The sequence below is a fragment of the Culturomica sp. genome, from assembly GCF_003524185.1.
Taxonomy (GTDB): Bacteria; Bacteroidota; Bacteroidia; order Bacteroidales; family Marinifilaceae; genus Culturomica; species Culturomica massiliensis.
The window spans coordinates 57,672-115,342 of the sequence record NZ_DOED01000031.1; the positions used below are offsets into that span (position 1 = coordinate 57,672).

Here is a 57,671-nt window from a genome sequence, read left to right on the forward strand (position 1 = left end):
TTATCAAAAAAACAGAACTAAATAAATCAAAATGGTCTGTAACGGCATCAGATATGCAACCCGACTCTCCAGTTTCAAATATTTTAGATGGAAATATCCAAACCTTTTGGCATTCATCCTGGTTTCCTTATAAAAAAGATTTTCCGCACAACCTGACCATTACGCTGGACAAAACACAAAAAATCCGGGGTCTAACCTTTACGCAACGAAATAATTTACACGGAGCGATAAAAGAAATCCTTATTCGTATCCGTACAAAAGGAAAATGGAAAAAGATCGGGTTATACACCCTCAAAGCCGAACACTTCCAAGAAATTGATTTTCCACAACCCGAAAACGTAGAAGCATTTTCGATAGATATTCTATCCAATCATACAGAAAATGATCCGAAAATTGCAACGTTGGCTGAAATCGGAGCATACTAAAACGCAACAACATGAGAAATACACAGCAACAGGACCTGCAACTGAAACAGGAACGACTTCAGAAAGCCATACGAAATGCAAAAGCAGACGGCTGTTTAGTAAGTACAAATATCAACCTGTACTACCTCTGCGGTTGTGTATATAACGGCTATTTTTATATGCCGGCAGAAGGAGAACCTCACTTTTTTGTCAAACGTCCGAACGATTTTTCCGGTAAAAATATCCACAATATCCGAAAACCCGAACAACTGCCGGACTTATTCAAAGCCGCCGGTATACCCCTGCCGGAACATCTCCTGCTGGAAGCCGATGAGTTAAGTTATACCGAATATATACGGCTTCAACACATCTTCAATCCCCGGATAACAAGTAATGCCACCCGTTTGCTCCGGGAATTGAGAACCATCAAAACACCATGGGAAATCGGACAAATGCGGATAACGGCAAAAGCCCATGCTTTGACATACAGTCAGATCCCCGAATGCTACCGACCGGGCATGACTGATTTGGAATTACAATACGAAATTGAATACCGGATGCGAAAAAACGGCTCGGTCGGTTTTTTCAGGGCATTCGGGAACAACATGGAAATCTTTATGGGGAGTCTTTTGGCCGGAGAAAATGCAGAAATGCCTTCTCCTTTCGACTTTGCGCTCGGAGGAGCAGGTATACATCCCTCTTCACCTCTGGGAGCCAACGGAACGCTTTTAACTCCGGGGACTTCTGTCATGATCGATATGTCCGGAAACTACACGGCTTATCAAACAGACATGACCCGGGTATATGCCATCGGCAAACTACCGGAAAAAGCTTATAAGGCCCATGAAACATCCCGGCAGATACAAGAGAAAATAATCGGTATGGCCCGCCCCGGAACCCCCTGTAGCCAAATATATAAAATAGCAGAAGAAATTGCTGTCCAAGCCGGTCTCTCGGCAAATTTTATGGGAACCCGGCAAAAAGCCAAATTCGTAGGCCACGGTGTCGGATTACAAATCAATGAACCGCCGGTATTGACTCCGCGATCTGTGGAAATACTGTCCCCCGGCATGACATTCGCATTGGAGCCTAAATTCGTCATTCCGGGAACCGGAGCCGTAGGAATCGAAAATACATTCTTGGTCACAGAAAACGGATTAGAAAAAATAACCCGGTTTCCGGAAGATATTGTAGAACTGACAAAATAAAATTAACCTTTTTTTTTATTTCCCGTTTATATCTGAAAAAAAGATATGAAACGGACATTTATAATTCTATGCATTTTTCTATCCATAGCATGGTACGGATATTCCAGTGATAGTCTAAAATTTACGGCTATTCCGGAAAAACTGGAATTATTCGTCAATCAAAAAACCGATCCCTATACAATTCACGTCGAATATACATTGAATATTCCTCAGGGATTTATCGGGGACAAACAACGTTTAATCTATATTCCCCGTTTTACAACGCCTGAACACGAATATTTGCTTCAACCCCTTGTAATCACCGGAGAAAAATTCCGGGAAAAAGACAGCCGGACTCAATTACCGGAAGAAGATCAGACAGCCCTCGCTAAAGCACGGAAAATTCAATATACAAGAAAAGCTATGCAGATCAAGATCAATGAAGATGTTCCTTTTCAACTCTGGATGCCGCAGGCCCGTTTGACCGCAACCAGTGTGTTACAAAGCCGGAAAAGCGAACAGACTTTCACTCAAATACTGGCTGAAGGAGTCGTTTATTTGCCTTTAGGCCCCGGTCCGGTAAAAGTCAAATATGTAAAAAAAGAAGTCTCCATAGAGAAAAATACCGATTTCCGTTTTTTATACCCGGCAAATGTATCTTATCTGCGTCCGGAGTTCTCGGACAATTCCTCTCAATTGAAAAAAATGAACAATTTCCTACAACAGATTTCAAACAATCCGGATTATAAAATAGAGCAAATCGTCATTACCAGCTATTGTTCTCCTGACGGTTCCTATGCTTACAACCAACGGTTAGCCAATAAAAGAGTACTCAATTTCATCCACGATTTGGGATTTCCGGACATGAAAATTGAATTCAAAACAGTTCCTTACGATTGGCAAGGCCTGGCAGCAGCAGTTGAAAAATCAAATCTTTCCGACAAAACGACCGTTCTTTCCATCATCCGGAGCAACCGTAACGATATACAACGGATTAGCGCACTCCGGCAATCCCACAATTACCACTATCTCCTTACTCACATATATCCCCGGCTACAACGTACTGTTTGTGACATACAGTATACAATCAAAGAAATGCAAACTGTACCTGTCCCGGAATAAACACATGAATCAACTGTAATTCAAAATATCCCTATCAGCATTTATGGTAACCACACAAATACCTGACGGACTCCCCAAGCCCCAACGTAAATGGGCGATGACAGCAATTGCCATCGGTATCTCTGTCGCCGTACTGGACGGTGCCATTGCCAATGTAGCTCTGCCGACCATCGCCCAGGACCTGAATGTGAACCCGGCCAGTTCGATATGGGTGGTCAATGCCTTTCAACTAGCGGTTACAATTTCCTTATTGGCTTTCTCTTCATTGGGCGACCTCTGGGGATATAAAAAAGTATACGTCGGCGGCCTGTTACTATTCAGCATCACTTCACTGATCTGCGCCCTGTCCGACTCTTTCTGGACACTCGTCCTTGCCCGTGGCCTGCAAGGATTCGGTGCTGCAGCCATCACCAGCGTAAATACGGCCTTATTGCGCATCATTTATCCGAGCCGGCTTCTTCCCCGGGGAATGGGTACCAACGCCCTCATCATCGCCGTTGCTGCCGCAGCCGGCCCGACCGTTGCAGCAGGAATCCTCTCGGTAGCACCCTGGCCCTGGCTATTTGCCATTAACGTCCCTATCGGATTGACGGCCTTTATTCTAAGTGCCAAGTTTTTACCCCACAATCCGGTAAAAGTCGAAGGACAACGTTTCGACGTTCCGAGTGCCATTCTCAACGCATTGACTTTCGGCCTCCTGATTTCATGCATTGACGGATTCGCTCACGATATCCGTCTGTATATCCTGATTCCCGGAATTCTAGTTATGCTCTCTTTCGGATACTTCTTCATCCGGAGACAATTGCATCATCCGTTTCCCCTGCTTCCGGTCGATCTCATGAAAAACCGGACATTCTCGCTTTCAGTCGTCACTTCCGTCGTTGCTTTCATCGCTCAAATGCTGGCTCTGGTATCCGTACCTTTCTTCTTTCAACGGATATTACACCTCAATGAAGTGGAAACCGGACTTTTACTGACACCCTGGCCCATTGCCACTATGATTTCCGCTCCATTGGCAGGCCGGCTCATGAGTCGTATGAATGCAGGGCTATTGGGAGGCATCGGTCTCGCCATTTTCGGTGCAGCCCTCTTTCTGCTGGGAAACATCCCGGATCATCCCACCAACTTCGACATTATATGGCGGATGGTATTGGGAGGCATTGGTTTCGGAACTTTCTTAACACCCAACAACAGTACTATCATCGCCTCGGCTCCCCCTAACCGCAGTGGAGGAGCCAGCGGTATGCTGGGCATGGCCAGGCTCTTAGGACAAACCATAGGAGCAGCGGCAGCAGCCATTATGTTTGCCGTTTTCCCTACAAACGGAATGCGGATTTCTTTGACTTTCGGAGCCGGATTTGCTATTCTGTCCGCCATTATTAGCAGCCTCCGAAGAAAAAAGACCTAAAATTATTTTGAGTTTTCAAAGTTTTTCACTTGCTTTGCTTCCACATTTCAGAAAAAAAGCATGAAACAGATGTTAAATATATGGTGGTGGCGTAATTCATTTGTCAAAACAGGTGGATGGGCGTAGCTATTGTATTTAATTAAATAGTCTAAAGACCGCAGGTAATCCGCCTGCGGTTTTTTATTTATCCGAATTTTTACACAAAAACAATAGAAACATTAAAATCACAGAATTATGGACACAAAAAACAAAAGATTTATCTTAACAGAAAGCGAAATTCCTACAACATGGTATAATATCGTGGCAGATATGAAAAACAAACCACGCCCGATTTTACACCCCGGAACCAAACAACCGATGAAAGCCGAAGATCTTTACCCGATTTTCGCCAAAGCCGTATCCGATCAGGAGATGAACCAGACCGATGCCTTTATCGAAATACCGGAAGCTGTTCGCGAAGAGTACAAAAAATATCGGTGTACCCCCCTCGTTCGCGCTTATGGCCTGGAAAAAGCACTGGATACTCCGGCTCACATCTATTTCAAAAACGAAAGCGTTAGTCCCGTAGGCTCTCACAAACTGAACTCGGCATTGGCACAAGCCTACTACTGTAAACAAGAAGGTATTACGAATATTACAACAGAAACCGGAGCCGGTCAATGGGGGGCTGCCCTATCTTATGCAGCCAAAGCATTCGGCCTGGAACTGGCTGTATACATGGTAAAAATCAGCTACGAGCAAAAACCTTACCGCCGTTCCATCATGCAAACTTTCGGCGCACAGGTAATAGCCTCCCCGAGCATGTCCACCAAAGCAGGAAGACAGATACTGACCGAACATCCTTATCACCAGGGAAGTCTGGGAACAGCAATCTCGGAAGCCATCGAACTGGCGACACAAACCCCGAACTGTAAATACACCCTGGGAAGTGTACTCAACCATGTATCGCTCCACCAGACTGTCATCGGACTGGAAGCCGAAAAACAGATGGAAATGGCCGGCGAATACCCGGATATTGTCATCGGATGCTTCGGCGGAGGTTCTAATTTCTCCGGCATCTCTTTTCCTTTTATGCGGCACACCATTCTGGAAGGACGTCAAACCCGCTTTATCGCAGCAGAACCGGCTTCCTGTCCCAAACTCACCCGGGGTATACTCCAATACGATTTCGGGGATGAAGCCGGATATACCCCCCTGTTGCCGATGTTCACCCTCGGCCATGACTTTGCACCTGCCAACATTCATGCAGGCGGATTACGGTATCACGGAGCCGGAACCATCGTCAGCCAACTGAAAGAAGACGGATACATGGAAGCCGTAGACATTCCGCAATTGGAATCTTTCAAGGCAGGAACACTCTTTGCCCAGGCAGAAGGCATCATTCCCGCACCGGAATCCTGTCATGCCATTGCATCCACTATCCGTGAAGCTTTAAAAGCCAAAGAAGAAGGGGTAAGGAAAACGATACTTTTCAATCTCTCCGGCCACGGCCTGATTGACATGGCAGCGTACGACCAATACAATGCCGGCAATCTCGTCAACTACGAACTACCGGACTCTACCATTCATGAAAGTATCGACAAATTGGAAAAGTTAATCTGAAATTACAAAAATCAGAAAAGCAAAGGGGGCATAATAGAAACTGCCCCCTTTTTCATTCAACGCCCCGGGCTCCGCCCGAAGTAGATATCATTTACAGGAATCTATAAACTTACAAAATAAAGGTAACATTTCACCAGAAGCAACCAACATCATTTCCGGATGCCATTGTATGCCCAATACGAAAGATTTTTCATCCGATTGCACAGCCTCGACGATACCGTCAGAAGCAACGGCAACTACCCGCAATCCTTTTCCCAACTCTTTAATAGATTGATGATGAAAACTGTTCACCCACAACTGATGTCCGAACAAACTACCGGGGATAGAATCTTCCGTCAGGGCAACAGCATGAAACCGATCGCCCCGGGGAGCAATCTGACTATGCAACATGACCGGAAACGGCACCTCGCTCATGTCCTGGTACAAAGTACCTCCCAAAGCGACATTCAACAATTGAGCCCCGCGGCAAATCGCTAATAAAGGCTTATCCGTCTTCAATATCTCCGACACAAGTAACAATTGCAGCTGATCAAGCCCGGTATTGACAGCTTCCAGTTTAGGATGCGGCGTACATCCGTACAGAAGCGGATTAATATCCCCGCCACCCGAAAGAATAAACCCATGACACAAGCGGACATATTCCTGTATAGCCTCCAAACCGGATACCGGGGGTAAAAGCAGAGGAATTCCTCCGGACTTTTCAACCGCTTCGATATAGTCCTTATTGACATATACCTGTTCCATACCGATGAATTTACCTCCATCCACCGTCCGGAAATTCGTACTGATACCTATCAAAGGTTGCATACAATATATAAATAAAAACCTCTGAAATCAGGCTATCGGTCTGGTTTTGATAACCGTAATACCGTTCACCGTATAATCATTGATAATCTCCAGTAAAGCGGTCAAATGAGGAGCAACCATGTGGTCGTTCCAGGTCCCGACTGTTTTCCAGGTTTCGTGAAACATAAAATCCAACGGGTCTTCCTTGCTGATATGCAATTCATAATGTAAAGCCCCTTTCTCCGCCAGAGTCGGAGCAATCAAGTCTTCCAGTATCTTTTGCCACTTTTTTTCTACTCCCGGTAACGAGCGGTTATAGGCAAACAAAACCAACGAATCGGGCTCGATCACCGGATTCGGAGCCACAGAACGCTGCCAACGCTGAATAACCGGTTCTTCGGCGAACAGTTCATCGGCAGCAGCCAGTAAATGAACGATATGTTCACTCTGCATATGCTTCTTCCACAGAGTCTCATTGGCCCAAATTTCATGGAAAATAAAACGATCCGCATCTTCACGGTCTTCATAAAGATGATAACTCACCGATCCTTCTTCAGCCCGGGTCTTATCGATCAAAGATATCAAAGCTTGTCTCAGGACATCCCTTTTACCCGGTTTGGCTTTAAAAACAGCCACCAGAGTCAATTGTTCCGCAGTTTCTTTATTGAAATATTCCATCATAAAAAGATTAAATTTATAGCGAATGGGTATTATCTATACTTCTCACCGGGCATTTCGATCGTCCGGTTGAGAAATTGTAATACCGTACAATGGTCTCCTCCGTTTGCTTCGATCTGCTGTATGCCCTCAAACCAACTCTTTATCCCGGACTTGCTGAATCAAAAAAGAAGCCTTCAGCATTTCCAAAGTATCATCTGTACATTCCGTATATGAAAAGGAACTTTAAAACATAATCACCTGCCCTCCCGGTCATCAACTTTCTTATCGTTTTTTCATACACGGCTTGTCAGAAATTATCATTAATCGAGTTTCAACACAGCCAGGAAAGCTTTTTGGGGAACCTCGACATTACCGATCTGTTTCATCCGTTTCTTTCCTTTCTTCTGTTTTTCAAGTAATTTACGCTTACGGGAAATATCACCTCCGTAACATTTGGCCGTCACATCCTTCCGGACAGCCTTTATCGTTTCACGGGCAATGACTTTTGCACCGATAGCCGCCTGTACCGCAATATCGAACTGCTGGCGGGGAATCAATTCTTTCAGTTTTTCACAAATCCGCCGGCCGAAATCATAAGCATTGTCGAAATGGATCAAAGCCGAAAGGGCATCGACCGATTCCCCATTCAGCAAAATATCCAGTTTGACCAGATTTGCCTTCCGGTAGCCGATCTGATAATAATCGAAAGAAGCATATCCTTTCGTTATACTTTTCAACTTATCGTAAAAATCGAATACGATCTCTCCCAACGGCATTTCATATGTAATCTCGATCCGGTTTCCGGTATGATATTGCTGATTGAGCAAAATACCCCGTTTTCCAAGACAAAGGGTCATAATCGGGCCGATATACTCCGTAGGCGTAATGATCTGGGCCCGGATAAACGGCTCCTCAATAAAATCCAGGGCATTGGCTACCGGCATATCCGACGGATTGTGCATCTCATATACTTCTCCTTTAGTCGTATGAGCAATATACATTACGTTGGGAACCGTCGTAATGACATTCATATCGAATTCCCGGTCAAGACGCTCCTGTACAATTTCCATATGAAGCATACCCAAAAATCCGCAACGGAAACCGAAACCAAGAGCTGCCGACGATTCAGGCTCGAAAGTCAATGAAGCGTCATTCAACTGCAATTTCTCGATCGAAGCCCGTAAATCTTCATAATCTTCGGCATCTATCGGATAAATACCCGCGAAGACCATCGGCTTTACTTCCTCAAAACCGTCAATCGCCACATCACACGGTTCATTCACATGCGTAATCGTATCCCCGACTTTCACTTCCGAAGAAGTCTTGATACCGGAAATGATATAACCCACATCTCCGGTTTTTAACTCCTTGCGGGGCTCCGGCTTCAGACGAAGCACCCCGATTTCATCCGCTATATATTCTTTTCCGGTATTGACGAACTTTACCTTATCCCCGGTTTTCAAACTCCCGTTGACAATACGGCAATAGGTAATGATCCCCCGAAAAGAATTGAACTCCGAATCAAAGATCAGAGCTTGTAAAGGCTGGCTCGGAAAGCCCTCCGGATGCGGGACACGCTCCACAATTGCGTGCAAAATCTCTTCTACCCCCAATCCGGTCTTTCCGCTGGCTTCAATAATATCTTCCCGCTTGCATCCGATCAGTTCCACAATCTGATCCTTCACCTCCTCGGGCATGGCATTCGGCATATCCATTTTATTCAATATCGGAATAATCTCCAGGTTATTCTCTACCGCCAGATAGAGATTGGATATGGTCTGGGCCTGAATTCCCTGAGTAGCATCGACAATCAACAAGGCCCCTTCACAAGCAGCGATAGAACGGGAAACCTCATACGAGAAATCCACATGTCCCGGAGTATCAATCAGGTTCAATACATATTTTTGCCCCTTATACAGATAATCCATCTGTATGGCATGACTTTTAATCGTAATCCCTCTCTCTCTTTCCAGATCCATATCGTCCAGCACCTGCGCCTGCAAATCTTTTCCCGTCACAGTTCCCGTATACTCCAGCAAACGATCTGCCAGTGTACTCTTCCCATGATCGATATGTGCTATAATGCAAAAATTGCGGATATTTTCCATATATTCTATTTAAATTTTAAGCGACTCCTTTGTTCATGTGAATATCCCGGACAGCCATTTTCCATACTTATCCGGCTCTTTTTAACCGTAATCCTTTCTCCCTAAACGACAAAAGAATTTTCAGACCGTAAAGATAATGATTTTTATTTTACAGAAATATACCCCTAAAATCAACTTCCCTAACCGTTATCCGATATAGAAAATCATAAATTCAACCGAAAGCAGTTCCCCCGCACCCGTCAATAACATAATTTCCAATCTCCGGCAGTTTATCCGGCAAAAAAGTTATTTTTGTGTTTCGAAACAAGTCTATTGACTGATTCGGAAATTTTATAATCTTTTTAATCAAAAATTATAAAAGTCTTTAAACGGAAAACTAATTTAATAAAGTACATAGAAATCAATATATTATGATAAAATCCATGACCGGTTTCGGTAAAGCGACGGTTGAATACAATCAGAAGAAAGTCGTTATCGAAGTAAAAAGCCTGAATTCCAAACAATTGGATATCAACCTCCGGATGCCGAATCTTTATAGAGAAAAAGAAATGGACATCCGTAATCTTGCGAAAACTTACCTCGAACGGGGCAAAGTCGATGTGAGCATCTATTTCGATAATTCGGAAACCGACAAAACGGTTGCCCTCAATCGCCCGGTAATAGAACAATATTTCCGGCAAATGACAGAAATCGCTGGTACATTAGGCATAGATACCGATAACAACGAATTACTCCAAACCATTATGCGCTTTCCGGATACCTTAAAGCAACAAACTGAAGAGTTGAACGAGGAGGAATGGCTGGCTTTAAAAAGCGGTATCGAAAAAGCATTGAAAGCTCTCGATACTTTCCGGATTCAGGAAGGCGAAGTACTGATCCGGGATATTCTGCATCGTATCGATCTGATCAAAAGTTTTGCTGCCGAAGTGCCTCAATACGAAGGGCGCCGGATAGAGAGCGTACGTCAACGGCTTATGGAAAAAATGAAAGAATGGGAGGAAATCCGTAATGTCGATCAAAACCGCATGGAACAGGAAATCATTTATTACCTCGAGAAACTGGACATTACCGAAGAAAAAGTACGTTTGAATAACCATTGCAAATATTTTATCGAAACGGCAGAAAAAGAGGAAGCTCCCGGACGTAAGCTCGGATTTATTTCCCAGGAAATCGGAAGAGAAATCAATACGATGGGTTCAAAAGCCAACGATCACGACATACAGAAATTGGTTGTACGTATGAAAGACGAACTTGAAAAAATCAAAGAACAAAGCTTGAATATTTTATAAAAACACGGTTATTAATTTCAGATTTACGATCAGACATACAGAGCGGCCTGTTAAAGATTTTTGATTTACAATTTTTAATAGATATATAAAGTCGCTGAGTCATGGAATCACAAAAAGACGTTGAGCAAAAAATAAAAATGAATCAAGTTCGAACAGAATCGTAAATCAAAAATCAGAAATCGTAAGTCAAAATAAATGGGGGTCTATCTATGGGAAAAGTAATCATATTTTCAGCACCGAGCGGAGCCGGGAAAAGCACCATCGTCAAGTATTTATTGGATAAAAACCCGGAGCTGGAATTTTCAATATCGGCAACCAGCCGTCAACCGAGAGGCAAGGAACAACATGGAAAAGAATATTATTTCTTCACCCAGGACGATTTTAAAAAACGAATTGCTGCCCATGAATTCCTCGAATGGGAAGAAGTTTATCCCGGCTGTTTCTACGGTACCCTTCAACAGGAAGTCGAGCGTATCTGGGCAAAAGGGCACACAGTTCTCTTTGATGTCGATGTCAAAGGAGGTATCAATATCAAACAAAAATTCGGAAAAAATGCGCTCTCCATTTTTATACAGGCTCCTTCAATCGAATGCCTGCGCCAGCGGTTAATCGGACGGAATACCGACAGTCCTGAAAAAATTGAAGAACGGGTAAACAAAGCCGAATACGAAATGAGCTTTGCCGATCGGTTTGATACGATCATCGTTAATGACAATTTAACGGAAGCACAAGCCGAAGCAGAAAAAAAAGTCAGAGATTTCCTGACAAACGCCTGAAACAAATCCGGCGTTTTAAATGCAGATTGTAGATTTTAAATTTCAGACGGGCTACACAAGCCGGACTGAAAAGGATTTTTAATTTACGATTTTTGACCAATCACACAAATCGGCGGAATGTAAATAACGAATCGAGCTGAACCAGAATCGTAAATCTAAAATCGTAAATCCAAAATCTATTTACAGTCCCTTCAATACCGGTAAACTGATGTGATACTTTACAGCCAATACACGCGCCATAATCACACCTATCGCAGCAACCAATTGGGTAAATGCCGGCGGGAAACCGATATGCATGCATACATAATAGACGAAACCGCCGAAAATACAGGCAATAGCATATATTTCTTTGCGAAAGATCAAAGGTACTTCATTGATAAAGACATCCCGAATCACTCCTCCGGCAGCACCCGTCATTGTTCCCATAATGATGGCTACCCAAAAATCAAACCCGCAAGCCAGACTCTTCTCTATTCCGACGACAGCGAACAGCCCTAAGCCGATAGCATCGAAAATAAAAAACGTATTATTCAAACGAATAACGTATTTTCCAAATGCGATCACAAACAATACGGCTACTCCGGTAACGATCAGATAAGCCGGCTGGGTCATCCAAAAAGGAGTCACGCCGAGCAATATATCACGAATCGTTCCGCCGCCGATAGCTGTAGCCAAACCGACAACGTAGGCACCGAACCAATCGAACTGCTTGGCCGATGCCAGACGAATACCACTGATCGCAAAAGCGAATGTCCCGATATAATCGATAATTGTTATAAAATCCAACATATTATTTATGATTTGCCTTTTTTACTTTGTGATTCTATTGTCCTGCTTCTCTTTAAAATCAAAAATCATTCAATCTATGAAATCGGTAAAATCTACAGGCATAAAAAATCCTCTTTACACTTAAAATTTATACGTATCAATTTTTTTTTGCGGGCGCAAAAGTAATAATAAAATCATATATTTGACCGTTTATTCCAACATTGAATTTCATGACAGGACTTTTTTTCGGTTCATTCAACCCGATTCACAACGGGCACATCCAGATAGCAAAATATTTGCTGATAAATCATTTATGCGACGAAATCTGGTTCGTCATCAGTCCGCATAATCCATTGAAAAAAAATGATACCTTACTCACAGAAAACAAGCGTTTGGAAATTCTGGAAGCCGCTTTGACCGGAGAAAAAAATATGCAGGCATGTGACATCGAGTTCGGAATGCCCAAACCGTCCTATACAATTGACACATTAAACAAACTATCGGCAAATCATCCGGAGAAGACATTCGCCCTGATCATCGGAGCCGATAACTTACGTAATTTCCATTTGTGGAAAAAACACGAAGAAATCACCGCCCGGTGGCCGGTTTTTGTGTATCCACGTCCCGGTATTGACATTTCGGCCATTTCACACACACACATCACAAAAATAGATGCTCCTCTTTTCCCGCTGTCTTCCACCGAAATCCGGGAAAAGATCGAAAAAGGCGAAGACATAACCGATTTCGTTCCGGCACATGCAATAAAATCAATTTTAGAATATTACCGCCAATTTTTATGAAAATCATATTATCGATTCTGCTTTCTTTTTTATTTTATTCTCTTCCCGCACAAGAAAGCAAAGACGAAAATCAATGGCTGCAACGGAATATTCCGGGGAAAAGCAAAGGCCAGCCGGTTACTTCTTCCTGGCATACGGGAACAGCCGGAATCATCAAAAGCGATGGGGCAGAATTGAGTCTTTTCAATACCTCCCGCATCGGAATGACAAAATCGACGGAACTCTTGCTGCATATAGGCGAAGAGTGGATTATGCCCAACCTGGGAATCAAACATCGCTGGCTACACGGCAATCGCATTTCTTTCAGCAGCGAACATACGTTATACTACCCCTGGCCGGGATTAAAAATTCTTCAATCGACAGGTTTTAAAGACCTCATTGCCGATTCTGTAAAATTGGATCCCGGTATAGCCATGCGTCACGAATTGATTCTCTCCTGGCTCATAAATCCGCAGGTATTGGGATGCCCTAATCCTGCACCGGAAAAGATTCTCAGCTTCCGTTTGGGAACTGAATTTTATTTAAGCAGCGGAAAAAATACAATTCCCCCGTTCGATTACTTTCACTCACTTTATCATACGCAAATCCTGAACAAAAAAGTATTGTATTACGGAGGCCTGCAATTCGACTCGTATTTTTCCAACCGTTTCCATTATAGTTTAAACGCTCTCTTATACAGTATCGACCTGTCTTCGGACTATGCTCTGGAAGGCAATGTCAGACTCACTTACTACATCAGTCCCCGGGTCGGAATTTCAGCCGCCTGTAAAGCAGCCTATATCCGGATATCCGAATGGATCGGACAGACAACACAACCGGATGGTACCTTTGTAAATTCATACGATAAAGCCCCCCGTATCAGTATCCTTCCTTTTATCGACTTAACTTTACTCATCAATCCCGACCGGGGCCAAATCCGCCATGGACTATTCAAAAACCGAAGAAAACAACGCTGACTTATCGTACCCGGATGTAATTATTTTTGATTTATGATCTTAGATTTACGATTCTGCCGCAACTTGATTCCTTATCTGCAATAAGCTGATTTGTGCAATCATAAATCCTCCTCAAGCCGGCTTATATACCCAATTTAAAATTTTTTCAAAACGATCCCGTTCCTCCGGATCATAGTCATAAATCATCAAATCCGCGAAATCTGGGGTACATAAAAATTATTAATCAAAAAATTCAATCGTTTTCAGATTGAAAAAAGGTTTTTGTATAAATATGCCGACAAGTGTATGAATATGCACACCCACAAACACATAAAACACTGATCATAAATAATATAACAATATTACCAAACGATCAGAAACGGAAATTAATGCTGAAAACAATTTATACATTTGCCATCGTCAAATTATAAGTTGTATGTTATGGCTTTCGTTACAAAAGAGAAACTATTTTCTAAAGATTTTTTTATTACTTATTCCTGGTTGATAGGAGGATGTTTTATTTTCGCCCTGGGAGCGGTTCTATTTGCCGAACCCAATCGGTTCGCCCCGGGAGGTACTTATGGGTTGTCTATCGTATTACACCATCTATTAGGATGGCGTACCGAGTTAACGGCTTTGTGCATGGATATTCCATTACTGCTGATCGGCATTTATTTCCTAGGACCCAAATTCGGCATTAAAACGGTTATATGCACTTTTGCTATTCCGCTCTTTATGGGTCTTATCCACGAAATATACGGGTACAGAGCTTTACTGGGAGAAAACCAGGAACTACTCTCTGCTATTTTCGGAGGAATCGTCTATGGAATCGGGATCGGGATGATTTTCAAATCCCGGGCAACTTCCGGTGGATCGGATATCATCGCTATGATTCTGAACAAATACACTCACATTTCCTTAGGGCAATTAGTCATATTAGTGGATTGTACCATCACATTGACTACCGTCCTCGCATTCGGAGAATGGACACTACCGATGTATTCCTGGATCGTTGTCTTTATCGAAGGAAAGGTTATCGACGTCGTACTGGAAGGAGGATCTGTCTACAAGACCATGATGATTGTAACCAAACAAGTCGATATGGTAAAACAAGTCATCATAAACGATATCAACCGGGGAGCCACTTTATTGCCTGCCGTCGGAATGTACCAGGGCGAAGAGCGGAATGTTATCTATACGGTTTTAACCCGTCGCGAAATGATGATACTGAGACACCGCATACAGGAAATCGATCCGGATGCCTTTATTAACGTAATCGATTCTAAAGAAATCCTGGGCCATGGATTCAAACCTTTGAAAGAGGAAAATTAATTCACCCGCAATCTTTTTTTGAGTATCTCCTGACAGGATGCTTTAGTGGTATACGGCTGCAATTACAGCAAGTGGAAACGGTAATACACTACAATAACCGGGAAGCGCTTCCCGGTTATTGTAGTGTATTACCCTTCCGGAAAAAACAGATGATACCGAACGGGCTTTATTATTCTGGCAATTAATGCTGTTCCGCAAAATATTTATAGAACAGAGGAATTGTCTTGATACCGTTAAAAAATTGCTCCAACGGATAATTTTCATTCGGAGAATGAATGGCATCCGATTCCAAACCGAATCCCATCAATACAGATTTGATTCCTAAAATCCGTTCAAAAGCGGCAATAATAGGAATACTGCCTCCGGAACGGAAAGGTACCGGATTTTTTCCGTACACTTCTGCATACGCCTTCTCTGCTGCCTTATAAGCCGGTAAATCAATCGGACAAACATAAGCCGGTCCTCCATGCAAAGAAGTTACTTCTACCTTCACATAATCCGGTGCTATCGATTCAAAATACTCCTTAAACAATACCGCAATCTTCTCGTGATCCTGATTCGGTACCAACCGACAGCTTATTTTAGCGAATGCTTTAGAAGGCAATACGGTTTTTGAACCTTCGCCGGTATATCCTCCCCAAATTCCGCAAACATCGAATGTAGGACGAATTCCCGTTCTTTCATTGGTCGTATATCCCTCTTCGCCGAATACATCATCCACACCAAGTGCTTTTTTATAAGCCTCCGGATTGAAAGGCGCTTCTGCCATTTTTGCTCTTTCGGCAGCACTCACAACCAACACATCATCATAAAATCCGGGAATTGTAATATGACCTTTATCATCCACCATCCGGGCAATCATTTTAGCCAGAACATTGATCGGATTAGCCACAGCCCCACCGAACAATCCCGAATGCAAATCCCGGCAAGGTCCTGTCATTTCCACCTGCCAATAGGCCAATCCCCGCAAACCCGTTGTAATGGAAGGTATATCCGCAGCAATCATGCTCGTATCCGAAACCAAAATAACATCTGCCTTCAACATATCTTTATGCTCCTGACAAAATTTAGGCAGGCTGGGCGAACCGATCTCTTCTTCTCCCTCTATCATAAATTTCACATTACAAGGCAAATTTCCGGTTTGCACCATATATTCAAAAGCCTTGGCATGCATAAAACTCTGCCCTTTATCATCATCCGCTCCCCGGGCCCATATTTTACCATCTTTTACAACCGGCTCAAACGGCTTCGTATTCCATAAATCAAGCGGATCAACAGGCATCACATCCATATGTCCGTATACCAACACCGTCGGTAAAGCCGGATTTACAATTTTCTCTCCGTAAGCTACCGGATTACCTTCCGTTTCAAACACTTCAGCTTTGTCTGCGCCGGCTTTTAACAATATATCACACCACTTCTCGGCACATTTATACATATCCGGTTTGTGTTCGGCTTCCGAAGATATCGAAGGAATTCGTATCAATTCAAATAATTCTTCCAAAAAACGTTCTTTGTTCTTCTCAATGTATCCTTGTAATTCTTTCATAAATTATGAGTTTAAATAGTTATTTGGGGTAAAGATAAAAAAAATCGTCCAGTTATCGGTAATTTAAAGAACAAAGCAAAAAACCAATCTTTTTCTGATTTACAATTTCTGATTTTTGATTTACGATTCCGTTTCAACCTGATTCGTTTTCATTTTTTGCTCAACATCTTTTTTGTGATTTAATGACTCTGCAATTTTATAATATCAATCAAAAACCCCTCTGAAAACCGGTCTGCAACTCCAATCAAAAACCGTAAATCATAAATTTTTATCGGACCGACCTCTGTGCCACACTTAAAATTAAAATCTAAAATTTTCCTCCCGGCTTTATAGATTAAATCTTTCGGTATTTCCGATTAATTATATACTTTTGCAGTAGTGTAATCAAGAACAAAATTTATATGTCAGATCTTTCCGAAGTCAAGATTTTTACCGGAGAAAACAGCAGATATATTGCTGACAACATCGCTAAATCTCTCGATTTAGAATTAGGTAAAAAAACCTTATTGCATTTCAGCGACGGGGAATTTGCAACCGCTTACGACGAAACCGTGAGAGGGGACCATGTATTTATCATACAGTCCACATTTCCGCCCAGTGATAACCTTATGGAGTTGCTTATGATGATTGATGCCGCTAAACGGGCATCCGCCTACAAAGTCATAGCCGTAATTCCGTATTTCGGTTTTGCCCGTCAAGACCGCAAAGATCGGCCCCGTGTAGCCATCGGAGCAAAATTGGTTGCCAATATGCTCCATGCAGCAGGTGTTGACCGGATCATGACAATGGATTTACACGCCGACCAAATTCAGGGATTTTTTGACATTCCGGTAGATCATCTGTATGGCTCAACCGTACTGGCTCCTTATATCCAATCCTTAAAACTGGATAATCTGGCGATTGCTTCTCCGGACATCGGCGGTTCAAAACGGGCTAATTCATGGGCAAAATTCTTCAATTCAGGATTGGTTATCTGTCATAAAACACGGGAGAAACCGAATGAAGTGGCTGAAATGAAAGTGATCGGTAATGTCGAAGATAAAAATGTCGTTATCGTCGACGATATGATCGATACAGCCGGAACGATCTGTAAAGCAGCCGATATGCTGAAGAAAATGGGTGCAAAAACAGTAAGAGCTGTTGCAACACATGCCGTTCTTTCAGGTGAAGCCTATGAAAGGATCGAAAAATCGGCCTTAGAAGAAGTGATTTTCACCGATTCCATCCCATTGAAAAAACAAAGTTCCAAGATCAAAATCATCTCTGTAGCCGATATGTTTGCGGAAACCATCCGGAACGTTTTAGAACACAGATCCATCAGTGATCATTTTATTCTTTGATGAATAAAGTAACTTCACCATATTTCATGTCGTTAATCTAAACGACAGTGATTAAAAGAGGCCGTCAAAAGCCTCTTTTATTTTCATCTTAAATTTAATACACCATGTCTTCTGAAGAAATCAAACAACTTAAAACCTTTCAGGTAAATGAAATTACAGAATATCACATTTACAACCGTCTGTCACGGATACAAAAAAATGCACACAACCGGCAGATTCTTTCTGAACTAGCCGAAGAAGAGATGAAGCATTACCGCTTGCTCGAAAAATACACCGGCTGTACACCGGCTCCCGATCGTTGGAAAATCCGGCGTTGTGTCTGGGTTGCCCGTTTATTCGGCCTGACATTCGGAATCAAACTGATGGAAAAGGGGGAAGTCATCGCCCAACATGTATACAAAAACTGGGACAACGTTGATCTGCAGACGATGGCAACGGAAGAAGAAAAACACGAGATCAAGCTCATCGGTCTGATTGACGAGGAAGGGTTGAATTATATGAGTTCTGTGGTATTGGGGTTGAACGACGCCTTAGTCGAATTTACAGGAGCCCTGGCCGGTTACACATTTGCGCTGCAATCTCCCAGACTGGTTGCTCTTACAGGCGGAATCACCGGAATCGCTGCTGCACTCTCAATGGCAGCCTCGGAATACCTGTCTACCCGGGCAGAAAAAGACGGAAAAAATGCAATAAAAGCATCCATTTACACCGGAATTGCGTATATAATCACTGTTATTGTATTGATAGCACCGTTCGTATTTATGCCGAACGTATACGGAGCTTTGGGTGTTTGCCTCTCCGGAGCCTTGCTCATTATCGCTGTCTTCAACTATTATTATGCTGTTGTACGTAGCGAAAGCTTTAAACGGCGTTTCTCCGAAATGGCTATCATCAGTCTCGGCATTGCTGCGATCAGTTTCGGTATCGGTTATGCCTTACGAATATTTACCGGAATAGAATTATAAATCCGACAACGTATTTTTGGCATTCATTTTGCTGAATATTTAAATCTCGGACATAGACAAATTATAATTTAAATAAAATTTTATGCAAAAGCGTATTCTTTACTTTTTATTGACAGGATTGTTGGGGCTGGCTTCGTGTACGAAAGTCAATGATCTGAGTGACGATGCTGAAATTATTTCTTTTGCTATTACAAATATTTCTCCGGGTATAGAACTGGACCGGGAAAATATAATTATCAATGACAATGTGGTTTTAATTCCGCTGGAATTCGGAAGAAAAAATTTTCCCTTGACGATTTCTACAGATATCCGTCTTTCCAAAACGACGGATGACGCCATCAGTGCAAATGATCAAAAATTAAATCTCAAGGAATTTACTTTTGAGAATATATATGACTCACACAATTTTTACCTGATCTCCGAAAGCGGAAAACCACATCCGGCAGAGATCAAATTGGTAGATAAACTGAATGCCGAGATAGAATTAGAGTCCATAAATCTGACGGAAGAAGAAGCTTCGGTTTCCAAATGGCGGAACAACATCCGCATCATCTTGAAAAAGAACCTGAGCTGGCCCCTCATCATCACCCCTGTTTTCACTAAAACAGAAGATGCTGAATATGTGGATTATAATGACGGAGACTCTTTCACGTTTACCTCACCTTCGGATACTGAAAAACACATCACATTAAAAGCAGCAAACGGAGATGAAAGAACCTGGAACATCCAACTCGTTTCTTCCATTGAAAATTCTGATTTCGAATTGTGGATCAACGAAGGAAGCAAAAGTGTAAATATCGATCCTACTCCGGGAGAAGGCCTAGGCTGGGCAACAGCTAACAACAGTTTTGTACAAGGTACCAAACCGGTTTTGTACAATAGTGGAAAAGCAGCAGAAATGACAACCGGGTTGCAGAACCTGAACAGCTTGGGTATCGGAGAACTGATTACGGCAGGAACTATCTTTACCGGGAAATTCAAAATGAAAATTTCAGCCCTGAACAATCCGCCGGCTATGACTCATTTCGGAATTCCCTTCACGTTAAAACCGATATCCATCAGTGTCGACGCCAAATATATAGCAGGTAGTCAATTACAACAATCTGTAAAAGAAAGCGGGAAATATAAACTTCACAACCTGACCGGAACAGATTCCGGACGAATCTGGGTAAAAATTCTACATTGGGGTGGAAAAGGCGCACTGGAATACCACGAAAAACCGGTTCCAGATCTGACAATACTCGGGGAAGGGGAACTCATATTCGACGGAAAAAACCAAACGCTAAAAAACTGGCACACATACACGATTCCCATCGAATACAACAGCGCCTACAACCATATCGAACCGACACACATCGCTATCGTCATGACATCCAGCCGGAAAGGAGATATTTTTATCGGTGCTGTCGGAAGTAAGCTGACTGCTGACAATGTCGTCATAAACTATTAAATATTCTACAACTGATAATACACAAAAGGTTTTATAATCTTTATACAAAAAGAAACCCGAAACGTAAAATCAACTAAGCCGACAGACTTAAAAAGCACATTATGAAAATAGCATCCTATATCGTTATACTATTCTTATTGATCGGTTTATCAGTACAGGCTCAACAAGATACGATCCCTTCAACTCAAAATGTAGAATATCGTTTTGCTTTGGGAGTACAATTGGGAACGGATATCGGAGGGGCGATACCTTTTCCGTTCAGCAACGTCCCAAGCCCTTTTAATCCCTATCCTCAACTCTATCCCTCCCTGGGAGCAAAACTGAGCTTTCCGATTACAAATAGGTGGGGTATCGGCGCAGAAGTTTCCTATAAAAAAGTATCTATCGATGCCGATGCCCGAATCGAAAACCAACGGTTCAACGACGAAAAAAACGACGTCATCGCCCGGTTTACAGGATCTGCCGAAATGGGAATGAATTTCACCATGCTGGAAATTCCGGTATATGCCAAGTACACGTTCAGGAATCAAAAAGACCGGTTGATATTCGGTGCCTATTTCGCTTATATCTTACAAGGGAAATTCGATATCAAGGTAAACAAAGGCTTTATGATGACCGATGAAGGTATTTACAACGGAGCCATAGATGACGAACCTCTGAATATCAACTTCAACGATATTCTGGATAACTGGGATGCAGGCATTATCCTGGGATACGAACGAAAATTATTTTCCCGCATCGAAATCGGACTGCGTTTCAGTTGCGGTATGAAAGATATTTTTAAACCGGATAACCAGTATTTCGATTATAAAATGCTCCACATGCGGGGAACGTTAGCTTTAAGTTACAACCTATTCGACATCAAACCACCGAAACTAAACCCTTTCCGTCATAAAAACGACTGAAAATAAAAATTGAAAAAAGAACACTTTGTTTTTCACAAAATGGCATTCTTTTTGCTTTTTTATATATTATAATCAAAAAATGGCGCCATTTTTTACACCTCAATAATAATAAATCAACACCGATTTATTTTGTCTAACAACTAATTAAAAACGAAAATGAAAAAAGGATTACTTTATTTATTCATGCTTGCCTTAAGCTGTGCAGCATTCACCTCTTGTAGTGACGATGACGACGATGTATCTCCGTTGGTAAACACCTGGAACACAGCAACCGGAGATGAGAACGACCCGATAATCAATGTTCGTTTGGAAAACGCCACCGACTCTGTTATGTTCATCGAAAATCACATTTCCAACAAAGACTTTGGAAATGTCATCAATGAATTAATGGGGGCTTATGTAAAAGAATACCTGTTCAATGTCACGTTCAAAGCCGACGGTGAACTGGTTGCTTCCATCAAAGGGGAGGACGGTCAACCCACCCAATCTCCTGCCGGAGCAGTTTCTTACAAAATCAAAGGTGACAAAGTTTACCTGATACCGCACTTAGACGTGATGTTTCCGGACGGATTGCCTTCACTGACATCCAGAGCCTCAGAGAATCCGGCCATCGACCTGGACAAAATTCTGAAAGAAGGCCTTCCTCTTAACTACAAAATTACAAACAACAAATTGGAAGCCTACGTGACCCGGGATATGATGCAGCCTTTTATGGGCCTGATTAACGAAATTGTTCAGGGTATGGACGCAAACGGCGATTTCATGATTATGATGATGAAAATGGCCATGGCCGATATGGTGGTTATCGTCAATGAAAGTACCAAATTCGAAATGGGATTGAATTTCAATTTAGCTCCTTCTACACAGAAATAAAAATTTGCGGACATATTAAAACGTGCAGGCGGTAAATCTGTCTGCACGTTTTTTATGTCTGTTTTTTTATTTCCTTCTCTCCGTTTCAGCTTTTGGTTTTTCCTTTATATCTTTGTGCCTCAAAATGAAATCATAAATAAATATCACATAGCGTTATGGAATATAATTTCAAGGAAGTCGAGAAAAAATGGCAAAGCTACTGGAAAGAACACAAAACCTATCAGGTAGACACAGATCCTGCCAAACCGAAATACTACGTATTGGACATGTTTCCTTATCCTTCGGGAGCAGGCTTGCATGTAGGACATCCGCTCGGTTATATCGCTTCCGACATATACTCCCGTTACAAACGCCTCAAAGGTTTTAACGTACTTCATCCCATGGGATACGATGCCTATGGCTTGCCGGCAGAACAATATGCCATTCAAACCGGCCAACATCCCGCTATCACGACGGATAAAAATATAGCCCGTTACCGGGAACAACTGGATAAAATCGGTTTTTCATTCGATTGGAACCGGGAAATCCGCACCTGCGATCCCCACTATTACAAGTGGACACAATGGGCTTTTATCCAGATGTTCAATAGTTTTTATTGCAACGACGAACAAAAGGCAATGCCTATTGCAGAATTAGTGAAAGCTTTTGAAAGTACAGGAACTGAAGGATTAAATGTAGCTTGTGGGGAAAACCTTCAATTTACGGCAGAAGAATGGAAAACTAAAACTGAAAAGGAACAACAGGAGATTCTGTTGAATTATCGTTTGGCTTACCTGGCTGAAACCATGGTCAACTGGTGCCCCCAACTGGGTACCGTACTGGCAAACGACGAAGTGAAAGAAGGCCTGTCCGTGCGGGGCGGCTATCCGGTCGTACAGAAAAAAATGCGTCAATGGTCGCTACGCGTTTCTGCCTACGCACAGCGCCTGCTCGACGGATTGGACCGGATCAACTGGTCGGATTCCCTCAAAGACATCCAACGCAACTGGATCGGACGCTCACAAGGTGCCGATATCATTTTCGATGTGAAAAACAACGACTTGAAATTACAGGTATTCACCACCCGCCCCGATACGATTTTCGGTGTCAGCTTTATGGTACTGGCTCCGGAAAGTGATTACGTAAAGCAACTGACCACTCCGGCCCAGCAGCAAGCCGTGAATGAATACCTCGACTATGTAGCAAAACGTACCGAACGGGAACGTCAAAGTGAAGTCAAAAAAGTAACCGGAGTATTCACGGGTTCATATGCCATCAATCCTTTTACACAACAGGCCATACCCGTATGGATCAGTGAATACGTGCTTGCCGGTTACGGAACAGGAGCTATTATGGCTGTTCCGGCCCACGATAGCCGGGACTATGCCTTTGCCCGTAAATTCAATCTGCCCATCGTACCGGTCATTGACAACGGCCAGCCGATCGACCTTTCTGAAAGTTCCTACGATGCCAAGGAAGGAAAAATGATCAACAGCGGTGTAATCAATGGCATGGAGGTCAAAGAAGCGATTAAATACATCGCCGAAGACGTAGAAAAGCGGGGGATTGGCAAAAGCAAAATCAATTACCGTTTGCGGGACGCTATTTTCAGCCGCCAACGCTATTGGGGAGAACCGTTTCCGGTTTATTACAAAGACGATATGCCTTATATGCTGGATGAATCGAAATTACCGCTTGAGCTACCGGAAATCGACAAATACCTACCGACGGAAACCGGAGAACCGCCATTGGGACGGGCCCAAAATTGGCAAACAGAAGAAGGTTATCCGCTGGAATTAAATACCATGCCCGGATTTGCAGGTTCTTCAGCTTACTACTTACGCTACATGGATCCGCACAACGACAAGGCATTGGTAAGCAAAGAAGCCAACGAATATTGGAAAAATGTCGATTTATATCTGGGAGGAGCCGAACATGCCACCGGCCACCTGATCTATTCCCGTTTCTGGAATCACTTTCTGTATGATCTGGGGTATGTATGCGAATCCGAACCGTTCAAGAAGCTGATCAATCAAGGGATGATACAAGGACGCTCCAACTTCGTTTACCGGATACAAGGCACCAATAAATTCGTTTCCTACGGGTTAAAAGACCAATACGAAACAACGGAAATCCATGTCAACGTCAATATCGTACACAATGACGTTCTCGACCAGGAAGCCTTCCGCAATTGGATGCCGGAATACGCCAACGCGGAATTTATCCTGGAAGACGGAAAATACATCTGCGGCTGGGCGGTGGAAAAAATGTCCAAATCCATGTACAACGTCGTTAATCCGGATGATATCATTGAGGAATTCGGAGCCGATACCCTTCGTCTTTACGAAATGTTCCTCGGACCGCTGGAAGCCCATAAACCGTGGGATACACAAGGTATAGACGGTGTTTTCAAATTCCTGAAAAAATTCTGGAGATTATACGTCAACGACGACAAACTGATCATTACAGATGAAGAACCGACCAAAGAAGAACTGAAGACATTGCATAAGACCATCAAGAAAATCGAATCCGATATCGAGAATTTTTCATTCAACACTTCGATTCCGGCTTTTATGATCTGTACCAACGAACTGACAGGCTTAAAATGCAGCAAACGGGCCATACTCGAACCTTTGGTTATCACCATCGCTCCTTTTGCTCCCCATATCGCCGAAGAATTATGGCATAAACTGGGACATGCCGATAGTGTTACGACGGCAGTATTCCCCGAATGGAACGAAAAATTCCTGGTGGAAGACAGTTTCGAATACCCGGTATCGTTCAACGGAAAAGTCCGTTTTAAACTGGCCTTGTCTCTGGCAGCAGATCATGCGGAAATCGAAGCCGCCGTAAAAGCTGCTCCGGAAACCGCCAAATACCTGGACGGAAAAGAAATCCGGAAAATGATTATCGTCCCCAAAAAGATCGTAAACATCGTTGTCTGATCCATCCGAATAAGGCTGTCCGATCAAGTCGGTTTCGACTCTTTCGGACAGCCCATCTATCAATACCCAGGTGGAATATTTACAGCCTTTCGAATATGTCATTTATTCCACCATACCCGGGTATCGAAATTATCCGGCCCCTGTAAAGCGATAGCGGCCTCGTAATTTGCCATATTGGGAGTAAAATCGTCCGACGCATAATGACGGCGGTAGGGAATATGGGTTACGTCCGCATTCGGACCCGGCTTCAGATCGGGAACGCCCAAACGTCTCCAGTCCGACCAGGCTTCGATTCCGTCCTGCATAAAATTAGCCAGCCAGCGCTGCATAGCGATTTTAGCAATTTTCTGTTCCTCCGTACCGGCAAATTCCACCTCCTGCTGCGCACAATAAGCATCCAGATCATACTCCAATTCATGCTGACTGAATGAAGCTTCTATACCGGCTTTATAAAGCGATTCTGCATCCGCACCAATCCATCCCCTTACAGCAGCTTCTGCGCACAACAACAGAGCGTGGGAAGGCGAGATAATTGTAATCGCCGCATCCTGTTTATAATATTTCGGATGAAAATTGCAATAACTTCCGGTCTGCCAGGAAGGCAGGTCGTCCTTCCGCAACCCGTAAGGCAATCCGATATACTCCCCGTTCTCATTCGGAACTGTATAAGCCTTTAAACGCGGATCGTGATAAGCTTTCAACTGATCGATAATTGTAGCTGAAGGAACAAAATCCCATCGCCCGTCTAAAATCATATTCTCCCACAAAGGATTGGCATTCGCATTTTCAGGCAGATAGGCATATTTGAACAAATCTGTATTTGCAGTAATTCCACCGTCGGCATAAGCCTTGGCAAAACGGGTTTTCCCGATGGCTGGAGCGACCTTCGATAATTTAATCGCCATCATCATACGCAAAGTTGCATTCAATCTTTTCCATTTATTCATATCCCCCTTGTAAAATATATCAAATGTCCCGTCCAGCCCCGCAGAAACATCGAATTGAGTAAAAGCTTCGTTCAGCTCTTTGTCAAGATCGGTATAAATAAATTCCTGGGTATCGTATTTAGGGGTATACAAACCTTCCAAAGCTTTATTGGCTTCCGAATAAGGAATCATTCCCAAAGCATCCGTCAGATGCATATAGGCATAGGCCCGCAATGTACGGGCTACAGCAATCTGGTTTTCAATCTTACCGAACGCCTGTACCCAGGTTGCTCCTTTCGTTTTTTCATCCGAACAAAGCTGGATAATATCGTCCAGATTACGGATCATCCGGCGGTAATAACCACTCGTATTGAATTCCGTCATAGCATAATTCGAATACTGGATATTCAACCGCTCGGCAATATACTGAGGATACAACTGATTCCAGGGATCGTAATTGCCCACCCAGGCAAAATTAGGAACATAAAGCGCAGTATACATAAAGAGATAACGGGTATCCGGAGTCGATACCTTATTGGGATCCACATTTACACTTCCAAAATCGTCGCAACGCGAAAGCAATATCATTCCGGCGATAATCAGTATCAATAATTTTATCGTTTTCATAATCCTGTTGTTTTAATTAAAATGTCATATCTATGGTAAAACCGAAACTCCGGGTACTTGCAACCTGTCCCTGCTCTATATAGCTGTTATAAGCATTACCGACCTCCGAAACATCTACATTGGGCATACCCGAATAAATCAACCAGGGATTCTGGGCTACAAATGACAAACTGGCTGATTTGATTCCTCCGCCCAAACGTTTGAGCAAACTCACCGGTACGGTATACGTCAGCGAAATTTCACGCAATTTCAGATAACTGGCATCATATACATAGTCTTCCCAGATACTCCCTTTTTTATCAAAATAATAATTGGCGGCAACATGAGTAGACACAGGTGAGTATGTCCCGTCCGGATTTTTGACGACACCTTCCACTTTTACCCCTCCGTTCTGTTCCAACGGCATACGGATGTCCACTCCCCGGTCGTTTTTACCGACGGTTGTTTCCAATAAACCGGCCATTTCGCCGAACATATTACTGACGGAAGCCACATTTCCACCGATCTGATAATCGAAAGACGCCCCGAAAGCCAGATTTTTATACCGGAGCGAAGTCGAAAATCCTCCCGTAGCATCCGGCTGTACGTTACCCAGTTTTTCTTTCGCATTATTGACCGTATTCAAGGTATAGTCTCCGTAAGGATGGCCTTCATTCGACCGTTTACGCAAAATCTTATTACCCTGCCCGTCCTTTTCCCAGACAGATCCCTGAATCACACCGATCGGTTGACCAACCTCCGCTACCAGATACAAACGGGTACTATAACTCAGCCAGGCCCAATTGTATGTTTTCAAATTTCCATCCAATTCGATCAATGTATTTACATTCCGGGCGATATTGAAATTCAAATCCCAAATCCAATCCTTTGTTTTAACCACCGAACCGCCGATAGCCAGCTCAACTCCCCGGTTCCGGATTTTACCGGCATTTATCGTACGTGAAGAATACCCGGAAGCAGGAGTCAAACCGATATTAATGATCTGATTTTTAGCATCCCGGTTATAGAAATTAAAATCTCCCCAAATCCGGTCTTTAAACAAGCGGAATTCGGTACCGATTTCATAAGCCGTGGAAATCGTGGGTTTGATATTCGGGTCCTTCATCCGGTCGTCATGCCTCATCGCCGTCAATTGTCCGTATTTCGTCGTCGTATACACTTCCGAAATATTATAGGCACTCGTCGATTTACCCACCTGTGCAACGGAGGCACGCAATTTCCAGAAACTCAGCCATTCGGACTTAAGCCAATTGCTGGCAATAACAGAAGCAGAGACACCTCCGTACAAATAACTGTTTTTATCTTTGGGCAAGGTCGAACTCCAATCGTTTCGCAAGGAAAGATCCAAATAATAGGTATTGTCCCAACCGGCCGTTACCGTCCCATACACACTTCTCTCCTTCATGCGGGTTTTACTGTTCTCACCTCCCGGAAGTCCGGAAGAAGCACTGACATTGAAAAATTTATCGATAATCAGTCCGTCCCGGGTAAAAGCACCCACCGATTCATACCGGTAATTCCGGTTTTCAAGGAAAAAAGCCGCATCCAAAGCCAACTTATTAGCGAAAAACTGATCGGACCAAGTTACACGTCCCTGTATCTGCATATCAATCAAACTATTCTGACTGGTTGAGTAACGCGATGTTTCTCCCAGCAGATTCATCGGGATAGCCGTATAACTGTTATAATTACGTAAATTACCGTTTACCCGTATACCGGCTTTCAGGTTACTAAGGATTTCATAGGAAGCATCCGCACTGAAGACATTCCACTGATAGACACTCTGCCAGTTTTCCTCGTAAAAAATAGCGAAAGGATTGTTATGATAAGTAGGCTTTAAATTTGTCGGAGAATTGATGTTCCAGGAACGGAACGTACCGTCCGGACGTTTGTAATCTTTCAAGTCCCGGACATCTACATTCCGGTGAAACCACTGGGTAAAGGTATAAAAAGCATTTCCCGTATTTCCGTATCCTTCCTGAGCATTATTGTGATTCCGCCGGTATGAATATTTATAATCCAAAGCAATATTCAACCGTTCGGAAGCTTTAAAATTCGTCTTGATGGACAGGAAACGGCGGGCCGCATCACTATTGGGCATAATCCCTTTCCGGGATATATTCGTAAAAGAAACACGCGACATGTAATTTTTCCCCGAATGAGCTACCGATACATTGGTTGTATTTATCATCCCGGTTTGGAACAATTCTTCCAGGTTATCTTTCGGAGGCGGACTGAACCGGGCCAACTGCCCGAATTTTGGATGAGTAGGATCCCAGGCATACCAGGGAGCATACATACGTCCGTCCATCCTGGGGCCCCAGCTTACGTCAGAAGCGTAATCATAATAAGGAGCTCCGTCCATGACACTCAAATAAGCCGGATGTTTCGACGGATTATACTTAAAAGTATACATCTCTGCCGTAGCTCCCAAATTTCCACCTCCGTATTCATTCTGATAATCTCCATGCAGGTATACTTTTTCAAAAGCAAGTGTATGACTAAGATTTATAGCCATACGTTGCCCTTTCAACCCCTTCGTTTTAATAATAATCGCCCCGTCACCTCCACGGGAACCATACAAAGCGGTCGCAGCAGGTCCTTTCAGCACATTTACCGACTCCACATCATCCATGTTGATCGAATTCGCACTGGTAATCACCCCATCCACCACATAAATGGGCTCACTCCCTCCGGCATTCAATGAACTGGTTCCCCTTAAAACAATTTTTCCGGCATCGAAAGTAGCTCCCGAACTTCCCCAAAAACGTACCCCGGCTACTTTTCCGACTAAAGCATTATTCAAGTCCATCTGACGGGTTTGCATCAACTCTTCCGATTTCAGGTTCTGCACCGAATATCCCAAAGCCTTCTGCTGACGGGTCATCCCCTGAGCCGTCACCACCACTTCTTCCATTTTCAAGGAAACCGCTTTCATTTGCACGTCAATCACGTTTTTATCTCCGACAGGAACTTCCACCGTTTCCATCCCCACGAACGAAAATTCCAACACATCTTGCCGGTTCACAGGTAAAGTATATTTCCCGTCAATATCCGTTGCCACCCCGACCGAACTACCCTTTATTCTAACACTTACTCCGGGTAAAGGCGCATTATCCGCAACATCCGTTACCCTTCCGTTTATTGTAACGGTCTGGGCAAAAATCGTTTGCATTCCTATAAATGACAGGAATACGAAAAGTCCGATTCGTTTTTTCATAAATACTCAATTTTAGGTTAAACATTAAACGCCTTTATGGACTACAGCCAAAAAAAACGTTCGTTTTTTAATGTCAACTAAACTTGAAAATTCTGAAAACACAAAACATTGATTACCAATAATGTATCCCACGAAACAAAAACAGAAGAAAGTTAAGATTTTTTTAACAATCAAAAGGAAGGTATTTTTTCAGGTAAAAATCCTGAATATCAACATATTTAGCCCAAATATAGATCGTACACACAATTCTTTAAGAGACGGGAAATTTAAATAATATTTACATATTATCCAACAAATCAGCTCTCAAAAATTAAATAATTCTTAAAAAATAACGATTCAAAAGCCAAAGACTGACTTTATTTATTTCAGAAATTACCGGTCTTTTTTAGAAGTAGGAACAATAAAAATTACGCTTACCGTACCGATCAGCCCTAAAACAAGAAGCAGGATACGAAAATGCCAATTTTCCAGAACAACAAAAGCGGAAATAGAAATCATCGTCCACATACAGCCGATTGAAATCAGCTTTGAGGTCCAACTTACTCCCTGTTTCGATTCATAACGCCGGATATAATCCCCCAGCCACTTCGAACGGTGTAAAAAATCGTGCATTCGTTTAGAACTTTTGTAAAAAAGCCAAGAACTCAACAATAGAAAAGGGGTTGTCGGCAGTCCCGGGACAAATATCCCAATGATACCCAAACACACGGAAAGAATCCCGATACTGATATATAAAACTTTTCGCATCTTTTATAAAACCGGAGGTAATAAAGCCTCCTTTAATTTGTTCTGAACAGTTCTTTTATTACGATCTGATAGTCGTCCCGGCGACCGGCTTTACGTATTCGTTTAAGCCATTTACGGTCGGTTTCAGGTAAAAAATAGTCCCATACCGATTTCATCTTTTGTAAAAGCAATCTTTCATCGTTAAAATAACTTTCATAAGCAGAAAAAAGGGCCTCATGAAAATCAAAAAAACGCTTTTTACGTAATTTTTCCGAAAAAGTTTCATTTCCTTGAAAATCGGCTGCCAATAAAGGCGAAGACAATAATCCACATCCTACAAAAACACCCCTGAGCAGGGGGTATTGGGCCACGATATTCTGAATCTGCTCAACCGATATCAAATCTCCATTATAAAAAAGAGGACGGGTACATTGCCGGTAGAATGAAGCGAATCCTTCCTCGTCCACCGTACCCTTATATTGTTGTTTTCCTGTTCGTGCATGAACCGTTATCCAGCAAAGGCGAAGATTATTAATTACAGATAACAAATCCATACATTCGCCTGCCGATTCCCACCCCAAACGCATTTTTAATGAAAAATCCAGATTGGGAAATTCATCTATAGTCTGTAAGACCGTTTTCACCCGTTCCGGATAAGGTAAGATTCCGGCTCCTTTTTTCTGATGGGCTATCAACGGAAAAGGACAACCGAAATTAATATCCGCCTGCCGATATCCCATTTCCCGGATTTTTCCGGCCAATATACGGAATTCTTCAGGAGAGCCCGGTAATATCTGAGGGATAAGACGGGCAACCGTATTGTTTTTCGGATCTAAATCACGCATATCCCGGTTACGGAAAGCATTCCCTTTTTCCAACCGTATAAAAGGGGTATAATAAGCGTCTACACCACCGAAAAAGCAGGCGAAAGTATTTCTATATATCCAGTCCGTATACCCCTGTATCGGCGCAAAATGTATCTCAAAACGGTTTTCCATGCCGCAAAAATAGGTTTAAATTTCGATTTATGGCTGCATATATTCCTAAAACCCTTTTCCGGCTCCCAATTTTAAAAACAAATTGTAACTTAGCAGCATAAACCATTATCGTTCACGTCCTATGAAAACTTTATTATTCTTTTTATCTTTTATTCTCTTATGTCCGGTATTGAAAGCGCAGAATGACGACCGCGGGTATTTGGTTAAAGTCGGAGATATGGCGCCGGACATCGATATTCATTACCTCGACGGCAGTGTAAAAAAACTGTCTGATTTCCGGGGCAAAATCGTCATGCTGCAATTTACAGCCAGTTGGTGCGGAGTATGCCGGAAAGAAATGCCTTTCATTGAAAAAGACATCTGGCAAAAACATAAAAACAATCCGAAATTTGCCCTCATCGGCATCGATCTGAAAGAAAATGCAGAAAAAACGAAGAAATTCGCCCAGGACCTAAAAATTACTTATCCCCTGACATTAGATTCAGAAGGTAAATCTTTCTATGCTTTCGCAGCCAGAAATGCCGGTGTCACCCGCAATATAATCATCGACAAAACCGGAAAAATCGTCTACCTCACCCGGCTTTACGATCCGGCAGAATTCAAAGAAATGACCGAAGTGATCGACCGGTTATTGCAGTAATATATGTTTTTGATTGTTGATTTACGATTCTGGTTCAACCTGATACGCGGCTACGATTCAGTTCCGAATTCACCAATCGTAAATCATAAATTAAAAATCCTTTTACCCCGATTCCAAATCTTTCCCAGATCATTCCGCCCCTCTTACTCAAAATCACAAATGAGTAAATCAGCGAAATCGGCGGGTAAAAAGATCGTAAATCAAAAATCCCCTGAAACCAACCGTTTGATTTCAGGGGATCAACATCATTCTTTCACGGCCCGTTGTAAGGTTGTGTCTATTCTTCCGAAAACGGGATAAAGACCGTCATTATCCAACACATCCCGGGCAATATAAGCCTCCAGATTGGTCCGGATAATCTCGTAAGATTCACGCATCCCTTTATTATCCCGCTTCAATCCGTTCTTTGCAGCATAATCGGCCATATCTCCGACAAGATCAAACTTTTTAAGATAAGCCAATATTTCCTTGTAATCTTTCATATCCTTCAAATCCGCACGGTGACGATCCATAAAATCAAAGGTGTAATCATACAACAACATCGTACGCCGTAAATCAATCAGGTATTTCGAAACTCCATTCGTATCGACGGGAACAAATACATCAGGCATAATTCCACCGCCACCGTATACGGTTCTTCCTCCAAGTGTCTGGTACTTGAGTTTTTCATCGAAATGAATACTGTCCTTTTCTTCCAGTTCACCGTGTCTGATCCGATTGCTAAGATCACCGTAATACTCATTCTTTCCTTTATCGTAAGGCCGTTGTATTGAACGCCCGGAAGGAATATAATAACGGGCTACCGTCAACCGCAATGCCGATCCGTCAGGAAGAATCCGCTGCTCCTGTACCAACCCTTTACCGAACGAACGACGTCCCACAATTGTACCCCGGTCGTTATCCTGAATGGCCCCGGCAAAAATCTCACTGGCCGAAGCACTGTTTTCATCAATCATAATTACCAAAGGTAATTGCTGATAACTGCCCTTACCGTTTGAATAATAGTCAGACCGGGGAGAAGCTTTTCCCTGGGTGTACAAAATCAAACTCTGGGCAGGCAGAAATTCATTGATCATTTTGATGGCTATGGGCAATATACCGCCGACATTACTCCGTAGATCGACAATTAATTTTTTCATACCCTGATTTTCCAGGCTTTTCAAAGCAGCCATAAATTCATCATAGGTATTCATCCCGAATGTATTTACCTTCACATAACCGGTAGTATCATTCACCATATAAGCGACATCGACACTTTTTACCGGAATACTTCCCCGCGTAATGGTTTTCTCAATCGGCTGGCCCGCTCCGCGACGTACTAATGTTACATTCACATCCGTACCCAGCTCGCCCCGTAACATTCCCATAATCCGGCTGTCATTCATTTTAACTCCGGCAACAACCGTATCATTCACTTTCACAATCCGGTCTCCGTCCTGTACACCGGCTTCCTCAGAAGGGCCTCCGGGCACAACTTTGATAACTGTCACCGTATCACGGAATTTATAAAACTGTACGCCGATGCCTCCGAAATTCCCTTGCATATCTTCATTCACCCGTTCCATTTCCCGGGCAGGAATATAAACCGTATGAGGGTCCAGATCCTTGATAATGCCTCCGATTGCTTCCTCTTCTATTTTCCGGATATCGACACTATCCACATAAGAATGATCGACCATATTCAGCACCATATCCAACTTACTGCCCTGAACCGGCAAAAACAATTCCTGCTTATTATGGAAATCCTTCCGGATAAAAAGAGAGTTGATAAACATCCCCGCAACAACAGCCAGTGCAATAATCACCGGTGTCAAAATCATTTTCAGATTATTTTTATACATTGTTCCAATCCTTAGTTATTCATTTCCTTTTATTATTCACATTCCTCTATTTCTACAAAATCAACCTGTATACCGGCCTTTTTCAAAAGTTCCAGACCATCTGCACAATGGTACACTTCCGAGTAAACCACCCTACGGATTCCGGCCTGTATGATCAGCTTTGCACATTCGATACAAGGAGAAGCCGTTACGTACAAGGTAGCTCCCTCGCTACTGTTACTCGATTTCGCAACCTTGGTAATGGCATTGGCTTCGGCATGCAGTACATAAGGTTTTGTGCGGTTGGTATCATCCTCACAAATATTTTCGAAACCGGAAGGAGTACCGTTATATCCGTCGGAGATAATCGATTTATCCTTTACAATAAGTGCGCCAACCTGACGGCGTTTGCAATAGGAGTTCTCTGCCCATATACGAGCCATCCGCAAATAGCGTTCGTCCAATTGCTTTAATTTTCCCTGTTCGCTCATAGAATATTATTTCTTTCTTTCGCAAATGTAATCGATCATCTCATAAAAACCGGCTTTGCGTTCTTCAGGCACTTCCACTTTTCGTAAAGCTTCCCGGCTTTTTTCCAGGTACAAATCGATGGTGCACCGGGTCAGCTCCGGCACCTGAAGCCGGTTATAAATCTCTGTCACGGCTTTGATCTTTTCTCCGGGATCGGCATTTTTATTATTCAACCATTCCCACAAACGGGCTTTTTCTTCCTCTCCGGCCTGTTCCAAAGCCTTTATTAAAAGATAGGTTTTCTTATTCTCCAGGATATCTCCTCCGATCTTTTTCCCGAATTCAGCCACATCCCCATACACATCCAGAAAATCATCCTGCAATTGAAACACCAGTCCCAGATAGCCTCCGAAATCATACAAAGCATTGTATTCATGGGCCGGTGCCCCCGCTATTAAAGCCCCGTGCCGCAAACTACCGGCAATCAAAACAGAAGTTTTCAGATAAATCATATGGATATACTCTTCTTCCGTAACATCATTCCGGCTCTCGAATTCCATATCATATTGCTGCCCTTTACAGACATCCATTGCCACCTGGTTAAAACCGTCAATTACCTGCCGCAAATACTTATCTTCGCAATTCTCAATATATTTATAAGCGGTTATCGCTGCCGCATCCCCACTCAATATCGCCACATTACTGTTCCATTTCTTATGCACCGTAAGACGCCCCCGGCGCAACTCCGCATCGTCCATCACATCGTCGTGTAATAAGGTATAATTATGGAAAATTTCAATACCTATTGCAGACTTTAAAGCTTTCCCGATATCGTCACGATACAAATTATAGGCCATTAACGTCAACACCGGACGCAAGCGCTTACCTCCGTCTTCCAAAATGTATTTTATCGGTTCAAACAAAGAATAAGGTTTCTCCACATATTCCTGTCTGGCAAATTCTGCCTTAATGATTTCCCTGAGTTCTTCTAGTGTATACATCATCTTTCCTTTTATAAAGGGGCTAAATTATAAAAAAGTAGACTGTTATTTCAGATTTTGAATTTTTAATTTTAAATTCCGGCCCAATTTACCGGAATAACAGGCAAATTTTTAATTTTCAATTCTCCATTTTCAATTAATTTGTTACTTTTGCCCGGGAAAACTGGCTGAGTAGTTCAATGGATAGAACGGAAGTTTCCTAAACTTTAAATTCGGGTTCGATTCCCGGCTCGGCTACAAATCCTTGAAAACAAGAGAAAATAAAAACAAATAAACATCTGAAAAACAACAAATCAGCTGAAATTTTCAAAAGGTGTTTTTGCTTTGTTTTCTCTTGTTTTTTTAATTTCTGTCCCTTATCCGTCCCCCGTTTTGAAAAGAATGTATATCGTTTACAGACGTCCCAATTGGCTACTTTCTAAAATATGAATGCTTTAGGAATGATTCATTGTATATAGGGAAATGACTATAAGCCTAATTTAAAATATAATATAGAATAAAAATAAGTATTCCTCTTCTTTTAATTTCGAATAGAATATTAGAATATATAAATTCGTTATTTTAATTTTTGCCTTAAATTTGGAATAAGGCATGCTTTGTTTAATTTTGGAGAATATATTGGAATTAGATATTTCAGTAATCAGATCATGAAAGATTTTAAAGCAGGAGCTGAGATAAACCAAGGTTATTATATATGCACTCCGAACATATCCTCAACATCGACCTTTTTATCGGTATGCACGTGATAAAGGAAGCGACACAATCTTCTAAAATAGAGGGAACACAGACTAGTGTGGAAGAAGCCTTATTGGCGAAACAAGACGCTCCTTTGGATAAACGAGATGAAACCATCTGTTTTCCTGAATTGTTGAAAATTGCTCTTATACATTACCAATTTGAGACCATACACCCTTTTTTGGATGGAAATGGCAGGACAGGCAGATTTATCCATCCCCGATTTTTCAAAACCGACATAAATAACAGAAAATAAACGGCATATAATCCGGTTTTATTTTCCGGTTTCACTACCAATCGGAAAGAACCGGAAAACCCGGTTCTTTTTTATAAATTCAATCTAAAATCAAAACAGACAATGAAAGTAGTTATACAACGGGTATTACAGGCAAGCGTAACCATCGACGGACAAGTGTATTCCGCAATTAAAAAGGGTATGATGATTCTGGTCGGCATTCAGGCAGACGATACAGCCGAAGATATCGAATGGCTTTCCGGGAAAATCTGTAACCTCCGGATTTTCGACGATGAAAACGGAGTCATGAACAAATCCATCAAAGAAGACGGAGGGGAAATACTCGCCGTCAGCCAGTTTACTTTAATGGCCCGTACCAAAAAAGGCAACCGTCCGTCCTATATCGATGCCGCTCATCCGGATATATCTATTCCTTTGTATGAAAAATTCGTGCGAAAACTGTGCGAAGAAATGCAAAAAGAAGTTAAATCAGGCGTATTCGGCGCCGACATGAAAGTTGAATTAATCAATAACGGTCCGGTAACTATCATTATCGATTCTAAAAACAGGATATAAAAATTTAAGGCTGAGAAAATCATTTGCAAATTTTCAGTTTTTCAAAACAACAATACGATGGAACTAAAAGAACTTCAGGAAAAAGTCGACCGATGGATCAAAGAATACGGGGTCCGGTATTTTAACGAACTGACGAATATGACCATTTTAACGGAAGAAGTGGGGGAACTGGCACGGGTGATGGCACGGAAATACGGAGAACAGTCGTTTAAACCGGGCGAAAAGGAAAATCTGGCCGATGAGATGGCCGATGTATTATGGGTACTTACCTGTCTGGCCAATCAAACGGGCGTCGATCTTACAAAAGCTATGGAAGAGAATTTCGCCAAAAAAACGAGCCGAGACATAAAAAGACACAAAAACAATCCTAAAATTCAATAGCTTTGATATATTCTTGTTAACTTTGTCAGTTCGATGCAGTATTTTTAATTTCGAATTTCTGAATCAAGATGTGGACTAAGATAGCAGGGATTATTCTTCGTAACCGGGTCGCTTTCATTATCGGCGTTCTGCTCGTTACGCTCTTTATGGGATTTCAAGCCAGAAATGTACAGATGTCCTATGAAAATGCAGACCTATTGCCGAAAACCGACAGCGCTTATCTGGATTATACCCGATTTAGGGAAAACTTCGGACAGGAAGGTAATGTCATGGTATTTGCCATTCAGGATTCCAATTTTTACGAATTGGAAAAAATCAACGACTGGATTGCAATGGGGGATAGCATCAAAGCCCAGCAAGGGGTAACAGCGCTGATGTCGATTACCCATACGTTTAATCTTCACAAAAATACGAACCTGCGGAAATTCGAAGTTTTTCCTATTTTCCCGAAACGTATCCAAAACAAAGCAGAACTCGACAGCCTGGCATTTATTGCTGAAAATTTACCTTTCTACGACGGTCTTCTCATCAATAAGAACAAGCACACTTATAACATGATGATTACCGTTTCGGCAGAAGTCATGAATTCCCCGGCCAGAGTTGAGCTTGTACGGAAGGTATTGGATATTACCCGGCATTTCACGGGCAAACACGATCTCAAAATGCATTATTCCGGTATGCCTTATATCCGGGTAATCAATGCGGAAAATATCAAAAGCGAAATGTATATGTTCATCCTTTTATCGCTATTGATTACGGCTGTCATTCTCTATTTGTTTTTCCGTTCTTTCCGAATCGTCGGTTTTTGTGTCGGTATCATCGGTATCAGCGTCATCTGGGCCATCGGTTTTATGGCGATATTGGGTACAAAAATCACGTTATTGACGGCCATGCTGCCTCCTTTACTGATTGTGATCGGGATTCCGAACTGTGTATATATGGTCAATAAATATCATGCAGAATATGTACGCCACGGGAATAAGATCAAAGCCCTGCAACGCATGATACAAAAAGTAGGCAACGCTTCCCTGCTTTCAAACTTAACGACGGCTGCCGGGTTTGCTACTTTTGTCATTACGTCGAGCCGCATATTGGTGGAATTCGGTCTGATTGCATTCATCAGTATTACCTGTGTATTTCTCATTTGTCTGATTCTGATTCCCAGTGTGTTCAGTTATCTTCCCAGACCGGACACCAAACAGACGAAACATTTGTACAATCCCTTCATCAACGAAGTGATCGACAAATTGGTGTTCATCGTCATGAACCGGAGAAATATCATATACTACATAACGATTGTCCTTGTCATCGCCGGCATATATGGAATTACCCGTATGAAAACAACGGGATACATGGTAGACGATTTGAAAGAAACCGATCCGATCCGGCAAGATCTTGCTTTCTTTGAATCGAACTTCGACGGTCTGATGCCTTTAGAAGTGACGATCGATTTTCTGAAACCGAATCAGGTATTTAAGCTTAGTAACCTGGAAAAACTCGACCAACTGAATACAGAACTATCCCAAGACCCGGACCTTTCGAAAGCGCTGTCTGTTGTCGAAGCCGCTAAATTTGCCAACCAGGCTTATTACAACGGTAAAGCTTCCTACTATAAGCTCCCGAGTAATATGACCAAAAATTTCATCATGAAATATGTGATGGAATCTACCGGAGGGATGAACGATATGGCCAAATCATTTGTCGATTCGACAATGCGCGAAGTCAGATTGAGTTTCCGGGTAAAAGACATTGGTACGAAAAAAATGGAAGCCAAAGAGGATTCCTTATATAAAATCATCGAAAAAATATTTCCACCGGACAAACACCACACCAGTGTCACCGGTTCCAGTGTTATTTTCTTCAAAGGCAATCAATACCTGATTAAAAACCTCTTTTCTTCCTTAGCTTTAGCTATCGTACTAATTGCCAGCTTTATGGCATGGATGTTCAGAAGCAAGCGCATGGTCCTGATTGCTCTCGTTCCGAATATCATTCCGCAAATTATAACGGCAGCCATTATGGGGTATGCAGGCATACCCATAAAGGCTTCCACCATACTGGTATTCAGTGTCGCTTTCGGTATTTCAGTAGACAATACGATACATTACCTGGCCAAATACCGCCAGGAATTGCAAGCCACGAACTGGAGCATCCGTTCTTCGGTCGTATTAGCGCTGAAAGAGACAGGACAAAGTATGATTTATACCTCTATCATTTTACTTTTTGGCTTCGGCATTTTCTGCCTTTCCAGTTTCGGAGGAACCTTTGCTCTCGGTTTACTCACATCCATCACTTTATTTGCAGCCATGCTTGCCAATCTGATTCTTTTACCATCCCTATTATTAACCTTGGAAAAAAGCATTACAAACAAGACATTCCGGGAGCCTTTACTTCAAATTTACAATGAAGAAGAAGACATCGACACAACCAAACTTCACATCGAACACGGAGAAGAAAAACTAACACAATAAAAAAGCCGGCTTTTCAGCCGGCTTTCATTTTATCATCCTTTGATGGATTTTATTTCTTTGACAATATCGTCGAATAGCTGTGAGGCTCCGATCCGGAAATAATAAGGCGTTAACCATTCACTTCCCAGCACATGATTGATAATTGTCAGATAACGCAAAGCATTTTGTGCTTTCGATACTCCTCCGGCCACCTTCAAACCCACCCGCTTTCCGGTACGTGCATGAAATTGTTTAATGGCTTCACACATGACATATACCGACTCGGGAGTAGCGTTTACCGGTACTTTCCCGGTAGAAGTCTTGATAAAATCAGCTCCGGCATACATACTGACCAGGGAAGCATTGAAAATACTTTCGATATCTTTCAACTCTCCGGTTTCCAGAATAACTTTCAATCTCACGCCTTCGCAAACATTGCGAATCGCTTTCAACTCTTTATATATCTTCTCGTAATTCTTTTCCAAGACATCGCCGATCGTAATAACGACATCAACCTCCTGTGCTCCGGCATTAATGGCCATTTTACACTCGGACAATTTCAATTCGGTAAATGTCTGTGAAAAAGGAAAACCACCGCAAACAACGGCAGTCTGAATATCCGTTGCTTTCAGTTCCTCACGTACAATAGAAGCAAAATTAGGGAAAACACACACGGCAGCAACACCTTTCAACTCGTTTTTCTTCAGCTTTTTAAGCAAGTCAGCCGTAAAAAGATGTACAGACTTCTCCGTATCTGTTACCTTCAATGTCGTATAATCCATACAAGACATACAAAATTCCAGGTTCTCTACACAATATGCCTGTTTCACTTCTTTTTCAACAACTCCATCTAAATCGAACTGGATCCGATCCTCCAGATTCAACCAACTGTAAGTTGCCAATTCTTCCGATATATTCTCCATTATATAAATGTTTATTTATCTTTATTATCAAGATTCAAATCCAAGTCTCGCCTTTTCCTTCCGGGGTAATCCTGCCACTACCAAAAGATAAGATTTACGAATCCAAACTTTCAGCATACTATCACTTATTGAACCATCTATTCTTACGGTATTCCAATGCTTTTTGTTCATATGGTATCCCGGAAGTACAGCCGGAAATGTTTCCCGCATCTCAATGGCCTCATCCGGATCACATTTCAGATTCATAACCAGTTCTCCGACCAAAGAAGTAAAACAAAACATCTTGCCTCCGACCTTAAATACCAAAGTTTCATCATCGAACGGCATATCTTCCGTCGTATGTTCTAAACCTAAACAATATTCCCGCAATTCTTCGATATTCATGACTGCAAAATTACACAATGTTTATGAGCTTTTAAACTTTTCTCCGACAAAATTATTTATATTTGCCTTAATAAATGAGTGTGATTAAATCCCTATTACCGCCAACCTTTTGATACAAGATATATGCCAAAAAATGAAGGTGAAGAAACACCGTTGATGAAGCAATACTATGAGATGAAAGCCAAATATCCGGATGCTTTGATGCTTTACCGGATGGGAGACTTTTACGAAACATTCGGAGAAGATGCCGTGACAACTTCCCGGATTCTAGGTATTACTTTAACAAAACGCTCCCACGGTTCCCCCGGGGATGTCAGGTTAGCAGGATTTCCTCATCACGCCCTCGATACTTATTTACCGAAACTGGTCCGTGCCGGACAGCGGGTTGCCATATGCGAACAACTGGAAGATCCCAAATTAACTAAAAAACTGGTAAAACGGGGCGTCATCGAATTGGTAACGCCCGGCGTTTCTTACAGCGAATACGCTACCGATACCAAAAGTAATATTTTTCTGGCCTCCGTCTATTTCAATAAAACAGAGGCAGGACTATCATTACTGGATCTTTCTACAGGAGAATTTCTGACGACAGAGGGTCCACACGGCACCATCGACAAATTACTCAACAGTTTTCAGCCGAAAGAGGTCGTATATCCCAAAGGACAGGAAGCCCGCTTTCACGAACTGTTCGGCGGTAAATTTTACATCTATCCGATTGAAGAATGGTTTTTCGACCGCGACGCCGCCCGGGATAAACTGAAAAAACATTTCGAAGTCAACTCGTTAAAAGGATTCGGTATCGAAAACATGAACTGTGGGATTTCTTCCGCAGGAGCCATACTGAATTACCTGGAGATGACCAAGCACGATATGATTTCCCATATCACTTCCGTCTCCCGGATCGATGAATCCAATTGTGTCCTTCTGGACAAATTCACGTTGCGGAATCTCGAATTATTACAATCCCCTTATGAAGAAGGCAGGTCATTGGCTGATATCATCGATCAGACCATTACACCCATGGGAAGCAGGACATTGCGCCGGTGGGTCTGCATGCCTTTGAAATCCCCGGAAAAAATAAAAGAAAGACTGAACATCGTTGAAACCTATATCCGGCATGAAAACGAACGTCTGGAAACGGAGGTTTTGTTACGCAGCATCGGAGACCTGGAAAGACTGGCTTCAAAAATTGCCGTCGGACGTATCACCCCCCGGGAAATGATACAATTGAAAACAGCTCTTTCCTGCATTCCTTTACTGAAAGAACAATGCCTGAAAACAGAATCGGCGATCCTGAAAAAATTGACGGAAGGGCTGGAAGAATGCCGGGAACTCTATGAAAAAATAGGACGTGAAATCAAAGAAAACGCTCCGAACCAAATAAATAAAGGCGGAGTAATTGCCGCAGGCGTAAATACGGAACTTGACGAATTACGAAATATCTCGGGCCACGGCAAAGAACTTTTATTACAAATGCAGCAAAGGGAAATCGAAGCAACGGGTATTCCGTCCCTGAAAATCGGTTTCAATAATGTCTTCGGATACTACATTGAAGTTACAAAAACACATAAGGACAAGGCCCCCGATAGCTGGATCCGCAAGCAGACTCTGGTCAATGCTGAACGTTACATCACACCGGAGCTCAAAGAATACGAAGATAAAATCTTAGGTGCAGAGGACCGCATACTGGAAATTGAAACAAGTATTTACAACAACCTGATATGTGAAGCTTCTTCGTATATACGAACCATTCAAAACGATGCCAAAATCATCGCTTCAATCGATGCTTTGATTTCTTTCGCAGAAGTATCAATTACGAATCATTACAATCGTCCGGAAATCGACGATACAGACATCATCGACATCCGGGAAGGCCGTCACCCGGTAATCGAAAAACAATTACCTCCGGGAGAGGAATATATTGCTAATAATGTGTACCTGGACACGGCGAAGCAACAGATCATCATCATAACAGGCCCCAATATGGCCGGAAAATCGGCTTTACTGCGCCAAACAGCCTTAATTGTCATCATGGCACAAGCCGGTTGTTTCGTCCCGGCTGCATCCGCCCGGATCGGTTATGTAGATAAAGTATTTACCCGGGTAGGAGCCTCTGATAATATATCACAAGGAGAATCGACATTTATGGTCGAAATGAATGAAGCAGCCAATATATTAAACAATATTTCGGAACGAAGTCTGGTGTTGTTCGATGAATTGGGAAGAGGGACGTCCACTTACGACGGAATATCCATTGCCTGGGCTATTGTTGAGTACCTCCACGAAAATCCGAAATACAAAGCAAAAACACTATTTGCAACACATTATCATGAACTGAACGAAATGGAGCATTCGTTCAAAAAAATCAAGAATTACAATGTCTCGGTAAAAGAAGTCAACAACAAAGTGGTCTTCCTCCGGAAACTCGTAAAAGGAGGCTCAAACCACTCCTTCGGTATACAGGTAGGCCGCATGGCAGGTTTGCCTCAATCGGTAATCAAAAGAGCCACCGAAATACTCAAACAATTGGAAAACGACCGGGATAAAAACAATCAGATACAAAAGAATGTCGAAACACTGGCCTCTGAAAGGGAAGGAATGCAACTTAGCTTCTTCCAGTTGGAAGATCCCGTTCTCATGCAAATAAGGGACGAAATCGCAGGCTTGGATATCAACGGCCTGACCCCATTGGAAGCCTTGAACAAGCTGAACGAAATAAAGAAAATCACGGGGATATAATCAGATTATATCCCCGTTCTTACTATTTACGCGTAATTTTCGTTTCCAAAATCAAGATATCTTCTAACGGACGATCGCGGGCATCTGTCTTTTGTGCAGCAATCTTCTCGACGATATCCATACCTTCGATGACTTCTCCGAAAACCGTATACTCCCCATCCAGAAACGGAGTACCGCCGATCGTTTCGTAAATACTACGGGCATCGGGTGAAATTTTATTACCCTGGTAGTTTTCAAATTCTTCTTCTATTTTCTGGTTTATAGATTGAATCAGACTATCCGCTTTTTCCCGTTGATCGGTCTGCAAATAATTCCGGTACTCTTCCATTTTCGGCTGGAACAACTTATGGCCCAATTTATTTTTCTCTTTCCGGAGTTTCTCTGCCTCCATCCGCGTTAACTCCTCTTCGGTATATACTTTTCCGACAACAATATAAAACTGCTCACCTGAAGATAATTTTCCGGGATTCACCTCATCTCCCAACCGGGCAGCGCATAAAGCTCCCTTTTTATGAAAATGGGTCTGAAGAATTTCCGGTTCAATCGTATACCCGATCTTCCCTTGACCCAACATTTTTCCCGGAGCCGCATTTTTGGAATCGGAGGATCCTCCCTGTATCATAAACTCCGGAATCACCCGATGGAAAAGCAGGCTATCGTAATGACCTTCCTTCGCCAATTTCAAAAAATTCCCGGCATGTTTCGGCGTATCGGCATACAACCTCAATTTTATATCTCCCAGGTTTGTCTTAAACACCACACATTTGTATTTTGCTCCGAAAGCCGAAAAAACCACCAACAAAAATACCATTGATACAAACAGAAACTTCTTCATTACTATTCCATTTTTAAAATAACAACATCTTTCAAGGGACGATTATTGCCGTCCGTCTTTAAAGCCGTAATTTTATCCACGACATCCATACCTTCGATGACTTCTCCAAATACCGTATAAGCTCCATCCAAATGAGGAATGCCTCCGACAGTGGTATAGGCCTTCCGCTGTTCTTCCGTCAATACCAACTTTTCTTTTTCGAATAATTTGCGGGTTTCCTCCGACAATTCCTTATTTATCTTTTCAAGGGTCTGATAATCTTTTTCCAACTCATAGGCCCGTATCTCCGGAGCCCGGTATTGCTGCAAACGCTCGAAAAGAGCCTGATGCCTCTTATTATTAATGCGATCCACCAAAGAGTCCAATTCAGCGGGTTGAAATACTTTTCCCTGAACAATATAAAAGTGAGAACCACTGGATTTTCTTTCGGGATTTACGTTATCTCCTTCCCGGGCAGCAGCTAAAACTCCCCTCCGATGAAAATACCGGGGTACGATTTCCGCCTCCAACTGGTAGTTTATGCCATTGGCACCCAAGATCATTCCCGGACGGGCATTTCTGGAATCGGGATCACCGGCCTGAATGACAAAATCCGGAATCACCCGATGGAAAAGAATTCCCTCGTAATACCTCTCTTTGACTAACTTTAAAAAATTATCCCGGTGAACCGGGGTCTCATCGTACAAACGTACTTTTATCGTTCCCAAATTCGTTTCTACCGAAACGACATTCGGATCCTTTTTTTCACATCCTGCGAAAAACAAACAACACAAAAAGAATACACCATATTTTCTCATTTCCATAGGTATTTTTAATAAATCCGCTCTTACGGGAACAAAATTAACTTATCCCGACAAATAATAAGTAATTTTTTTACTAAATTTGTGACGTATAGTACTTTTATGCGTACAAGGAAGATAATTAACACATATTGCCAAAATTACGACCAATGAAAACAATCCTCGCTTTTATTACAGTATGCCTGATCTGTTCGGTTCTCTCTTGTAAAGAAAAAAAGCAACCGGCACCGGAACCAGCTCCGGCTCCTATGGTAGAAGATACAATAAAACCGGCACCGGTAGTTGAAAAGATCGAAACAGTAAAGCCGGTAAAAAATGAAGTGCAACATTACTTTTTAATTGCAGGATGTTTCGAATATAAAGAATTAGCCGATAAATTGTGCGATAAACTCCAAAAAGAAGGGTTTGATTCAAAGCTTATTCCTTATTTCGAAAATCTTTATCTGGTATCTTACAACGGTTATGCCACCAGAAAAGAAGCCCTGGAAGCATTAAAAGAACTGAGGCAGGAAAAAGGGAAAGAAAAAACATGGATGTATAAACTGAATAATTAAGCCGATACAATAGCTTTGTAAACAGATGACAAATCCGTTTCCCGATAAAAATTTTGGGTGTAATTTATTAACCATCAAATAGATGTACAAAACATTTACAATACTTGTGTGTGTGTGTTTATTGGCCGGATGCCAGACGAAAAAAATGGATCCGAAACAATTGACGAATGTCACGGTGATGCGAAATACAGAAGGGCAGAACACAAGCACGCTTAAAAATAATATTCCGGAAGAAAATGCCCGGGCCAATCAAAATATTGCCCCAAAAAATCAGCGGTTAGCCGATCGTAAATCACAATATTATATTATCGTGGCAAGCTATCCTTTAGCCGACCGTCCCAAAGCAGAAAAACTGACAAACGGGCTGAAAGACAAAGGATACCCCGCAGAAATTATTGAAGCAAAAGGCAGATTACGGGTAAGTATCGAAAGTTTCAGTACATTGGAAGAAGCCCAGATACAAAGGGACAAATACCGGGAAATTACCGATCGTCAGGACATCTGGATTCTATATCCCGGCAACTCCGGCCAATAACGATACAATAGACAGATACCGCAAGGATATTTAAAGTTTAATAGAGGATACAAACCACAAATACCAATCCGAAGAAAAATCCGGCATAAATTTGTGCCGGATTATGTTTTTTCAAATATAGCCGGCAAGTAGCCAATGCACCTGAAACAAATAAGGTCAGCATCAATAACGGTCGTACATCCCCCAAATACTTCAATCCCAATACAGAGACAAACCCGCAAACGGCTCCGGCAGCCGTCATATGCATACTGATCTTCCAGCGCATAGTAATAATTGAAAAAGCCGAAAGCATAATAATCAACACCAGATACAACTGCTGCACGATATTCGTATAAGGCACCATTCCGATCAGATAGAACCCCAGAAAAGCCGAAAAAATCGTAACCAGCACCGGATAGATACGTTCCTGCTTCAATTCCAAATCAAAACTAGTGATTAATTTAAATTTCTTAAACACCAGCATACTTAACAAAGGCACAAGGAATAAAGTAATAAACGTCATACCGTAGCAATAAAGACGAACTTTCTCCGGTATCAAAGAAAATACAGAATTCGAATTAAAAATCAGAAACAACCCGTAAAGAGGAATCAACAAAGGATGAAAAAGATAAGAGATACCTTGTGCTATTATTTTCATAAACGGGTCACTATTAATTTATATTTCACGTCTTAAACGGGCTACCGGGATATCGAGCATCTGCCTGTATTTAGCTATTGTGCGCCGGGCTATCTGATAGCCTCTTTCGTTCATCATATCGACCAATTCGTCATCTGTCAAAGGTTTCCTTTTATCCTCCTGGTCAATAATACTTTTCAACACATTTTTCAGTTCTCCGGTACTTACTTCTTCTCCGCTCTCCATCTGCATACTCCCGGTAAAAAAATCTTTCAGGGCATATATACCGAACCACGTTTGTACATACTTCGAATTGGAAACCCGCGATATCGTAGAGACATCCAGGCCTGTCACATCAGCTATATCCCGCAGGATCATCGGCTTCAATAAACTTTCATCTCCGGTAAGAAAAAAAGGCCGCTGAAACTGAATAATTGCCGTCATTGTCAACATCAAAGTATTATTCCGCTGTTCCACAGCATCGATAAACGATTTTGCAGAGTTCAATTTATACTTTACAAAATTGACAACATCTTTCTTATCTTTAGAACTTTGCCCTTTTTGATAGTCATCCAATATATCCAAATAAGAACGATTGATCCGCAATTCGGGCAAATGGCCGGTATTCAAGCTCAGCTGCAACTCTCCATCCACTAAATCCAGTGTAAAATCAGGAATGACCTTATCTGCATTCCGCTCGAAAGAAGAATCGGCTCCGTTAGTCCCCCCGGGTTTCGGATTTAATTTGAGAATTTCTTCTATCGCTTCTTTCAATTCCGTTTCCGGAAGACGCAACCGGCGTTGTATTTTCTCATAATGTTTGCGGGAAAATTCTTCAAAACATTCCTCCAAAATTTTCTCCGCATTCTGTATAACTCTATTTTCCGGATTTTCCTGCAACTTATGACGGATTTGCAACAGCAGGCACTCCTGCAAATCCCGGGCTCCCACTCCAACAGGTTCAAACTCCTGGATTATTTTCAGCAAATTCCCGACTTCTTTTTCCGAAACTTCAATTCCGGCACCAAAAGCGAGATCATCCACAATATTCTCGACATCACGTCGCAAATAACCGTCATCGTCGATATTACCGATAATATATTCGGCGACTTTCCGCTGCAATTCCGACAGGCTCCGTACCCCTAGCTGATCGATAAGGCTTTCCCGAAAAGTTGTTCCCTGGGAAAATATGAAGTCTTTGGCATCTTCGTCTTTCGATGCGTTCGAAACATTCAGCTTATAATCCGGGGTATCGTCATCGTCCGACAAGTAATCTTCCAAAGTAAAATCATCGTCATTATCCTCCTGGCCCTCCTCCTGACTTTCAAATTCATTCTCGGTCTCGGCATATTCCAGTTCCGGCTCTTCTCCCCCTTCTTCCAGCAAAGGATTCGACTCCAATTCCTCTTTAATACGTTGTTCCAACTGAAAGGTAGGCAGTTCCAGCAGTTTTATCAACTGAATCTGAAGCGGATTTATCTTCAACCCCAGCTTTTGTTGTAAATTCTGCTTTAATGCCATAGTATTTAAAATATAAACAGAAGATAAAAGAGGTTTCTCTTTTATCTTCTCTCAATTTACATTAAAATTCAGCGTTTTTCGGAGTACGCGGAAAAGGTATCACATCCCGGATATTTCCCATTCCTGTCACAAACAGTAAAAGACGCTCAAAGCCCAATCCGAAGCCACTGTGTACGGCCGATCCGAAACGGCGGGTATCCAGATAGTAAGACATACTGTCAACCGGGATGTCCACTTCCTGCATACGGGCAACCAATTTATCGTAATTTTCTTCCCGTTGAGAACCACCGATAATCTCTCCGATTCCCGGGAACAAAACATCCATGGCAGCAACCGTCTTTCCATCCGGATTCTGTTTCATATAGAATGCTTTTATCTCTTTGGGATAACCGGTCAAAATAACCGGCTTCTTAAAATGTTTCTCCACCAGATAGCGTTCATGCTCACTCTGTAAATCAACACCCCATCCCTCAACCGGATATTGGAATTTACCATTCTTATTCGGCTTACTGTTTTTCAGAATATCAATGGCATCCGTATAGGTAACCCGTTCAAAATCATGAGTCAGAACAAAATTCAGTTTTTCAATCAATTCCATCGAACGCTCTTCTGCTTTCTTATCCTTTTCTTCATCCTGCTGACGGGCACTCAAAAATTTCAAATCGTCCATACAATGCTCGAGCGCATAACGGATCAGATATTTCAGGAAATCTTCAGCCAGATCCATATTGTCTGTCAAATCATAAAAAGCCATTTCCGGCTCAATCATCCAAAATTCAGACAAATGACGCGTCGTATTGGAATTTTCAGCCCGGAATGTCGGACCGAATGTATAAATCTTGCCCAATGCCATAGCCCCCAACTCGCCTTCCAATTGACCGCTCACAGTCAGGTTCGTTGATTTACCGAAAAAATCCTGTTTAAAATCGATTTCCCCATCTTCTCTTAAAGGCGGATTTTTCAAATCCAACGTAGTTACACGAAACATTTCTCCGGCACCCTCACAATCCGATGCCGTAATCAACGGCGTATGCAAATAATAAAAACCGTGATCATTGAAATACTGATGAATCGCAAAAGCCATGGCATGACGAATACGAAAAACGGCTCCGAAAATATTCGTGCGGAATCTCAAATGAGCAACCTCGCGCAGAAATTCCAAAGAATGTTTTTTCGGTTGTATCGGGAATTTTTCAGGATCGGCTTCCCCTAAAACCGTCAACTCTTCAGCCTGAATCTCATGAGCTTGTCCGGCCCCTGCACTCTCCACCAACAACCCTCTCACACATATAGCTGCTCCCGTAGTCACTTTTTTCATAAGTTCCTCCGGGAAACGATTCATATCAACAACAATCTGTATATTATTAATCGTGGAACCGTCATTCAACGCGATAAAATTCACCTGTTTATTACCCCGTTTGGTTCTTACCCATCCCTTAATCTCAACTTCTTTGTTGCACTCTCCGGACTGCAACAATTCTTTTACAGACGTTTTTTTTGTTTCCATTTCATTTCAAGTTACAACCGTCACAACACAACTAGTCCTGACAGTCTCTGTTAAAACCCAACTATTTTATTAAGTAATTGTTCAAAATTAATTATGCATTTCAACACTTCAAGTATCTGTACACAAAGAATCTACGAAAAATCAAATAAGTCAACGGACTTATGAACTTGCAAAAGTAAAGAAAAACAGCCAAAACGACAAAAAAACAATCCATTTAAACATTAAACGACAAATAAATCGCTAAAAACAGAGTCGGACAACAACCAACCGCCTTCCGTCAGCATCAATTTTCCCCGCTCTTTCCTCATAAGTCCCTTTTGAATATAATCCTCTACCTTCCCCTGTTGCAAAGCCCAATAAATGCCATACACGTTTTCCAGCAAACAAAGGTCCGCACCCCACATTGTCCGCAAGCTGGTCATAATATATTCATTATACAAATCAACTTTATTTAATTCCTCTCGTTCAAAGTTTAAACAATTATTATTTAAACTTTCTATATAAGATTTTACATGAGCAATATTCCATTGTCGAGAAGTCAGATCGTAAGAATGAGCCGCAGGCCCGAAACCGATGTAGGGTTTTTGCTGCCAATAATTCATATTGTGCACGGCATATTTCTGCTTTCGGGCAAAATTGGATATTTCATAATGTTCAAATCCATTGTCCCGCAATATCTGGACAGCCATCCGGTAATATCCGGCTAACAGATCGTCAGAAGCTCCGGCAAATCCGCCTTTGGCCAACTGCTTTTCAAAAACGGACCCCGGGTCGACACTCAACATATAAACCGACAGATGAGTAACCGGCAGTTCAACGGCTCTCCGCAGATCACGTTCCAGGTCTTCCGGACCACAGCCCGGCAAGCCGAGAATCAGATCAATACTTACATTACTGAAACCGGCCTTCAGGGCATTTTCCACACTTTCAACCGCCATTTTTGCCGTATGTGTACGATTTATCCGTTTCAAAGCATCCTCCCGGAAAGTCTGAACACCTATACTCAACCGGTTAAAGCCGAGTTGACGCAAACCTTTCAATTTGTCGGGGCCGGCATCTTCCGGATTTATTTCAATCGTCCGCTCTGCTTCCGGATGAAAAGAATAATGACCCGACAATTTTTCCACGATTTTCTCCAGATCGGCCAATGCCAGATAAGAAGGTGTCCCTCCTCCGAAATAAAGCGTACGTATCTCCTTTCGCGGTAAATAATTTGTCCTCAAGCCGATTTCCCGGCACAATGCACTTAGATAAGCTTCCTTGAAACTCAACGAAGCCACAGAGTAAAAACCACAATAAAAACATTTACTCCTGCAAAACGGGACGTGTATATAAATACTCATAACAAAACCGGAAATCAAAAAATAAAGATCAGCTTTTCGATTTTTTCAATATGTATATATTCCGGCAATACACGATCAGTCCGGTAGATTGCCCCAAAATCAACACCGGATCACGCCGGTAAAGAGCATAGGCGACAATGATTAAAGAACCGCTCAGGCTGATCAGCCAGAATCCCAACGGCAGCATCGACTCATTTTTCCGCCGGGAATACAGCCATTGATAAACAAAACGCAGTGTAAAAATAATCTGTCCCATTGAGCCGAAAATCAATACTCCCAAAGGGATATCTTCATTTCTGAAAAATTGATCGACAAAAGCCGGAATATCTTTTACCATATAAAAAAGAGCGGCAACCGGAGTAAGTAAAATAATATAACGGATTCCAAAAGGTACTTTCCGCCAGCTCTCTTTTTTATCCAGGTTCCAGATATAGATATAATAAGAGATCAACTGCCCGAGAATGATCGCAAAATCATCCCGCAGCCATCCGTAAATAAATAACAGCCAGGCTCCGATCAGGCTCAGTTTCCAAAAAATAGAAGGAGAAACGACTTTTTTAGCCCTTTCAGACATAATCCATTGCAGCAACAAACGCGCCGAAAACAGGAGTTGTGCCAAAAAACCGATGATATATATCATAAAAAGACTAATTCAGATTGGAATCGGCGACAATATAGTTAATATAACGTTTTTTCATCCAACGGTAGGCGAAACAATCTTTAAACGGACCGGCCAGACGATTCCAAAGGTGATATTTGGATTTTCCGGCAATACGCGGGAAATGTCTCACCGGTACCTGTTTAACACGCCCGTGTTGCAGTTGGATAAGGGCAGGTAAAAAACGATGCATCCCGGTAAAAAAAGGAATGCGTTTGGCATAATCCGTCTTCAGGATCTTCAAAGGGCATCCCGTATCTTCGACACCGTCATGAGTCATCGCTCTCCGGAAACCGTTGGCGATCCTGGAAGACATATTCTTTACAAAACTGTCCTTCCTGCCGGTCCGGATACCCATCACCATCTCATACGCTCCGAGATGGTCGATTAAAAGATTAAAATCCTCGGGAGAAGTTTGCAAATCGGCATCGATATAACCGACATAATCGGAATAAGTATTGTCGATTCCAGCCTTCATCGCAGCACTCAATCCTCCGTTCTTTTCAAGATTCAAAAAGAAAAAATCCTTATTTTTTGTACAAACCTGCTCCATCAAAGATTTACTTCCATCGGTTGAACCGTCGTTTACAAAAAGGACACAAGCCGGAATCTTGGAAATCTGTAAAAAATGAGTCAACTCCGCTTCCAAACGCCTTATATTTCCTTCCTCATTATAGACCGGTACAATAATGGTCAATTTATAATTTGCAGATTTATTCATATTTAAAATTTACATTCATTTCGTCAAAGAATAACACAAAATTAATTAGCTTTGCTCTGCTTTTATCCAACTCACTAAATTTTAGCGAAGATCAGGAGCAATAAAGAAGTTATTTTACAAAATAAAGTACAAAGATATGAAATATAAACGTATTTTATTAAAGCTAAGCGGTGAATCTTTAATGGGCAACCAAAAATACGGAATTGACGTAAAATGTGTTGAAAGTTATGCACGCCAGATCAAAGAAATTGCTGATATGGGCGTACAAATCGGGATCGTGATCGGAGGTGGAAATATTTTCAGGGGATTAAGCGGTTCAAAAAAAGGATTCGACCGGGTAAAAGGAGACAGCATGGGTATGTTAGCTACGGTAATCAATGCGCTGGCACTTAGCTCCGCGTTGGACAACGAAGGTTGTAAAAACCGGGTGTTGACAGCCATTCGTATGGAACCCATCGGAGAGTTTTATGCGAAAAGTAAAGCAGTGGAATACCTCGAACAGGGTTATGTCACCCTGTTCAGCGCCGGTACGGGAAATCCTTATTTTACAACAGACACCGGAAGCAGTCTGCGGGCGATCGAAATCGAAGCCGACGCCATGTTGAAAGGGACCCGTGTAGACGGTATTTATACGGCAGACCCGGAAAAAGATCCGACAGCTGTAAAATTTGACCGGATCACCTATGATGAAATATACAACAAAGGTTTAAAAGTTATGGATTTAACGGCTACGACAATGTGTAAGGAAAATCACCTTCCGATCGTCGTTTTCAATATGGATGTCGAAGGCAACCTGAAAAAACTGATGGATGGGGAAGAAATAGGCACAGTAGTATATGAAGGGTAGGACTTTCCGATTTTTTTCTTTTTGATTACGATTGTTATGCCTACTGAAGGTTATGGATATACTGGATAAAATAAACACACCCGAAGACCTGAAAAAAGTACCGGAGGATGCTCTCATTCAATTATGTAATGAAATCCGCCGGAAGATTATAGACGATTGTGCGGAAAATCCGGGACATTTAGGAGCCAGCCTTGGGGTCGTAGAACTAACAGTCGCTTTACACTACGTTTTGAATACGCCCTACGACAATCTGATCTGGGATGTCGGACATCAGTCTTACGCCCATAAAATCCTTACCGGCAGAAAAGAACAATTCAAAAACAAGCGTCAACTGGGAGGGATCAGCGGATTTCCCAAGATGTCCGAAAGCGAATACGATTCTTTTGGAACAGGACATTCTTCAACTTCCATTTCCGCGGCTTTAGGAATGGCCATAGCGGCAGATCTCAACGGAGAAGAAGGCCGCCAATCCGTAGCTGTGATCGGAGACGGATCAATGACAGGCGGAATGGCTTTCGAAGCATTGAATAACGCAGGGGTTCACAAAAACAACCTATTGATTATTCTCAATGACAACAATATGGCCATCGACCCGAATGTCGGAGGCTTAAACGACTATCTGCTGGATGTTGCCACGTCCAAAACCTACAATAAACTCAAAAACGACGTATGGCATATACTGGGAAAATTCAACCGGATCAGTCCGGGAATGCGTCGTTTCATACAAAACATCGATAACAGTATAAAGTCCATCCTGTTGAAACAGAGTAATCTGTTTGAAGCCATGGGACTCCGGTATTTCGGTCCGGTAGACGGACACGATGTCAACCATCTGGTAAAAATATTACGGGATCTCCAAAAAATAAAAGGCCCCAAACTCTTACATTGTATCACAGTCAAAGGAAAGGGCTTTCAACAGGCAGAAGCAGACAAAACAACCTGGCACGCTCCCGGAAAATACAACAAACTGACCGGAGAACTGATACATGAGAATCCGCCTTTGACACCTAAATTTCAGGATGTTTTCGGACATACCTTGCTGGAACTTGCCCGTAAAAATCCAAAAATCGTAGGAATCACCCCTGCTATGCCTACCGGTTGCTCTCTGAATATCATGATGAAAGAAATGCCGGACCGTTGCTTTGATGTCGGTATAGCGGAACAACATGCCGTGACATTTTCAGCCGGATTGGCAGCGAAGGGCCTGATCCCCTATTGTAACATTTACTCTTCTTTCATGCAAAGAGCTTACGATCAAGTTATTCATGACGTAGCTCTTCAGGGGTTGAATGTTGTCCTCTGTCTGGACCGTAGCGGACTTGTAGGCTCGGACGGAGCTACCCACCACGGCGCATTTGACCTGGCTTATTTCCGTTGTGTACCCGGAATAACGATAGCCGCACCCCGTAACGAACAGGAGTTACGCAACATGATGTATACGGCCCAATTACCGGACAAAGGTCCTTTTGTTATCCGGTATCCAAGAGGAAACGGCTCCATGCAGCACTGGCAGACTCCCCTGGAAGAAGTGGAAATAGGTAAAGGAAGCTGCCTCATCGAAGGCAATCAAATAGCGGTTATAACCATCGGGACCGCAGCAATTGCAGCAGAAAAAGCCATCGGCAAATGTCCGGAAAACAGCATTGCTTTATACGATATCCGTTTCCTAAAACCATTGGATGAAGAATTGTTACATACGATATTCCGGAAATTTACAAAAGTAATGACTATTGAGGACGGAACCGTTACAGGCGGTCTGGGAAGTGCCGTACTCGAATTTATGGCGGACCATCATTACCATGCACAAGTAAGCAGATTGGGTATACCCGACCAATTCATCGAACACGGCAGTCAACAACAACTTCGTAAACTATGCGGTTATGACGAAGAAAGTATCTATGACAGACTTCAAAAGATGTTAAATTAAAATATCCGACAGACAACACGCACAATGAAAGATGAAATAAGATTACCGGATCAACAAGAGTGCCGCGAAAAATTCAGCCGGACATTTAGAAATCTTTCCCAAGACGAGTTGAACTTACTGTTCAGCGACGAGTTTGTGCAATTTTATAAAAAAGGAAGTATCGTTTACTCGGAAGGAGCCCGGATGAAAGGCTGTTATTTCGTCTATAACGGAATCATCAAAATTTTTCAAACCGGATATGAAGGAAAAGAACAAATCATCAAATTTGAAAAAGAAGGTGATTTTTTCGGCTTCCGCTCAGTCATCCTCAAAGAGAAAGCATGTACTTCCGTTAAAGTTCTTTCAGACGCAATTCTTTATTTTATTCCAGAAAATACACTTTTACAACTCATCAAAACCAATTCCGATTTTGCATACGAACTCATGCAAATCGCTTGTAAAGAACTCGGAGAATCCAACCGTTATATCAAAGACATTGCCCAAAAATCCGTCAAAGAACGGTTGGCAGAAATATTACTCATGATGGCAAACGACTTCGGGATAGAAGAAGACGGAACCCTCAAATTAAATATTTCCCGGGAAGACCTGGGTAATTTTGTCGGGACGGCAACCGAAACCGTCATACGACTTTTATCGGAATATAGAAACGAAGGTTTGGTCGATGCCAAAAAACGAAAAATAAAACTTCTTGATATTCCTAAACTGAAAAATAAGGCCGGCATGTAGTGCGAATAATATTTTATAATTTTAAATAATATTAACTGCGCAATTGTATTTAAAGGGATATTTAATATTTCTATCATTTTTCTTCATTTCACGAATTTTTATTATATCTTGACACCACTTTTAACGTCTAACTATAATAAACCTAACAAAATGCCACAAATTTCAGAAATGGGTAAAGTGATACCCGCTTCACCAATCCGTAAGTTGGTCCCCTATGCCGATCAGGCTAAAAACAAAGGAATCAAAGTATATCACTTGAATATCGGACAACCGGATATCGAAACCCCTCCTATCGCCTTACAAGCCGTAAGAGAAATGAAATTATCCGTTATCGAGTACACGCCTTCCGGAGGCAATCCTTCGCTTAAAGTAAAATTAGCCGGCTATTATCAGCATTTAGGGATCCACATCCATGAAGAAGATATACTGATCACGACCGGCGGATCGGAAGCTATTTTATTTGCTTTTATGAGTACCCTCAATCCCGGAGACGAAATTATCATTCCGGAACCCTTTTACGCAAACTACACGGCTTTTGCCATTATGTGCGGGGTAAAAGTGAAAACAGTGACTTCCACCATAGAAAACGGATTTGCTCTGCCTCCGATCAGTGAAATAGAAAAACAAATAACGCCTAAAACAAAAGGAATCGTTATCATTAACCCCAACAACCCAACCGGTTATTTATATACCCAGGAAGAGCTGGAAGAGCTGGCGAAGATTGTTAAAAAATATGATTTATATTTGTATTCGGACGAAGTATACCGCCGGTATTGCTACGACGGATTAAAACATTTTTCAGTCATGAACTTAAAAGGGATCGAACAAAATACGATTCTTTTCGATTCCATGTCCAAGCGTTACAGCGAATGCGGTATTCGTGTCGGGGCTATCATTACCCGCAATCATGAAATTTTGTCAATCGCCCTTAAATTCGGAATGGCACGTCTATGTCCTCCCGCACTGGGGCAAATTGCTGCAGAAGCTTCATTAGATACAACCGATGAATATTTCGCAAACGTTTACAATGAGTATATTGAAAGACG

49 protein-coding genes, 1 tRNA gene and 1 pseudogene (2 of these 51 cut by a window edge) are annotated in these 57,671 nt (G+C 42.2%); 29 read left to right on the plus strand and 22 right to left on the minus strand.

What is annotated here, in order from left to right; all coding sequences use genetic code 11:
* From DD657_RS10475 to DD657_RS10495, 5 genes are all read left to right on the plus strand, one after another.
* On the plus strand, positions 1 to 425 hold the final stretch of the coding sequence (locus tag DD657_RS10475; protein ID WP_068691455.1) for a discoidin domain-containing protein. The gene continues 1,084 nt to the left of window position 1, outside the view; the window shows 425 of its 1,509 coding nt (coding positions 1,085-1,509); the start codon falls outside the window, past its left edge; the stop codon is at positions 423 to 425.
* An 11-nt stretch (positions 426 to 436) separates the two neighbouring features.
* Positions 437 to 1,612, plus strand: coding sequence for a M24 family metallopeptidase (locus DD657_RS10480; protein WP_021987813.1), 1,176 nt, complete (start codon positions 437 to 439; stop codon positions 1,610 to 1,612).
* A 45-nt stretch (positions 1,613 to 1,657) separates the two neighbouring features.
* Positions 1,658 to 2,713 carry an OmpA family protein gene (locus DD657_RS10485; protein ID WP_021987812.1) on the plus strand — a complete coding sequence of 352 codons (1,056 nt, stop codon included), beginning with the start codon at positions 1,658 to 1,660 and terminating at the stop codon, positions 2,711 to 2,713.
* 43 nt (positions 2,714 to 2,756) lie between these two features.
* Positions 2,757 to 4,121, plus strand: a complete 1,365-nt coding sequence (locus tag DD657_RS10490) for an MFS transporter (protein ID WP_021987811.1) — start codon at positions 2,757 to 2,759, stop codon at positions 4,119 to 4,121.
* Between the two features lie 234 nt (positions 4,122 to 4,355).
* On the plus strand, positions 4,356 to 5,723 hold the full coding sequence (locus tag DD657_RS10495) for a TrpB-like pyridoxal phosphate-dependent enzyme (protein ID WP_021987810.1): 1,368 nt from the start codon (positions 4,356 to 4,358) through the stop codon (positions 5,721 to 5,723).
* A gap of 87 nt (positions 5,724 to 5,810) precedes the next feature.
* On the opposite strand, the gene DD657_RS10500 is transcribed toward DD657_RS10495, so the two are convergent.
* The 3 genes from DD657_RS10500 to lepA all read right to left on the minus strand — a co-directional run bounded on the left by DD657_RS10500 (position 5,811) and on the right by lepA (position 9,277).
* Positions 5,811 to 6,530, minus strand: coding sequence for a gamma-glutamyl-gamma-aminobutyrate hydrolase family protein (locus DD657_RS10500; protein WP_068691449.1), 720 nt, complete (start codon positions 6,528 to 6,530; stop codon positions 5,811 to 5,813).
* A gap of 27 nt (positions 6,531 to 6,557) precedes the next feature.
* Positions 6,558 to 7,190, minus strand: a complete 633-nt coding sequence (locus DD657_RS10505; RefSeq protein ID WP_021987808.1) for a putative quinol monooxygenase — start codon at positions 7,188 to 7,190, stop codon at positions 6,558 to 6,560.
* 299 nt (positions 7,191 to 7,489) lie between these two features.
* Positions 7,490 to 9,277: a translation elongation factor 4 gene (gene lepA / locus DD657_RS10510; RefSeq protein ID WP_021987807.1), complete on the minus strand. Its 1,788-nt coding sequence runs from the start codon at positions 9,275 to 9,277 to the stop codon at positions 7,490 to 7,492.
* A gap of 410 nt (positions 9,278 to 9,687) precedes the next feature.
* Between lepA and DD657_RS10515 the strand changes: the two genes are divergently transcribed.
* A complete protein-coding gene (locus DD657_RS10515) occupies positions 9,688 to 10,566 on the plus strand; it encodes a YicC/YloC family endoribonuclease (RefSeq protein WP_068691447.1) in 879 nt (292 codons plus the stop codon).
* Positions 10,567 to 10,775: 209 nt separating this feature from the next.
* Positions 10,776 to 11,342, plus strand: a complete 567-nt coding sequence (gene gmk / locus DD657_RS10520) for a guanylate kinase (RefSeq protein ID WP_287049833.1) — start codon at positions 10,776 to 10,778, stop codon at positions 11,340 to 11,342.
* Positions 11,343 to 11,522: 180 nt separating this feature from the next.
* Here the strand turns inward: gmk and DD657_RS10525 are convergent, their stop codons facing one another.
* Positions 11,523 to 12,131, minus strand: coding sequence for a trimeric intracellular cation channel family protein (locus DD657_RS10525; protein WP_021987805.1), 609 nt, complete (start codon positions 12,129 to 12,131; stop codon positions 11,523 to 11,525).
* Between the two features lie 209 nt (positions 12,132 to 12,340).
* Between DD657_RS10525 and nadD the strand changes: the two genes are divergently transcribed.
* The 3 genes from nadD to DD657_RS10540 all read left to right on the plus strand — a co-directional run bounded on the left by nadD (position 12,341) and on the right by DD657_RS10540 (position 15,177).
* Positions 12,341 to 12,910: a nicotinate (nicotinamide) nucleotide adenylyltransferase gene (gene nadD, locus DD657_RS10530; protein WP_021987804.1), complete on the plus strand. Its 570-nt coding sequence runs from the start codon at positions 12,341 to 12,343 to the stop codon at positions 12,908 to 12,910.
* Positions 12,907 to 13,866, plus strand: coding sequence for a hypothetical protein (locus DD657_RS10535; RefSeq protein ID WP_287049836.1), 960 nt, complete (start codon positions 12,907 to 12,909; stop codon positions 13,864 to 13,866). Before nadD ends, DD657_RS10535 begins: the two co-directional genes overlap by 4 nt.
* Before the next feature lie 420 nt (positions 13,867 to 14,286).
* Positions 14,287 to 15,177 (plus strand): YitT family protein, encoded by an 891-nt coding sequence (locus DD657_RS10540; protein WP_021987802.1) that lies wholly within the window; start codon positions 14,287 to 14,289, stop codon positions 15,175 to 15,177.
* Positions 15,178 to 15,358: 181 nt separating this feature from the next.
* Here DD657_RS10540 and DD657_RS10545 read toward each other — a convergent pair whose 3' ends face one another.
* Positions 15,359 to 16,726, minus strand: a complete 1,368-nt coding sequence (locus tag DD657_RS10545; RefSeq protein ID WP_021987801.1) for a dipeptidase — start codon at positions 16,724 to 16,726, stop codon at positions 15,359 to 15,361.
* A gap of 401 nt (positions 16,727 to 17,127) precedes the next feature.
* Between DD657_RS10545 and DD657_RS10550 the strand changes: the two genes are divergently transcribed.
* The 6 genes from DD657_RS10550 (at position 17,128) to leuS (ending at position 25,183) form a co-directional block, all read left to right on the plus strand.
* The gene (locus DD657_RS10550) at positions 17,128 to 18,066 is read left to right on the plus strand and encodes a ribose-phosphate pyrophosphokinase (RefSeq protein ID WP_021987800.1); all 939 of its coding nucleotides are present in this window, start codon (positions 17,128 to 17,130) and stop codon (positions 18,064 to 18,066) included.
* Positions 18,067 to 18,170: 104 nt separating this feature from the next.
* On the plus strand, positions 18,171 to 19,031 hold the full coding sequence (locus tag DD657_RS10555; protein ID WP_021987799.1) for a VIT1/CCC1 transporter family protein: 861 nt from the start codon (positions 18,171 to 18,173) through the stop codon (positions 19,029 to 19,031).
* 82 nt (positions 19,032 to 19,113) lie between these two features.
* The gene (locus DD657_RS10560; protein WP_287049837.1) at positions 19,114 to 20,481 is read left to right on the plus strand and encodes a PCMD domain-containing protein; all 1,368 of its coding nucleotides are present in this window, start codon (positions 19,114 to 19,116) and stop codon (positions 20,479 to 20,481) included.
* Between the two features lie 101 nt (positions 20,482 to 20,582).
* Positions 20,583 to 21,386, plus strand: a complete 804-nt coding sequence (locus DD657_RS10565; RefSeq protein ID WP_021987797.1) for a porin family protein — start codon at positions 20,583 to 20,585, stop codon at positions 21,384 to 21,386.
* Positions 21,387 to 21,542: 156 nt separating this feature from the next.
* Positions 21,543 to 22,259, plus strand: a complete 717-nt coding sequence (locus DD657_RS10570) for a hypothetical protein (protein ID WP_021987796.1) — start codon at positions 21,543 to 21,545, stop codon at positions 22,257 to 22,259.
* Positions 22,260 to 22,414: 155 nt separating this feature from the next.
* Positions 22,415 to 25,183 (plus strand): leucine--tRNA ligase, encoded by a 2,769-nt coding sequence (gene leuS / locus DD657_RS10575; protein WP_287049838.1) that lies wholly within the window; start codon positions 22,415 to 22,417, stop codon positions 25,181 to 25,183.
* A 98-nt stretch (positions 25,184 to 25,281) separates the two neighbouring features.
* Here the strand turns inward: leuS and DD657_RS10580 are convergent, their stop codons facing one another.
* From DD657_RS10580 to DD657_RS10595, 4 genes are all read right to left on the minus strand, one after another.
* Positions 25,282 to 26,736: a SusD/RagB family nutrient-binding outer membrane lipoprotein gene (locus DD657_RS10580; RefSeq protein WP_021987794.1), complete on the minus strand. Its 1,455-nt coding sequence runs from the start codon at positions 26,734 to 26,736 to the stop codon at positions 25,282 to 25,284.
* 16 nt (positions 26,737 to 26,752) lie between these two features.
* The gene (locus DD657_RS10585) at positions 26,753 to 29,956 is read right to left on the minus strand and encodes a SusC/RagA family TonB-linked outer membrane protein (RefSeq protein ID WP_287049839.1); all 3,204 of its coding nucleotides are present in this window, start codon (positions 29,954 to 29,956) and stop codon (positions 26,753 to 26,755) included.
* A 372-nt stretch (positions 29,957 to 30,328) separates the two neighbouring features.
* Positions 30,329 to 30,703, minus strand: coding sequence for a YbaN family protein (locus DD657_RS10590; RefSeq protein WP_021987792.1), 375 nt, complete (start codon positions 30,701 to 30,703; stop codon positions 30,329 to 30,331).
* 32 nt (positions 30,704 to 30,735) lie between these two features.
* Positions 30,736 to 31,680 carry a tRNA-dihydrouridine synthase family protein gene (locus DD657_RS10595; RefSeq protein ID WP_287049840.1) on the minus strand — a complete coding sequence of 315 codons (945 nt, stop codon included), beginning with the start codon at positions 31,678 to 31,680 and terminating at the stop codon, positions 30,736 to 30,738.
* Positions 31,681 to 31,801: 121 nt separating this feature from the next.
* Here DD657_RS10595 and DD657_RS10600 point away from each other — a divergent pair, with 121 nt between their 5' ends.
* Positions 31,802 to 32,320, plus strand: a complete 519-nt coding sequence (locus DD657_RS10600) for a TlpA family protein disulfide reductase (RefSeq protein WP_021987790.1) — start codon at positions 31,802 to 31,804, stop codon at positions 32,318 to 32,320.
* Between the two features lie 245 nt (positions 32,321 to 32,565).
* Here the strand turns inward: DD657_RS10600 and DD657_RS10605 are convergent, their stop codons facing one another.
* From DD657_RS10605 to DD657_RS10615, 3 genes are read right to left on the minus strand one after another with little or no spacing between them, the layout of a single operon-like run.
* Positions 32,566 to 34,140, minus strand: a complete 1,575-nt coding sequence (locus tag DD657_RS10605) for a S41 family peptidase (RefSeq protein ID WP_235837444.1) — start codon at positions 34,138 to 34,140, stop codon at positions 32,566 to 32,568.
* 53 nt (positions 34,141 to 34,193) lie between these two features.
* Positions 34,194 to 34,631, minus strand: a complete 438-nt coding sequence (locus tag DD657_RS10610) for a deoxycytidylate deaminase (RefSeq protein WP_021987788.1) — start codon at positions 34,629 to 34,631, stop codon at positions 34,194 to 34,196.
* A 6-nt stretch (positions 34,632 to 34,637) separates the two neighbouring features.
* Complete coding sequence (locus tag DD657_RS10615) at positions 34,638 to 35,612, minus strand: polyprenyl synthetase family protein (protein ID WP_021987787.1); 975 nt, start codon at positions 35,610 to 35,612, stop codon at positions 34,638 to 34,640.
* Positions 35,613 to 35,777: 165 nt separating this feature from the next.
* On the opposite strand from DD657_RS10615, the gene DD657_RS10620 reads away from it, so the two are divergent.
* The 5 genes and pseudogenes from DD657_RS10620 to DD657_RS10640 all read left to right on the plus strand — a co-directional run bounded on the left by DD657_RS10620 (position 35,778) and on the right by DD657_RS10640 (position 40,010).
* Positions 35,778 to 35,849 (plus strand) — tRNA-Arg (locus tag DD657_RS10620).
* Between the two features lie 451 nt (positions 35,850 to 36,300).
* Positions 36,301 to 36,561, plus strand: a pseudogene (locus DD657_RS10625) (Fic family protein); the annotation flags it as partial.
* A gap of 144 nt (positions 36,562 to 36,705) precedes the next feature.
* Positions 36,706 to 37,158: a D-aminoacyl-tRNA deacylase gene (gene dtd, locus DD657_RS10630; protein WP_021987784.1), complete on the plus strand. Its 453-nt coding sequence runs from the start codon at positions 36,706 to 36,708 to the stop codon at positions 37,156 to 37,158.
* Between the two features lie 57 nt (positions 37,159 to 37,215).
* Positions 37,216 to 37,539, plus strand: coding sequence for a nucleotide pyrophosphohydrolase (locus DD657_RS10635; protein WP_021987783.1), 324 nt, complete (start codon positions 37,216 to 37,218; stop codon positions 37,537 to 37,539).
* A 68-nt stretch (positions 37,540 to 37,607) separates the two neighbouring features.
* Positions 37,608 to 40,010: an efflux RND transporter permease subunit gene (locus tag DD657_RS10640; RefSeq protein ID WP_068691427.1), complete on the plus strand. Its 2,403-nt coding sequence runs from the start codon at positions 37,608 to 37,610 to the stop codon at positions 40,008 to 40,010.
* A 32-nt stretch (positions 40,011 to 40,042) separates the two neighbouring features.
* On the opposite strand, the gene deoC is transcribed toward DD657_RS10640, so the two are convergent.
* Together deoC and DD657_RS10650 are read right to left on the minus strand one after the other, a co-directional pair.
* Complete coding sequence (gene deoC / locus DD657_RS10645) at positions 40,043 to 40,912, minus strand: deoxyribose-phosphate aldolase (protein WP_021987781.1); 870 nt, start codon at positions 40,910 to 40,912, stop codon at positions 40,043 to 40,045.
* A gap of 27 nt (positions 40,913 to 40,939) precedes the next feature.
* The gene (locus DD657_RS10650; RefSeq protein ID WP_068691425.1) at positions 40,940 to 41,296 is read right to left on the minus strand and encodes an MmcQ/YjbR family DNA-binding protein; all 357 of its coding nucleotides are present in this window, start codon (positions 41,294 to 41,296) and stop codon (positions 40,940 to 40,942) included.
* A gap of 123 nt (positions 41,297 to 41,419) precedes the next feature.
* Between DD657_RS10650 and mutS the strand changes: the two genes are divergently transcribed.
* The gene (gene mutS / locus DD657_RS10655) at positions 41,420 to 44,035 is read left to right on the plus strand and encodes a DNA mismatch repair protein MutS (protein ID WP_287049841.1); all 2,616 of its coding nucleotides are present in this window, start codon (positions 41,420 to 41,422) and stop codon (positions 44,033 to 44,035) included.
* Positions 44,036 to 44,057: 22 nt separating this feature from the next.
* On the opposite strand, the gene DD657_RS10660 is transcribed toward mutS, so the two are convergent.
* Both DD657_RS10660 and DD657_RS10665 read right to left on the minus strand, forming a co-directional pair.
* Positions 44,058 to 44,870, minus strand: coding sequence for a peptidylprolyl isomerase (locus DD657_RS10660; RefSeq protein WP_021987778.1), 813 nt, complete (start codon positions 44,868 to 44,870; stop codon positions 44,058 to 44,060).
* A gap of 2 nt (positions 44,871 to 44,872) precedes the next feature.
* On the minus strand, positions 44,873 to 45,667 hold the full coding sequence (locus DD657_RS10665; RefSeq protein ID WP_021987777.1) for a peptidylprolyl isomerase: 795 nt from the start codon (positions 45,665 to 45,667) through the stop codon (positions 44,873 to 44,875).
* Between the two features lie 152 nt (positions 45,668 to 45,819).
* Here DD657_RS10665 and DD657_RS10670 point away from each other — a divergent pair, with 152 nt between their 5' ends.
* The gene (locus tag DD657_RS10670) at positions 45,820 to 46,224 is read left to right on the plus strand and encodes an SPOR domain-containing protein (protein ID WP_021987776.1); all 405 of its coding nucleotides are present in this window, start codon (positions 45,820 to 45,822) and stop codon (positions 46,222 to 46,224) included.
* Positions 46,225 to 46,306: 82 nt separating this feature from the next.
* Positions 46,307 to 46,759 (plus strand): SPOR domain-containing protein, encoded by a 453-nt coding sequence (locus DD657_RS10675; protein WP_021987775.1) that lies wholly within the window; start codon positions 46,307 to 46,309, stop codon positions 46,757 to 46,759.
* 37 nt (positions 46,760 to 46,796) lie between these two features.
* On the opposite strand, the gene DD657_RS10680 is transcribed toward DD657_RS10675, so the two are convergent.
* The 6 genes from DD657_RS10680 to DD657_RS10705 all read right to left on the minus strand — a co-directional run bounded on the left by DD657_RS10680 (position 46,797) and on the right by DD657_RS10705 (position 53,125).
* A complete protein-coding gene (locus tag DD657_RS10680) occupies positions 46,797 to 47,396 on the minus strand; it encodes a hypothetical protein (protein WP_068691420.1) in 600 nt (199 codons plus the stop codon).
* An 18-nt stretch (positions 47,397 to 47,414) separates the two neighbouring features.
* Positions 47,415 to 48,896, minus strand: a complete 1,482-nt coding sequence (rpoN, locus tag DD657_RS10685; RefSeq protein ID WP_021987773.1) for an RNA polymerase factor sigma-54 — start codon at positions 48,894 to 48,896, stop codon at positions 47,415 to 47,417.
* A gap of 61 nt (positions 48,897 to 48,957) precedes the next feature.
* Positions 48,958 to 50,403 (minus strand): asparagine--tRNA ligase, encoded by a 1,446-nt coding sequence (gene asnS, locus DD657_RS10690; protein ID WP_021987772.1) that lies wholly within the window; start codon positions 50,401 to 50,403, stop codon positions 48,958 to 48,960.
* Between the two features lie 221 nt (positions 50,404 to 50,624).
* On the minus strand, positions 50,625 to 51,746 hold the full coding sequence (hemW, locus tag DD657_RS10695) for a radical SAM family heme chaperone HemW (protein ID WP_287049842.1): 1,122 nt from the start codon (positions 51,744 to 51,746) through the stop codon (positions 50,625 to 50,627).
* Positions 51,747 to 51,774: 28 nt separating this feature from the next.
* Positions 51,775 to 52,386 (minus strand): lipid-A-disaccharide synthase N-terminal domain-containing protein, encoded by a 612-nt coding sequence (locus tag DD657_RS10700; RefSeq protein WP_287049843.1) that lies wholly within the window; start codon positions 52,384 to 52,386, stop codon positions 51,775 to 51,777.
* Positions 52,387 to 52,393: 7 nt separating this feature from the next.
* Complete coding sequence (locus DD657_RS10705) at positions 52,394 to 53,125, minus strand: glycosyltransferase (RefSeq protein ID WP_021987769.1); 732 nt, start codon at positions 53,123 to 53,125, stop codon at positions 52,394 to 52,396.
* 136 nt (positions 53,126 to 53,261) lie between these two features.
* Here DD657_RS10705 and pyrH point away from each other — a divergent pair, with 136 nt between their 5' ends.
* The 4 genes from pyrH to DD657_RS10725 form a co-directional block, all read left to right on the plus strand.
* Positions 53,262 to 53,972, plus strand: a complete 711-nt coding sequence (gene pyrH / locus DD657_RS10710) for a UMP kinase (RefSeq protein ID WP_021987768.1) — start codon at positions 53,262 to 53,264, stop codon at positions 53,970 to 53,972.
* Between the two features lie 52 nt (positions 53,973 to 54,024).
* The gene (dxs, locus tag DD657_RS10715; RefSeq protein WP_021987767.1) at positions 54,025 to 55,899 is read left to right on the plus strand and encodes a 1-deoxy-D-xylulose-5-phosphate synthase; all 1,875 of its coding nucleotides are present in this window, start codon (positions 54,025 to 54,027) and stop codon (positions 55,897 to 55,899) included.
* Between the two features lie 24 nt (positions 55,900 to 55,923).
* The gene (locus DD657_RS10720; RefSeq protein ID WP_021987766.1) at positions 55,924 to 56,625 is read left to right on the plus strand and encodes a Crp/Fnr family transcriptional regulator; all 702 of its coding nucleotides are present in this window, start codon (positions 55,924 to 55,926) and stop codon (positions 56,623 to 56,625) included.
* A gap of 150 nt (positions 56,626 to 56,775) precedes the next feature.
* Positions 56,776 to 57,671, plus strand: the 5' portion of a protein-coding gene (locus DD657_RS10725) for a pyridoxal phosphate-dependent aminotransferase (protein ID WP_021987765.1). The gene runs 307 nt beyond the window's last position; the window shows 896 of its 1,203 coding nt (coding positions 1-896); its start codon is at positions 56,776 to 56,778; its stop codon lies off the right edge, out of view.

Bases quoted from the DNA above. Each gene is read 5' to 3' on its own strand.
- DD657_RS10480 (WP_021987813.1), top strand. From the start codon at position 437: ATGAGAAATACACAGCAACAGGACCTGCAACTGAAACAGGAACGACTT.
- DD657_RS10485 (WP_021987812.1), top strand. From the start codon at position 1,658: ATGAAACGGACATTTATAATTCTATGCATTTTTCTATCCATAGCATGG.
- DD657_RS10490 (WP_021987811.1), top strand. From the start codon at position 2,757: ATGGTAACCACACAAATACCTGACGGACTCCCCAAGCCCCAACGTAAA.
- DD657_RS10495 (WP_021987810.1), top strand. From the start codon at position 4,356: ATGGACACAAAAAACAAAAGATTTATCTTAACAGAAAGCGAAATTCCT.
- DD657_RS10500 (WP_068691449.1), bottom strand. From the start codon at position 6,530: ATGCAACCTTTGATAGGTATCAGTACGAATTTCCGGACGGTGGATGGA.
- DD657_RS10505 (WP_021987808.1), bottom strand. From the start codon at position 7,190: ATGATGGAATATTTCAATAAAGAAACTGCGGAACAATTGACTCTGGTG.
- lepA (WP_021987807.1), bottom strand. From the start codon at position 9,277: ATGGAAAATATCCGCAATTTTTGCATTATAGCACATATCGATCATGGG.
- DD657_RS10515 (WP_068691447.1), top strand. From the start codon at position 9,688: ATGATAAAATCCATGACCGGTTTCGGTAAAGCGACGGTTGAATACAAT.
- gmk (WP_287049833.1), top strand. From the start codon at position 10,776: ATGGGAAAAGTAATCATATTTTCAGCACCGAGCGGAGCCGGGAAAAGC.
- DD657_RS10525 (WP_021987805.1), bottom strand. From the start codon at position 12,131: ATGTTGGATTTTATAACAATTATCGATTATATCGGGACATTCGCTTTT.
- nadD (WP_021987804.1), top strand. From the start codon at position 12,341: ATGACAGGACTTTTTTTCGGTTCATTCAACCCGATTCACAACGGGCAC.
- DD657_RS10535 (WP_287049836.1), top strand. From the start codon at position 12,907: ATGAAAATCATATTATCGATTCTGCTTTCTTTTTTATTTTATTCTCTT.
- DD657_RS10540 (WP_021987802.1), top strand. From the start codon at position 14,287: ATGGCTTTCGTTACAAAAGAGAAACTATTTTCTAAAGATTTTTTTATT.
- DD657_RS10545 (WP_021987801.1), bottom strand. From the start codon at position 16,726: ATGAAAGAATTACAAGGATACATTGAGAAGAACAAAGAACGTTTTTTG.
- DD657_RS10550 (WP_021987800.1), top strand. From the start codon at position 17,128: ATGTCAGATCTTTCCGAAGTCAAGATTTTTACCGGAGAAAACAGCAGA.
- DD657_RS10555 (WP_021987799.1), top strand. From the start codon at position 18,171: ATGTCTTCTGAAGAAATCAAACAACTTAAAACCTTTCAGGTAAATGAA.
- DD657_RS10560 (WP_287049837.1), top strand. From the start codon at position 19,114: ATGCAAAAGCGTATTCTTTACTTTTTATTGACAGGATTGTTGGGGCTG.
- DD657_RS10565 (WP_021987797.1), top strand. From the start codon at position 20,583: ATGAAAATAGCATCCTATATCGTTATACTATTCTTATTGATCGGTTTA.
- DD657_RS10570 (WP_021987796.1), top strand. From the start codon at position 21,543: ATGAAAAAAGGATTACTTTATTTATTCATGCTTGCCTTAAGCTGTGCA.
- leuS (WP_287049838.1), top strand. From the start codon at position 22,415: ATGGAATATAATTTCAAGGAAGTCGAGAAAAAATGGCAAAGCTACTGG.
- DD657_RS10580 (WP_021987794.1), bottom strand. From the start codon at position 26,736: ATGAAAACGATAAAATTATTGATACTGATTATCGCCGGAATGATATTG.
- DD657_RS10585 (WP_287049839.1), bottom strand. From the start codon at position 29,956: ATGAAAAAACGAATCGGACTTTTCGTATTCCTGTCATTTATAGGAATG.
- DD657_RS10590 (WP_021987792.1), bottom strand. From the start codon at position 30,703: ATGCGAAAAGTTTTATATATCAGTATCGGGATTCTTTCCGTGTGTTTG.
- DD657_RS10595 (WP_287049840.1), bottom strand. From the start codon at position 31,680: ATGGAAAACCGTTTTGAGATACATTTTGCGCCGATACAGGGGTATACG.
- DD657_RS10600 (WP_021987790.1), top strand. From the start codon at position 31,802: ATGAAAACTTTATTATTCTTTTTATCTTTTATTCTCTTATGTCCGGTA.
- DD657_RS10605 (WP_235837444.1), bottom strand. From the start codon at position 34,140: ATGATTTTGACACCGGTGATTATTGCACTGGCTGTTGTTGCGGGGATG.
- DD657_RS10610 (WP_021987788.1), bottom strand. From the start codon at position 34,631: ATGAGCGAACAGGGAAAATTAAAGCAATTGGACGAACGCTATTTGCGG.
- DD657_RS10615 (WP_021987787.1), bottom strand. From the start codon at position 35,612: ATGTATACACTAGAAGAACTCAGGGAAATCATTAAGGCAGAATTTGCC.
- dtd (WP_021987784.1), top strand. From the start codon at position 36,706: ATGAAAGTAGTTATACAACGGGTATTACAGGCAAGCGTAACCATCGAC.
- DD657_RS10635 (WP_021987783.1), top strand. From the start codon at position 37,216: ATGGAACTAAAAGAACTTCAGGAAAAAGTCGACCGATGGATCAAAGAA.
- DD657_RS10640 (WP_068691427.1), top strand. From the start codon at position 37,608: ATGTGGACTAAGATAGCAGGGATTATTCTTCGTAACCGGGTCGCTTTC.
- deoC (WP_021987781.1), bottom strand. From the start codon at position 40,912: ATGGAGAATATATCGGAAGAATTGGCAACTTACAGTTGGTTGAATCTG.
- DD657_RS10650 (WP_068691425.1), bottom strand. From the start codon at position 41,296: ATGAATATCGAAGAATTGCGGGAATATTGTTTAGGTTTAGAACATACG.
- mutS (WP_287049841.1), top strand. From the start codon at position 41,420: ATGCCAAAAAATGAAGGTGAAGAAACACCGTTGATGAAGCAATACTAT.
- DD657_RS10660 (WP_021987778.1), bottom strand. From the start codon at position 44,870: ATGAAGAAGTTTCTGTTTGTATCAATGGTATTTTTGTTGGTGGTTTTT.
- DD657_RS10665 (WP_021987777.1), bottom strand. From the start codon at position 45,667: ATGAGAAAATATGGTGTATTCTTTTTGTGTTGTTTGTTTTTCGCAGGA.
- DD657_RS10670 (WP_021987776.1), top strand. From the start codon at position 45,820: ATGAAAACAATCCTCGCTTTTATTACAGTATGCCTGATCTGTTCGGTT.
- DD657_RS10675 (WP_021987775.1), top strand. From the start codon at position 46,307: ATGTACAAAACATTTACAATACTTGTGTGTGTGTGTTTATTGGCCGGA.
- DD657_RS10680 (WP_068691420.1), bottom strand. From the start codon at position 47,396: ATGAAAATAATAGCACAAGGTATCTCTTATCTTTTTCATCCTTTGTTG.
- rpoN (WP_021987773.1), bottom strand. From the start codon at position 48,896: ATGGCATTAAAGCAGAATTTACAACAAAAGCTGGGGTTGAAGATAAAT.
- asnS (WP_021987772.1), bottom strand. From the start codon at position 50,403: ATGGAAACAAAAAAAACGTCTGTAAAAGAATTGTTGCAGTCCGGAGAG.
- hemW (WP_287049842.1), bottom strand. From the start codon at position 51,746: ATGAGTATTTATATACACGTCCCGTTTTGCAGGAGTAAATGTTTTTAT.
- DD657_RS10700 (WP_287049843.1), bottom strand. From the start codon at position 52,386: ATGATATATATCATCGGTTTTTTGGCACAACTCCTGTTTTCGGCGCGT.
- DD657_RS10705 (WP_021987769.1), bottom strand. From the start codon at position 53,125: ATGAATAAATCTGCAAATTATAAATTGACCATTATTGTACCGGTCTAT.
- pyrH (WP_021987768.1), top strand. From the start codon at position 53,262: ATGAAATATAAACGTATTTTATTAAAGCTAAGCGGTGAATCTTTAATG.
- dxs (WP_021987767.1), top strand. From the start codon at position 54,025: ATGGATATACTGGATAAAATAAACACACCCGAAGACCTGAAAAAAGTA.
- DD657_RS10720 (WP_021987766.1), top strand. From the start codon at position 55,924: ATGAAAGATGAAATAAGATTACCGGATCAACAAGAGTGCCGCGAAAAA.